Below are 48,706 nucleotides of genomic sequence, written 5' to 3'. Positions count from 1 at the left end.
CTGTGCCATTCGCGCGTCGTGCAAAAAGCAAGAGTAAACGGCAAGTCGCGAAAGTTTACAAGCCGCTCACGCCGACTTGTGTGTAATGGAATGGGGTAAACGGGTATAATCGCGGGCTCCCTAAATCGAAACCTTCGATGGTTGGGTTGTTCACTGCTTTCACGTCTTCACGGGAGTGGGAATGTCCAATCTGAGCAATGCATTGCAGTTGCGGTCTGTACACAGCCAGCTGCCAGTCACGGCTTACTTTGACGAAGCGCTTCTAACGCGCGAAATCGAAACCCTTTTCAAGAAAGGTCCTCGCTACATCGGGCACGAACTCATGGTGCCGGATGCGGGGGATTATTTTGCCTTGCCCAGCGAGAGCGAGGGGCGTGTGCTCGTCCGTAACAAGCAGTCACAGGTTGAACTGCTGTCGAACGTGTGCCGCCACCGGCAAGCCATCATGCTCAACGGCCGCGGCCAGGCGGAGAACATCGTCTGCCCCCTGCACCGCTGGACCTACGATCTGAACGGCCAGTTGCTCGGTGCGCCGCATTTCGCTGACAACCCCTGCCTGAATCTCGGCGCCACGCCGCTGCAGAACTGGCAAGGGCTGCTGTTCGAAGCCCAGGGGCGCGACGTCGCGAAGGATCTGGCGCGCCTCGGCACCAAGCAGCATTTCGACTTCTCGAACTTCATGTTCGACCACGTCGAAGTCCATGAATGCAACTACAACTGGAAGTCCTTCATCGAGGTCTACCTCGAGGACTACCACGTCGCGCCGTTCCATCCCGGCCTCGGCAGCTTCGTCAATTGCGACGACCTGACGTGGGAATTCGGCGACTGGTACAGCGTGCAGACAGTGGGTGTCCACAAGGATCTGGAACAGCCGGGCAGCCCGACGTATCGCAAGTGGCACGACGAAGTGCTGCGCTTCCGCGACGGCAAGGCGCCCGAGTTCGGCGCCATCTGGATGGTGTACTACCCAGGCATCATGATCGAGTGGTATCCGCATGTGCTGGTTGTGTCATGGCTGATTCCGCGCGGGACGCAGAAAACCACCAATGTCGTGGAGTTCTATTACCCTGAGGAAATTGCGCTGTTCGAGCGTGAGTTCATCGAAGCCGAACGTGCCGCGTATATGGAAACGGCGCGCGAAGACGACGAGATCGCCGAGCGCATGGACGCCGGCCGCCGCGCGCTGATGGAGCGCGGCGAGTCGCAGGTCGGACCGTATCAAAGCCCGATGGAAGACGGCATGCAGCACTTCCACGAGTTCCTGCGGCGCGAGCTCGGCACGATCTGAACGGCGCAAGCGCCATACAGCCCGCGGGCTGACAGCAATCACGGAAAGACGGGCTTCGGCCCGTCTTTTTTTGTTTAGACTAACAACATCATTCGGTCGAACTGCTTGAGTGCGCCTCGTCGCTGGCTCGGGCCGTGCCGAAATCTCCCGTTTCGCAACCATCTTGCATGGGACCGTCATGCCACACACTCACTACACCACACTGATCTCCGCGGCGAATCTCGCCGAACGGCTCGCCGCGGCCCCTGGCAGCGTATTCGTGATCGACTGCCGTTTCGATCTGGCCGATACCGAAGCCGGCACGAAAGCCTACGCGGCCGGTCACTTGCCGGGTGCGCAGTATCTGCATCTGGATCACGATCTGTCGAGCCCGAAGACCGGCACCAACGGCCGCCATCCGCTGCCGGACCGGACGAAGCTCGCCGCCCTGTTCGCCGCACGCGGCCTCAAGCAAGGTCAGCAGGTCGTTGCCTATGATGCGCAAGGCGGCATGTACGCCGCGCGCGCCTGGTGGCTGCTGCGCTGGCTGGGTCACGACGCGGTGGCCTTGCTCGACGGTGGGCTGCAAGCCTGGCAAGCAGCCGGCCAACCGTTGACGCAGGAAGTGGCCCCGCACAGCACCGGCGACTTCAAGGCGGGCGCGCCGCTCGCAGTCACGTTCGACGTGCAGGCCGTGGAGCGCAATCTGAGTACGCATGAGCGGGTCGTGATCGACGCGCGCGCCGCGGACCGGTATCGCGGTGAGAACGAGACCCTCGACCCGGTGGGCGGGCACATTCCGGGCGCGCTGAACCGCTTCTTCAAGGACAATTACACGGCCGACGGGCGGTTCAAGCCGGCCCATTCGTTACGGGAAGAATTCCAGGCATTGTTGCCGGGCATTGCACCGGATCACGTCGTGCTGCAATGCGGCTCCGGCGTAACGGCCTGTGTCAACGCGCTGGCGATGGAAGTCGCCGGCCTGCATGGCGCGGCGCTTTACGCGGGATCGTGGAGCGAGTGGACGTCCAATCCGGCACGGCCGGTTGCGACCGGGCCGAATCCGTAACGGCAGCGGCAGCAGCAGCAGCAGCAGAGGCAAGGCGGCGGTGGCCGTAATCAAAACCACGCGCCGCCGCAGCCCCTACGCCACGCCGTGCTGCTTGAACCAGACCTGCACGCGGCGCCAGCCGTCTTCCGCATCGGCCTTCTTGTAGCTGGGCCGATAGTCCGCAAAGAACGCGTGACCGGCATCGTCATAGACGACGAACTGCGAGCCGCGTCCCGCCTCCGGTCCCTGCGCGATCGCCTGCTTCATCTGCGCGAGGGTGTCCTGCGGGATGCTCGGATCCTGCAGGCCGTAGAGTCCGAGAACCGGCGCATGCAGGTCGGCCACCCGGTCGATCGGATTAGCGGGGTTGTTCGCCGTGTGACCGCCGGCTACCCGGCCGTACCAGGCCACCGCCGCCTTCACGCGCGGATTGTGCTCCGCGTACAGCCACGTAATACGCCCACCCCAGCAGAAGCCATTGACGCCCAAACGGTTCAGATCGCCACCGTTCGCGCCCGCCCAGGCGACGGTGGCGTCGAGATCGGCCAGCACCTGGTCGTCGGGCACCTTGCTCACCAGTTGGTCGTTCAACTGCTGGATCGTCGGATACACCGACGCATCCCCTTCCCGCACATAGAGGTCCGGTGCGATCGCGAGATAACCGAGCTTGGCGAAGCGCCGGCACACATCGGCGATATGCTCGTGCACACCGAAAACCTCGTGCACGACGATGATCACCGGCAAGTGCGTCTTGCCCAAAGGCTGCGCGCGGTAGGCCGGCACCAGCGTGTCGCCCGAATGCACGGCGACTTCACCGGCCTCGAGCCCTTCGCTATCGGTATGGATGGTTTGCGCGGACACCGGCATCACGGCAGCGGCAAAGCCTGTACCGAGCGCGGCCTTGATGAAGGTGCGCCGACTGAACGGAACGTGCGGGACCAGGCTGTCGACTTCAGGTTTCAGCATGCGGCACTCCTTGAATGAAGGGCGATGAAAAGCAGCAAACGACAGGGCGAAAGGCAACAGGATACGCCTCGTGCGTGTCCTGTTGCAGAAGCCTGACGAACCGCATTTTCACACCTCGCGACGGCACGCGCAGGGACCGCTCAAACCGCCGCCGTGCCGTGTCTTGCCAATGCAAATGGCAAAGGCAAAGAGCAAAGACGCCCCTCAGTGCAGCTTGACCCGCGGCAACGTCGTACGACGCAGCCAATGCGCGAAGGTATCGAGCACCATCCGCGCGTAGCCATGCAGCGCGGCAATGTGCAGCCGGTACAGCGACATGTACATGAAGCGCGCAAACAGGCCCTCGATCAGCATGTTGCCGCCGATCACCCCGCCCATCAGATTGCCCACCGCGCTGAAATGCCCAAGCGACACCAGCGAGCCGAAGTCCCGATAGGTGAATTCCGGCAGCGGCTGATTTTCGAGCCTTGCGGCGAGTGCCTTCAGCAGGAAGCTCGCCTGCTGGTGAGCGGCTTGCGCGCGCGGCGGCACGTTGCGTTCGTTGCCCGGCCACGGACACGCCGCACAATCGCCAAGCGCGAAAACATTGTCGTCGACCTCGGTCTGCAGCGTACGGCGGACGATCAGTTGACCCAGCCGGTTGACCGGCAGGCCGTCGAGCTGACTCAGGATCGCTGGCGCCTTGATGCCCGCGGCCCATACCGTCAGGTCGGCGCGAATCGCCTTGCCGCTCGCGGTCCGCACGACGCCCGGCGCGACTTCCGCCACCGTCTCGCCGGTCATCAGCTTCACGCCGAGCTTCGTCAGCAGCTCCGCCGTGGCGGTGGACACCCGCTCCTGCAAGGCCGGCAAAATACGCGGCCCCGCCTCGATCAGCACAATACCCACGTCATGGCGCGGATCGAGCTTATGCAGCCCATACGCGGACAACACCTGCGCCGTATTGCGCAATTCCGCAGACAATTCGACCCCGGTCGCGCCGGCGCCGACAATCGCCACCTGAACACGCGGCTCCGTAGACGGCACGGACGCGTCAGGCGTCGACTCCACCGGTTCGTGTGCCTGATGCTCCGCGCGCATGCAGGCCGCGATCAGGCGTTTGCGAAAGCGCTCGGCCTGACTGACCGTGTCGAGCGCGAGGGAATACTCCGGTGCCCCTTTGACGCCGAAGAAATGCGTCGTACTGCCGATGGCTACCACCAGCGTGTCGTAGTCGAGCACACGCTGCGGCAGCAACTCTGCGCCGTCGTCGTCGATGACCGGTGCGAGCGTGATGCGTTTCGCCGCGCGATCGAGCCCGGTCAGCTCGCCCTGCTGAAACTCGAAGCCATGCCAGCGCGCCTGCGCGGCATATTCGAGCTCCTGCGTGAACGGGTCCATGCTGCCGGCGGCCACCTCATGCAGCAGCGGCTTCCAGATATGGGTGGGATTGCGATCGACGAGCGTAACTTGTGCGCGCACCTCGCCCTTGTTCTTACGTGGGGCATAGCGATCGCCAAGACGCGTCGCCAGTTCCAGCCCACCCGCACCTCCACCAACGACGATAAAACGATGCATCGTAGTTCTCCGTGTTTGCCGATCGGTTATGCGTCGAGACGGTCCAGGTCATCCCTGTAGGGGCCGTCTGTCAGAGATTGTCCGCGAGCGGCACGGTTTGCCACAAGCCATCCGTGCGCATGTGTGACATGCGCACGACGATATCGCCAGAACTCAGGGCTGCGTCAATGTGCCTCTTCCCAATTGGCGCCGGCCCCCACTTCTGCGACCAGCGGGACTTTCAGCGCGGCAACGCCGCACATCAGTTCAGGCAAACGCTTGCGCACCTCGGACAGTTCGCTGTCCGGCACTTCGAGGATCAGTTCGTCGTGCACCTGCATGATCATGCGCGTGCCGGTGTTCGACGCCTCGAGCCAGTTCTGCACGGCGATCATCGACATCTTGATCAGATCGGCGGCGGTACCCTGCATCGGCGCGTTGATTGCGGCGCGCTCCGCGGCCTGGCGGCGCGGCCCATTGCCGCCGTTGATCTCCGGCAGCCACAGGCGGCGGCCGAACACGGTCTCGACGTAGCCCTTGGACTTCGCGCTCAGGCGGGTTTCGTCCATGTAGTTTGCGACGCCGGGATAGCGCGCAAAGTAGCGGTCGATATAAAGCTTCGCCGCATCACGCGTGATACCCAGGTTTGCGGCAAGACCGAAAGCGCTCATGCCGTAGATCAAACCGAAGTTGATCACCTTCGCCACGCGCCGCTGGTCGCTCGAGACTTCAAGCGGCGTCACGCTAAAGATTTCCGCAGCGGTGGCGCGGTGGATGTCCTCGCCCTGCGCGAACGCGCGCAACAGCGATGCGTCGCCGGAGATGTGCGCCATGATGCGCAGTTCGATCTGCGAATAATCCGCAGAGACGAGCTTATGACCCGGCGGCGCAATGAACGCCTCGCGAATGCGGCGGCCTTCCGCGGTGCGCACGGGAATGTTCTGCAGGTTCGGATCGTTCGAGGCAAGCCGCCCGGTAACCGCCACGGCCTGCGCATAGTTGGTATGCACGCGGCCCGTCTGCGCGTTGACCATGCGCGGCAGCTTGTCGGTATAGGTGGACTTCAACTTCGACAAGCCGCGATGCTCGAGCAGCAGCTTCGGCAGCGGATAGTCTTCGGCCAGCTTCTGCAGGACTTCTTCATCGGTGGACGGCGCGCCGCTCGGCGTCTTCTTGACCACCGGCAACTGCAGCTTCTCGAAGAAGATCTGCCCGATCTGCTTCGGCGAGCCGAGATTGAATTCTCCGCCGGCCAGCGTATAGGCATCCGTTTCCAGCTCGATCAGACGCGTGGCGATTTCATTGCTTTGCAGACGCAACTTCTCCGCGTCGATCAGCACGCCGGTGCGCTCCATCTTGCGAAGGACGCGCGAAGTGGGCACCTCAATGTCGCGGTAGACGCGCTGCAAGCCCTCGTCCGCCGCCACTTGCGGATACAAGGCCTGATGCAGACGCAGCGTGATATCGGCGTCTTCCGCGGCATATTCGGCGGCCTGAGCGAGCGCGACCTCATCGAAGCCGATCTGCCCCGCGCCCTTGCCCGCCACCTCTTCGTACTTGATCGTCTTGATGCCGAGATGGCGCAGCGCGAGGCTGTCCATGTCATGCGTGCGATGCGACTCCAGCACATACGATTGCAGCAGCGTATCGTGCTCGATGCCGTTCATGGCGATGCCGTAGTTCGCCAGCACCTGCTCGTCGTACTTCATGTGCTGGCCGACCTTCTTGTGGTCGGCGCTTTCGAGCCAGGGCTTGAGCTTCGCGAGCACTTCGTCGCGCGGCAGTTGCTCCGGATGATCCGGCCCACGGTGTCCCACCGGAATATAAGCGGCGGAGTTGGCTTCGACGGACAGCGAAATGCCGACCAGTTGCGCCAGCATCGGATCGAGCGCGGTGGTTTCCGTGTCGAAGGCGGTCAGCTCGGCGGCGTTGATCTTCGCAAGCCAGGCGTCGAACTGCTCCCACGTCTGCACGGTGTCGTAATGACGCTCGCCGTCGATCACAGGGGCGACGTCCTCGCCCGCACCCGGGCCTTCCACCACCTCGGCCGCTTCGACTTCACGCAGCCAGGTCTTGAAGCCATGCCGCGCGAAAACATCGCGCAGTTCGTCACGCGCCTCAGGACGCGTGGACAGGCTTTCCTCAATCGACACCAGATGCTGCGTCAGATCGCATGCCGTATCGACCGTCACGAGCTTGCGCGCCAAGGGCAGAAAATCGAGCGCCTTGCGCAGGTTGTCGCCCACCGCGCCCTTGATTTCCGCCGCGTGTTCGACGATCCCGTCGAGCGTTTCGTATTGGCTCAACCACTTGACCGCGGTCTTGGGACCGCACTTCTCGACGCCGGGCACGTTGTCGACGGTATCGCCGATCAGGGACAGGTAATCGACGATGCGCTCCGGCGGCACGCCGAATTTAGCCAGCACGCCGGCACGGTCGAGCGTCTCGTTGGTCATCGTGTTGATGAGCGTGACGCGATCCGTGACGAGTTGCGCCAGATCCTTGTCACCCGTCGAGACGATCACATTCATGCAGAGCTTTTCGGCAGCGACGCTCAACGTACCGATCACGTCGTCGGCTTCGACGCCTTCGATCATCAACAGCGGCCAGCCCAGCGCACGCACCGCGACATGGATCGGCTCGATCTGCTGCGCGAGGTCTTCGGGCATCGACGGACGGTTGGCCTTATAGTCGGCGTACCAGTCGTCGCGAAACGTTTTGCCCTTGGCGTCGAACACGCACGCGCTATACTCTGCTGTGACTTCCTTGCGCATGCGCCGCAGCATATTGATGATCCCGTAGAGCGCACCCGTAGGTCCGCCGTCGGGGCCGCGTAGATCAGGCATCGCATGGTAGGCCCGGTACAGATAACTCGAACCGTCGACCAATAGCAGGGTCTTCCCTTCCAGCTCGGTGCCCAGCTTAGTTTCCAGGACTCGTTCTTCAGGCATTATGACAAAGAGAAAAGTGATTCCGAGTCTGCGATCACTCGCAGATCAAGAGCGCGCGACAGCCAAAAAGGCCCGCGCATCGTGGCAGATGTTCACGATTATGGCAGAGTTTATTGAGGCGACCGAGTACCTCTCGGAGATTCGCCCGGCTGTCAGCATCTATGGTTCAGCGCGCCTGAAATCGAACTCGCCGTACTACAAACTGGCCACGCAGATCGCGCGCAAGCTGTCGGACGCGGGCTTTGCGGTGATCTCCGGCGGCGGCCCCGGCATCATGGAAGCGGCCAACAAGGGCGCGCATGCGGGCAAGGCGCCGTCGGTGGGCCTGAACATCGAACTGCCGCACGAGCAATCGGGCAACCAGTGGCAAGACATCTCGCTGCGCTTCCGTCACTTCTTCACGCGCAAGGTCACGTTCGTGAAGAACTCGGATGCGGTGATCGTGATGCCGGGCGGCTTCGGCACGCTGGATGAGCTTGCGGAAGTGCTCACGCTCATTCAAACCAAGAAGTCGCGCCACGTGCCGATCATCCTGGTGGGCGGCGAGTTCTGGAAAGGCCTGCTCGGCTGGTTCAAGGAATCGCTGGTGCCGATGGGCCTCATCAATCCGGACGACTTGAACCTGATGCAGGTGATCGACGACCCGGACCAGGTGCTCGAAGCGGTGCTGAAGTTCTACGAAGACCGTGACGAGGTAGAACCGCATCCCGCGAAGTCCGATGAAGACCGGATGTTCTATCTGTAAGGCGTGAGGCGGTGTGATTCTGATTCGAAGAAGCCGGGCGGCGTGCCGCCACCCGGCTTTGTTCGTTTGAGCGATGCCTCTCAGGCGCGCGCCACTGCTTCATCACCCTGATCGCCCTGCTCCTGCAGCCAGCGGCAAAACTGCTCGACGAGCGGCGCTTGTGCGACTTCGCGCCGCGCGACCCACCAGTAGCCGCGCGCGTCGACACGTGGACCTTCGAGCGGCATCACGAGCCTCCCCGAAGCCAGTTCGTCCGCAAGCATCGGTAGCGGCCCCAGCGCAACGCCGAGTCCATCCACGGCCGCTTGCAACGCCAGATAGAAGTGATCGAACGACTGCTTCTTGCGACACTTCGCCTTCACGCCCGCCGCGCTGAGCCAGTTGCGCCAGGCGTCCGGTCGCGTATCCGAATGCAGCAGGACGTGGCGCGCGAGATCGTCGGCCACCTTGATCGGCGAGCGCTGCAATAACGCAGGACTGCACACCGGCAACTCGCTTTCGCCAAGGAAATGCCCGCTCACGCAGTTCGGCCAATGCGCCGGACCGCGCCTGATCGCCACGTCGTAGCCTTCCACCAACTCGGCCGGCAAGTCCGAGGTCGAGGTCGACAGTCGCAGTTCCACGTTGGGCATCTTGCGCTGAAACTGGTTGAGCCGCGGCAGCAGCCACTTCATGGCGAACGTGGGCAGCGCGTTGACGCGCAGCACATGCACCACGCCGGTGTCGCGTAGCTGGCTGGTTGCGACGGAAATACTTTCGAAGGCAGCCTGGACGGTCGCCAGATAGCGGCGCCCGTCGTCGGTGAGGCGCACGCGCTTGCCGATGCGGTGAAAGACCTGCACGCCGACCCACGCCTCGAAGGCCGCGACCTGGCGGCTAATTGCACCGTGCGTCACATGCAATTCGTTCGCCGCCGCGGTGAAACTATTGTGCCGCGCCGCCGCTTCGAAGGCGCGTAGCGCTGGAAAGGGAGGAAGATTTCGAGCCATGCTTGTGATTCTAGATCACAAGGAAGCGCCCGAGAAATCGTTTTGCCCGAAGCCAAAACGGCGTTAACCTCCCGAGCATGAACAAGACGGCTCACGATATGAACTCAAACCTCACCGCCGCGCAAACCGCGGCCGACACCGGCCTCGCGCCGCCGCCCACTGTCAGCGAGATCTTCAGCGGCTTTCTCGGGCTCGGGCTGATCTCGTTCGGCGGTGCGCTGCCGCTCGCGCGGCGCGCGATCGTCGAGCGGCGCCGCTGGCTCTCCGCCTCCGACTTCACCGATCTGCTGGGTCTGTGCCAGTTCCTGCCGGGCGGCAATGTGATCAACCTGTCCGTGGCGATTGGCATGCGCTTTCGCGGGCTGCCCGGGGCGCTCGCGGGACTGCTCGGGCTGATTGCAGGTCCGTCGCTGGTGGTGATCGGGCTAGGCGTGCTGTATGAACACACGCAGAACGATCCGCACATCCGTCATCTGTTTGCCGGCCTCGCTGCAGCCGCGGCCGGATTGCTGATCTCGATGGCGGTGAAGATCGTGTTGCCGCTGTGGCGCAAACCTGCTGGGGCGATTATCGCCGTGCTGGGTTTTCTGGCCATCGCGCTGCTGCGTTTTCCGCTGCTGCCTACGATGCTCGTCCTGACTCCGCTGAGCATTTACCTCGCCTCGAGGACCGTACGATGAACGATACCCTGATCTCACTCGCCATCATCTTCAGTCAGTTGTCGTTGCTGGCTTTCGGCGGCGGCAATACGATCCTGCCGGAGATGCAACGCCAGGTGGTCGACGTGCATCACTGGATGCCGGCCAGCGAGTTCAGCGCGCTCTTCGCGCTGGCGCAGGCGGCGCCTGGGCCGAACCTGATGGTTGTCACCCTGGTGGGTTGGCATGTGGCTGGCTGGGCGGGGATGCTGGTGACGTCGGTGGCGAAATTCGGGCCTTCGTCGATTGTGACGATCCTCGCGCTTAAGGCATGGGAGCGCTTTAAGGATCGGCCGTGGCGGCGCTATGCACAAGCTGGACTGGTGCCGGTGACTGCGGGGTTGGTGGCTGCGAGCGCGGCGCTGATTGCGCATGCGTCGGATACGACGCTGATCGCATGGGCGATTACTGCGGTTTGCGCGGTGCTGGCGATTAAGACCCGCATTCATCCGTTGTGGTTGCTGGCGGCGGGGAGTTTGATTGGGTTGACGGGGTTTGGGCAGTTTTAGGGCGGAGGTCGGATCGAGCGGGCGCAAGGCACCCGCTTCGGCCCGTGCCGGCGTACCGCACTACAGTATTCTATTGACGCAAGTTAGCAGCGTTGCTCACCTCCTTGACGTTGCTTGAGCGCTGCCTTCGGAGCTTTACGGCACGCCGCGATCCCTTATAAATCAATGATTTGCAAAACCCTTAAGGACCAGATGGCGTCTGCTTGACATTATGGGGTGCCAGCAAATCCACGGAGACACAAAAGAGTTGAAGATCGGATTTTCTAGCCGGCTGCCCGTCGCAGGATTGAAATGATCCAATATCCCTTTCCCCACGGTCAGACCCAGAAGATCAACCGCTGCAAGGACATCTGCGCAGCTGGATTCGGGCGCGGGCAACTCCAGCAAAAACCACTCGCCTGAAGCCGTTCAGATGACTCGCCCAACCTATGTCTGCCTAAAACGGGATGCGGGTCCAAATTGCCCCAAGCTTTTCATTCGAACATGCTTGTACTCGACCGGGGCAAAGGGGATGGCTGTCGAAAACCTCTTTTTGCGCGTCCACAAGGACGGACGAAGCTATCTGTTCGATTTCTGGGGACATACGGATAGCGGACACCTGACCCTCGGCAGTGGGTTATTCGTCGGGCCGACTGGGGTCGCCAACGATCATCACTTTAATCTTCGGGGAGCGCCTGATGCGCTCCTGTACGAAAGCGGCACATACAGGGTTGAGATCTTCGCAACCGTAGCTGGCAGGGGAAACCGCAAGCTTACGGAAATCGAATTCGATATTGGCGGCGAGCAAGCAGCGGAATTGATACAAATACCGACGCGTCAACTCGATCTCTACTGGAACGCCGACCGAAGACAGTACATCGGCGAAGTCAGATTGCGTGAATCGGCATTGCCCCGTCTTTCTTGATAGCTCCGGCGAGACAGTGTCGCCAACTCGATCAACCGCATCGCATCCAGCGCACCGAGATATCCGGCCAAACCATACACCTCTGGTTAATGTCCGACTCCACCAATTGATGCACCGACACGGTCGTGATCTCGCGCGAAACCAGCCTCCCGTTGATTCGTCACTCACAAGCCCACCTCACCCTATCCCATAAACAAGGACTCCAAAATATTTGGTAAGTTTACAGCCGCGTTGATATTACCCGCGACGAAAACGAAACCAACCAAAACAAATCAGTTCCATGCCGAAATGCGATAACCCAAGGTGTCCAACTTGTTACCCGAATTGGAAAGAGGAGGAGGCAGCCGCAAAGAAGCGGGCGGAAGACGACAAACAGGATTGCATCAACTGCTGGCGTTCCCTTCAAAAGAAGGCCGAGGCGATCGCGTCCGCTGACAATCCGATTTCCCGTAACCGGCGCATCAATGCGGCTTACGCGCAATTGTGGCTAAGCGACCGGCGCTTTCAGTGGGCAGGATTGGCCGCATTCGCATCCAAACAGGTCGGTTGCGGGTTACTTAACGCAGCGGAACTCGTCAACAAGTCAAACCGGGAACGTGACGCCTACCAACAATGGGAAAGACAAAGCTCCCCGCTCGAACGGATGGCACCCTACGGGTCGCCAAGGATGCCCATACCGGATCAGGCGAACGGCGCCGGAGCGGAGCAGGTGTATCAAATGCTCGCTAAGGGCAACACATCATTGTTTCTGGATATCTGGCCGCTGCACATGTTCTACAAGGAATTCGGGTTACAGCGGTTCAAGCGATGTCTGCCGGAGCGTCAACTGTTAGAGGGATCGGTTCTATGGCCGATTGCCAGGAGCGTTCCGTTTGGCCTTACCAGACCGCAAGTTGTACAGGGATTTGAAGCGATCGATGCGGGCAATATCAGTAAAAGCGTCGAATTGCTGGCGTGGCATGAACAGATGAGCATCCTGCAACCAGCCATGTACGACGATCCGACCTTCGCACTTTTGATGCGAGCCAATCAGTTCGCGTGGGCATTGAATATTCCAACCGGATCGGCTCGGGAGATCCAGTTGACTCTTGCCAATCAGTGCACAGTCACCGGCGCCAATGCGATATACGAGAGATTCAGCAAGCAACCCTTGGCGAATCTTGCGGATGGCAGCCAAAGGATGGCGTTCGTTCTACGCGCTGCACAGCGGTTCGATGATCTGCTGCATGATCCAATCCAGCGGCATTTCGTGGAGAATTCCCTGTACCTCATTGCGCACGGAGGCGGCTAATGACAATCAGGAGATTTAGCTGGCGCTTTGCTTGCCTCGGGCTTGCAATTACCGTCCTATGGGGCATCTACGCCATGGCGCGGCCAGTCGATGAAGTCGTGCTTTCCATAGGTGAATCGTACGAACAGGTACGACGGCAGTCTCACTCAACCTTGCCTGCTATCGAGTTCAACGCAAACTGGGGCGGCTCCGTGAGCCGCCTCACTCGATTGCACTTCGTCGACCCCCAGTTTGGCTTTGTCACGCCTGCGGCGAAATTCCTGGCGGTACATTACGACAGCGCGGGCAATGTCGATTCCGTTTCGCTATCCCCCCAAGCGGCGACATTACCCCTCGACGATGCGATGGCCATTCTCGTGGACTTACAGGCTCAGCTTCGACGAGGAGGATGGAAACCATTCAGAGGAGAGCGAAGCCAGCCTATCGAAGACACGCCGGCGAGGCGCGCCGAGATTCGAAAGTGCTCCGCTCCGACGAGTTACTGGCAGGCCGACACCAAGTATCAAGTCTCGCTCAACATCCGCTGCTTTCGGTCCGAAGACCGCCCAACCGACGAGCGCTACCTGATAACACTGGATCTCGGCCCGCCTGTCTTCGACGATGATAGACCTGGCGACTAAAGCGCAGTCCGGCGGAACCCGTAAAGGCCCACCGGACAATCTGTTGTTACTGAAACGCCACTTCCGCAAAGCTACGCAGCTTCCGGCTATGCAACCGATGCAAACCGTTCATCCGCAGCAACTCCATCGCCTTCACGCCGATCTGCAAATGCTGATCGACCTGCGCCCGATAAAACTGGTCCGCCATACCCGGCAGCTTCAGTTCGCCATGCAAGGGCTTATCCGAGACGCAAAGTAAGGTGCCGTAAGGCACCCGGAATCGAAAACCATTCGCGGCAATCGTCGCGCTCTCCATATCCAGCGCAATCGCGCGGCTTTGCGACAAACGCTGCACCGGCTCGCGATGATCGCGCAGCTCCCAGTTGCGATTGTCGACGCTCGCCACCGTGCCGGTACGCATCACGCGCTTGAGTTCGACGCCATCCAGCTGCGTCACCTGCGCGACCGCGCGCTCCAGCGCCACCTGCACTTCCGCGAGCGCCGGAATCGGCACCCACAAAGGCAGGTCGTCGTCGAGCACGTGATCTTCGCGCACATAGCCGTGCGCCAGCACATAGTCGCCCAGGCGCTGCGTATTACGCAGACCGGCGCAGTGACCGAGCATGATCCACGCATGCGGACGCAGCACGGCAATGTGATCGGTGATCGTCTTCGCATTCGACGGCCCCACGCCGATGTTGATCATCGTGATGCCACTGCCGTCGGCGCGCTTCAGGTGATACGCGGGCATCTGCGGCAGACGCGGCGGCGGCGTGCCTTCGTCGGCCTGCTCGCCGAGATTCGCGTTGTACGTGATCACATCGCCCGGTTCGACAAACGATGTGTACTCGCTACGATAAGTGCGCAGCTCTTCGTCGTCCGTGTGCGCCATCATCGTGCGGCCCAGCTTGACGAACTCGTCGATGTAGAACTGGTAGTTCGTGTACAGCACGTAGTTCTGGCAGTGTGTGGGCGAAGTCGCCGTGTAATGCTTGAGACGGTGCAGCGAAAAATCGACCCGCGCCGCCGTGAACAGCGCGAGCGGATGCGGCTCGCCGGGTCCCGGCTCGTACGTGCCGTTGACGATACGGTCGTCGAGAAAGCGCAGGTCCGGCGTATCGAACACATCGCGGATACCGAGCAGCCGCTCGCGATCCAGGTCACCTTCCAGATGGATGCCTTCCGCGAACGCAAAATGAACCGGAATGGGCTGGTCCGACACACCCACTTCGATCTGCACATGATGGTTCTTCGCCAGCAGCCGGAGCTGCTCGCGATAATAGTTGCCGAACAGATCCGGTCGCGTCACAGTGGTTTCGAACACGCCGGGACCGGCCACGAAGCCGTATGAGCGGCGCGAGTCGATATGCGTATTGACCTCGGTGCACACCCTGACGAACGGATAACAGGCGCGCACCCGGTGATCGAAGGGCTCATTACGCCTGTAACGCGCAAAGGCGTCGCGTAAGAAAGAGGTGTTCGCTTCGTAGATGGCGGACAGGTGCGTGACGGCGTCTGTCGCGTCGTCGAAGGCCTCGGTCGGGAAGTCATTGGCGGGCGTCTGCACCGCACGCTGATTGGTGTTGTTGTTCATCTTCATTCGCCTCGATTGATGAAACCACATTACCACGGAACCTTGAAAGATTGATCATCGGGGCCCGACCAGCCGGCGTCTGTCAGATTGCGCGCATGCCGCGCGCACACGCCGTACGAAAGCGGCGCAAAATAAGGCTATCGCGCCCGTGGGCAAGGCTGGATTTGCTAGAATCGGGGCACCCTATTGGAGAATCACCATGAAGCCGCTCCTTCCCGTCGCCGTTGCGCTGGCGCTTGCCGTCGCCAACACTGCGATGGCTGCCCAGCCCGTTGACGCACCGCCGCCAGCCGACCACCCCATGTCCGCCAACGAACAGGCCGGTCTGCCGGACCTGGCCGCGATCAACCGTCCGGCCGCTGAGGTCAGCTCGAAGGTCGAAATCAACCAGCCGCGCCTGCCGAGCTTCTACGAAAAGAGCCCGAACGGCACGGAAATCACCGAGTACCGCGACAAGGGCAAGCCGGTCGAAATCAACGTGCACTCGAATCTCGGCACGAGCTATCACATGGGCGCGCCGCTCGACACGTCGCCGAGCGCCAACAACAGCGGCCATCCCAGCACGCGTCTGCCGTCCGTGAGCCTGACCTACTGATCTGATTGATCCTTTGCCCTGCGGCGGGGCGCCGGCTCGCCCCGCTCGCGCCCTGCATGGCCCGCTGGCCGGGCCTTCAGTCTGTTGATCCCGCTTGCCCTGATTACCCATACCTTGCAGCACTGGCCGCACCGCGCCAGCCCGACCACCTGATCCGACGTCTCCCGCATGGCTGTCTTCACTGCTGTCACCGAACCCCAACTCGCACAATGGATGCGGCATTACGATCTCGGCGAAGTCGTCGAGTTTCGCGGCATCTCGTCCGGGATTGAAAACAGCAACTTCTTTCTGACGACGACGCGCGGCGAATACGTCCTCACGATTTTCGAAAAGCTGACGGCGCAGCAACTGCCGTTCTATCTCGATCTGATGCAGCATCTGGCGGCTCACCGAGTGCCGGTACCCGATCCGATGCCGCGCGAAGACGGCGCGCTATTCGGCATGCTGCAAGGCAAGCCCGCCGCCATCGTGACGAAACTCGAAGGCGGTCCGGAACTGGCGCCGGGCGTCGAGCACTGCATCGAAGTAGGCCAGATGCTGGCGCGCATGCACCTCGCCGGGCGCGACTACGCGCGCCATCAGCCGAATCTGCGCAGCCTGCCGTGGTGGCAGGAGACGGTGCCCAGCGTGCTGCCGTTTCTCAGCGGCGCGCAGCGCGACCTGCTGACGTCGGAGCTCGCGCACCAGGAGGCGTTTTTCGCCTCGGCCGATTACGCGGCGCTGCCCGAGGGGCCGTGCCATTGCGACCTGTTCCGCGACAACGTGCTGTTCGCCCACGCGGCGCCGGGCAGCGGTCATCAGGTGCGCCTCGGCGGCTTCTTCGACTTTTATTTCGCTGGCTGCGACAAATGGCTCTTCGACGTGGCGGTGACAGTCAACGACTGGTGCGCCGATCTGGCCACCGGCAAGCTCGACGAGACCCGCGTCGAGGCCATGCTGCGCGCGTATCAGACCGTGCGCCCGTTCACGCCGGAAGAGAACCGGCACTGGGGTGACATGCTGCGCGCAGGCGCCTACCGCTTCTGGGTGTCACGCCTGTATGATTTTCATATGCCGCGTGCGGCCGAACTGCTCAAGCCGCACGACCCGGGCCATTTCGAGCGCATTCTGCGCGAACGCCTTTCGGGCGTTGCACTTCCAGGCATCCATACCTCATGCAACTAATTGAAGTTCCCGCGAAGACCGGCTATGTATGGTTCCGGCAAGGCATCTGGCTGTTCCGCAAGAACCCGCTCGCCTTCCTGACGCTGTTCTTCGCCTATCTGCTGGTGATGACGCTGGTCGCGCAGATCCCCTACGTAGGCGGCGTACTGCCGCTCGCCTTCGTTCCGGGTGTCGCGGTGGGCTTCATGGCGGCGTGCCGCGACACCATCGCGGGCAAGCCGGTGTTTCCCACCATTCTCGTGGACGGCTTTCGCTCGTACGGCTCGGTCGTCGCCAGGCGGCTGCTGGCGCTAGGCGGTTTTTACCTCGTCGCCATGGGGCTGGTGCTGGCCGGCTCGGCGCTCGCCGACGACGGCATGCTGCTGAAAGTCATGCTGGGCACCACCGCCATGGATCCCGAGACGGTTCTCAACAGCAACATCATGATGGGCGTCCTCGCGGCCATGGCGTTCTATATTCCGGTCGCTATGCTGTTCTGGTTCTCGCCTGTCCTCACGGCATGGCATGACGTGCCGCCCGTCAAGGCGATGTTCTTCAGCATCGTCAGTTGCTGGCGCAACCGCGGCGCGTTCGTCGTCTTCGGCGCCTTGTGGTTCGTGGTGGAAACCATCGTCATGTTTGGACTGACCACGCTGATGCAGGCGCTCGGCGCCGGCGACTTCGCGGTTGCCGTGCTGATGCCCGCCACCATCATCGTCACGACGATGCTCTATTGCTCGTTCTACGCGACCTATCGCGGCTGCTTCGGCGTGCCGACGCCCGACACGCCCGATCTGCCCACCACGCCAGTTAATTGATCGGCGCGTATGCCGAAGGCGGGTTTCGTCAGCGCCCCGGCGTTTGCAGCACGCGACGCGCCCCATCACCAACCGATCATCATGACGCGCGTCCGACGCCTGAACACCCACTTCGACACCGGCCTCGTCTGGTTTCGCCGCGACTTGCGCAGCACCGATCAGGCCGCGCTTTACTATGCGTTGAAGCATTGCGAGCGAGTCTGGTGCGTCTTCGTCCTCGACACGACCATCCTGCAGCCAATCCTCGATACGTGGCGCATTCGCCGGCCGGATCGCACGCCTGAAGACCGGCGCATCGAATTCATCCTCGCCGCGCTGGAGGAACTGGATCAGGCGTTGCGGCAACATGGCGGCGGCCTCATCGTGCTACACGACGACGCGCGCGCCGCGATCCCCGCGTTGGCGGAGCAACTCGGCGTTGAAGCCGTCTTTACGAATCACGACTACGAGCCTGCCGCGATCGAGCGCGACGAAGCCGTGCGCGAGCAACTCGCCGAAAAGGGCCGCGAGCTGCTCACATTCAAGGATCAGGTGATCTTCGAGCGCGACGAAATTCTCACGGGGCAAGGCAAGTCGTTCACGGTGTTCACGCCGTACAAGAACGCCTGGCTGAAGCAACTCAACGCCTTCGATCTACAACCGTATCCGGTCGAAACGTACCTCGCGAATCTGGCGCCACCGCCTGCCGCCCTGGATCGTGGCCGGCCCACGCTCGCGCAACTCGGCTTCGCACCCAGCAATCTGGCCGATTTGCGGCTGCCCACCGGGATGAACGGCGCCCAGCAGTTGCTCGACGACTTCCTCACCCGCATCGATAGCTACGGCGCCCGGCGCGACTTTCCTGCCGCGAAAGGACCCAGCTATCTGTCGATGCATCTGCGGTTCGGCACGGTGTCGATCCGTACATTGGCCCGGCTCGCACACGAACTCTCCTTGCAACCGGGCGGCCAAGGGGCGGCGACCTGGCTATCGGAGTTAATCTGGCGGGATTTTTACTTCATGATCCTGTCGCACCATCCCAGGCTGGCGAGCGGCGCGGCGTTCAAGGCCGAGTACGACGCACTGCGCTGGGAAACCGGCCCACACGCTGACGCCGCGTTTGCAGCATGGTGCGAAGGACGCACCGGCTACCCACTGGTCGACGCGGCCATGCTGCAGCTCAATCGGACGGGCTACATGCACAACCGTCTGCGCATGGTGACGGCGAGTTTTCTGGTGAAGGATCTGGGAATCGACTGGCGGCTCGGCGAACGTTATTTTGCCGAGCAATTGAACGACTTCGATTTCTCGGCGAATAACGGCGGCTGGCAATGGGCAGCATCAACGGGCTGCGACGCCCAGCCGTATTTCCGGATTTTTAATCCGGTGACGCAATCGGAGAAATTCGATCCGGAGGGACGCTTTATCAAGCGCTACCTCCCGCAACTGGCGAACGTGCCACCGAAGTGGATTCACGCGCCATGGCTGGCAGGCGTTGAGCGGCTAACGGACTTCGGCGTGACGCTCGAAAGAGACTACGCAGCGCCGATTGTCGACCATGCGGAAGCAAGGCAACGCACTCTGGCGCGCTTCGGCAAGTGACGATAGTGGGCACTTACATGCCAGAACCCCGGCAAAGCCGGCGGTTCGTTGAGCTCCAGCTTAGTGCTGGGTCATCCATGCCGGATGACGAACCGCTGCTTCGCGGTCGATCTTGCGCATGCGGAACTCGAGATCGTACAGATCCGTAGCTTCAGCCAGGTAAGCGTCGCTACGCTCTTTGGCCATCTGGTCAGCGGATTTCGTCAGGAACAGGAACAAGCTGCTCAGAAGATACATGATCAACCTCGAAAAGAATCTAGGGTTACTGCCTAGTGGATAACCCTGATTATAGGGAAAACCCTAGGGCATGCCAAGTGATCTTTTCTGAAGTGTTGCTCTACCGCCGCCTATCCCTCCATCCGAACCCGTCCAACGCCCGCTAAGCCGCGCCCGACGCGGCTCCCGCGGCGATGCTCTCGGTATCACGAGACTTGACGGCGCGGCGCTGATACCTGAAAAACTCCCAGATCAGCGCGCTCGCATCCGGCCCTTTAGACGAATGAAACGGCACGGCGTCGTCGCCACCGCTCCACGCATGGCCCAAGGCCTGGACCCGGCACAAGCGCACCACGCGCCGGCCGCCACGGACATAGTCGCGCATCACCACGCCCGCTTTGCGCTCCTCGCGCTCCTCGCCGGCTATTCGTTCGCCCGCGGCGTCCACCAGTCCGTTCAGGCGCAAGAACTGGGTTGTCAGTTGCTCCGCGTTGGCGGGCGCGACCACATGATCCGCATCCCCGTGAATAACGATGGCCGGCATGCCAGGATAAGCCGCGACGTCGACCGCTTCGTCGATCAGCACAACCGGATCGTGCCGCATGCCCCGCCGCATCACGTCCATCGCCGCGATTCCCGAACGAGCTTCGCCGAACGCCGGCCCGGAATGGAACGCGACGGCCGCAAACCGCTCCGGATAACGCGTGGCGAGCAAGGTTGCCAACCCGGCACCCGCCGACAACCCGGCGAGATAGATTCGCTCGCCGTCGAAGCCATGTTCGGCGACCAGCTCATCGACCAGCGACACCACCGCGCGCGCCTCGGCCCCGCCAGCGGCGTCGCTACTGTCGTACCAATGCCAGCACCGGTGTGCGTGGACATGCTTGGACTGCTCGGGGTAGACCACCGCAAAGCCGTAGCGGTCCGCAAGCAGGTTCATGCGCGTGCCTTCGGCGAATTCGTCGATGGATTGCTTGCAACCGTGCAGCATCACGACGAGCGGCATCGGCGCGGACGCCGCCCCGGCGGGCACGTACAAACCGTATTGCAGATGATTGACGAGACGCCCCGGCGCCACGGGCGCCGAATGAAACGAGCGCGTCCACGACCCGCTCGCCCAGGCGGCCGCCCGTGGACGGACCCGGGATTCGCGGGCACCTGGTCGCGGCGCTTCACGTTTGGTGGGTGAGCGGAGGGTGGTCGCCGGCTTGACCGGCTTGAGCTTGGCGGACAGTTTGCCCGCCGGCCGCACGGGTCGTGCAGCGTTGCGCTTGACGTCGCGCGCGTGTTTAGCCTGGATCGAGATCAGGCGTTTCAGACCGCCCAGCCAGATTTTTGTCAGACTTTTTGCCATTGGATGATGACCTCGCAAAAAGGGACCGCTACTGTTCTGTAGAACTAGAACGGCAAGTCGTTGTGCATTGCACAATAACACCAATCCTGACCCGATGCTGAGCGCATAGTGCAGCCAAAATCGTTAGTAGGCGCCACGCCGGCACATGCCGGTCAGTCGCCGCCCGCCGTATTGCCAGATCATTTTGCGAGGTGTTTCATACGCAGTCGGGCGCCGCCACGGCATCGGCGCGAAACGCCATAGGCGGTGCCATAGCGTCGCGCCACAAGCTCCGACGGGCACTCCCGTCTATACTGACAGTCATACCCATGAAACACGTACAGCGTGTCTCAATCTTCTGTCGGCCAGATGGATGGCTGGCGCGTTAAACAATCACGGTCCTGATTCTACGCGGCGCCTGTCGCGCTTCTTTCCATGCCTGACTTGCCCTATCACCTTTGGTATTCGATCACCAGCCTCGGCGGCGCCGGTCTGACGCTGCCGCTCGCGATTGCGATCGCGCTTTGGCTGGCGCTCGGCTACTCCTGGCGCATGGCAGCGGGTTGGCTACTGCTGCTGGGAGCGGCGATCGTGGTCGTCACGATCACCAAGCTGGCCTTTCTCGGCTGGGGCGTCGGCGTGAAAGAACTGGATTTCACCGGGCTGAGCGGTCACGCGGTCCTCTCCACGGCGGTCTACCCGGTCGCCCTGTTTCTGATGCTGCTGCCCGCACGGCCCGCGTTTCGCCTCGTGGGCGTGGTGATCGGGCTGGCCGCCGGCATTGCGGTTGGCCTGTCGCGGGTGGTGCTGGATGCGCACTCGCCGTCCGAGGCGATTACCGGCTGCATCGTCGGCGCCGTGACCGCGCTGATGTTCGTGCGCTGGTCGTGGGATGCGGAACCCGGCCGGCTGTCCGCCGTGCCCGTCGCCGTCAGTCTCATGATGCTGACCGTCGGGCTGCACGGCGTCCATCTGCCCACGCAACGCTGGGTCACCCATATCGCCCTTAAGGTCTCCGGCCACGAACGGCCATTCATTCGCGCGCGCTGGAAGGCGGGACACTACAATTCGCCGAACGCCGCGCCGCTGTCGCAGACACAAAATACGCTGGTAGCGCCCACTCTGCCGGACGACCGCGACGCGTAACGCGTAACGCGGCACGACCGCCGGTTGCCCGCACAACCTGACCGGTGATTCACGGATAGGTGCTGAGGCCGCGAGATCGGCCGCCTCCGCTATCCACCACCCGCCCCGCCCGTGATTTTCGGCTTGCGCAATCTGCGCAGCAAACGCTCGCCTTCCTGCGCCGTGTAGCGTTTCGACGCCTCACACCAACCGTGTGCAAAACCCGCCTGGTAAGGCGGCGCATCGACCTGCTCGAGGTAGCGCAAAGCAACGGCTGCATCGTTGCCGTCGCCGAGCACGCTCTGCATGCGCGCGACCGTCTTCGCGCTCTCCTTGCGCGTTTTCTGCGAGGCGATCGACTCGAAGAATTCCAGCGTATAGCGCAGGTACTTCGCCTGGATGCGTTCCTTGTGACGCGCTTGCTCGTCGAGTGTCGTCAGTTTCGGTGCCCTAATCAACCGCTTGTAGTACCTCTGCACGCGCTTTTGCGCATAGGCGCGCAGCGAAGTATCCGCGGCCTTTGCGGGCGGCTCGCGTGAGGGCAATCCGCTCAGCCATTCGAGCCACGCCAGGGCAAGCTGCGCGTAGCGCGCCGAGCCCATGGCGGTCTTTAAGGCCCTGCGGGCTTCAAGACGCCGCGCGTCGGCGCGCTCGCAGATCGCGATCCAGCGCGTGCTGTCAGCGTCTGCAGCAGCCAGCGCGGGCAAGGTCGAATCGACGAACACGTCCCAGTCACGCGCCTCGCCGAGCACGCTGCCCAACCATTTGAGATCCGGTGCGATGCGCGCCGTCCACACTTCGTCCTGCCAGTGCGGGAAGATTCGCAGCGCCGTCCTGAGACGCCGCTGCGCGATACGCATCTGATGGACGAACTCGGTGCTGACGGCGTCGCGCACGCCGGCGTCATTGCCGAACCACTGATCCGCGACGTTACAGCCGATCGTCGTCAATGCGGCCTGGGGCGTCGAAACACCGGCCAGATCAATGGGCGCGGCACGTATGGGCGTCGTGGCTTCGTGTGCGTCGGCGACGGTCGCCTCGACGGGGGAAGCGTCGGCGGCACAACAAGCGCGATCGAGCGCCGTGCGCAAAACCGGGAAGGCAGGCAACGCGGCAACCAACGCATACGCAGCAGCGAACAACGCGGCCAGCGACGCGCCAGGTGCGTCGTCGACGAATGGCGTAGTCAGATGAAGTTCGCGCGACGGTGGTGCATCGCCTTCCGTCGAAGCATGAAAGCGATTGAAGACGATATCGACGACGATCCCATCCGCCACCGGCCAGCGCCAGCTATCGCGCTCACAGACAAACGTCGTGAGCGGCGCGAGATCGCCGGCCTCGGTTAGCACGTGCCGGTGTTTCTCGGGTGCGGCTGCAAATGCCGAGCTGACCGGCGCTTCCGCATCCAGCGGTACTTCGTAGAGGATCTCGCGCACCGTGACACCCGGGGCGTAGTCCATTTGCTGGCACGCCACAACGCGTCGCACACGCAGCGATGTTTCGAGCGTGACCTGCAAGCCGGCCGCGGCCATCTTCGCAGTCTGTTCGAAGCGGGTGCTCGTTACCTTCGCAGGGGAGCGCTGGAGGACGGCGCCACGCGAACCCTTGCGCGCCACGCGCTCGGCTTGCGGCAAATCGCCAAGCGCCTTGACCAGAGCGGCATCGAGCCGGTTCGCCACGCGGGAGCGATGGCTCCGTTCACGCTGCACGGACCACGCATGCAATGCCGACTGCGGAACATCAAGCACGATTACGAGGACGCGGCCCATGGACTCCCCATCGTCTGAGCAAAGGAGGCCGCGCGCAGAAGGAAAAGGCGATGCCTCCTGTTCATGTTACATGGACCGCAAGCCAAGCGGCTGTACCCACGTCAAATCCCCTATGAAGAAGAACCCATCCCGCGCAGCCGCTCAGGCAAATGCGATGTACGCGGCCACCAGCAGCATGCACACGCCAAAAACACGACCCTGGATGCGCACCGCGCGCTCCGAAGAGAAGCGGCCCAGGATCACCTTGCCGCCGTAAATCCACGGGAAGTGGCAACCCACGCACACCAGCAGAAAAGCGACCGTAAATTGAACCACCTGCACGGAAGGCGATTTCGACGGATCGAGAAACTGCGAAAACATCACCAGAATCATCGAATGGATCTTCGGGTTGAGTGCCACCGAAACCAGGCCATCGGTAAACGTCAAGCGCGTCATCGTCCTGTCGCTCGCGGCCGTGGCCGTGGTGGACGAACGGAAGAAGCCCCATGCGAGGTAAAGCAGATAAGCCGTGCCGGTCCACTTGAGCGCCTCGTGCACCTCCGGGTAACGATGCAAGGCGCGGCCGAGGCCCAACCCATAAAGCAGGCAAAGCGCGAGATTCGAGACTTCAAACCCAGCCCAGAACCGCAACGAACCGCGAATGCCGAAGCGGCCGCCGGAAGCGGCCAGAATCGTATTGCCCGGTCCCGGGCTAATCACCATCGGAATGGCATAGCCAAAAAACAGAATCCACATATCCCATCCAATCAGGCCCATCATCGGCTCCCTCGCATTGAAACGGAGCGGGGCGATCGCCCCACGCCTCTGGTTTCGGATGCCTGATTAGAAGTGACTTTCACGCGGCGGCCAAACGAGTTATCGTCAGGGTCTCGATAAAGCCAGCTAATCGATCTCATGCGCCGCCTCCCCCCGCTCGGCGCGCTCCGCGCCTTCGAGGCCGCTGCGCGCAATCTGAGTTTTACCGTCGCCGCCAACGAGCTATGCGTGACGCAGGCCGCCATCAGCCATCAGATTCGCCAGTTGGAAAGCTGGCTCGGATTCAGCCTGTTCGAGCGTCGCGGCCATGTCCTGACGCTGACCACCAAGGGCCGCAGTTATCTTCCGGAGCTAAGCGAGGCCTTCGATCGCATGTCGGCGGCGACGTTGCGCCTGCGCGAACGCAGCGACGGCCCGCTGCGCATTACCGCGTTGCCGTCGTTTGCATCGCGCTGGCTGGTGCCGCGCCTCGGCAGATTCCGCGCGCTGCACCCGCAGGTGGATGTCAAGCTCGCCAGCTCCGCCGATCTGTGGGATTTTTCAACGGACCGTTTCGATCTCGCCATTCGCTCAGGCCTCGGCCGCTGGCCCGGCCTGAAGGCAGATCTGATCGCCCAGGAAAGCCTGAGCCCGGTCTGCAGTCCCGCCGTCGCAGCAGGACCACCACCGCTTCACACGCCGTCCGATCTGCGTCGTGTCGAGTTGCTGCACGACAAACCTGGGAGTGCCTGGCGTCACTGGTGCGAGCACGCCGGCGTCGCGGGGATCGATCTGCAAGCGGGCCGCGCGTCGTTCGACGACGCCAGTCTCGCACTGCAGGCCGCGGTGGACGGTCAGGGCGTGGTGCTCGGCAGACTCATGCTGGCGGCCGACGATCTCGCCGCGGGCCGCCTCGTCCAGCCATTCGACATCACGCTGCCCAACGACTACAGCTACTGGCTCGTCTATCCGCGCGCCGCCGCCGAACGGCCGGATGTGGCGGCGTTCCGGGGCTGGTTGCTGTCGGAAGCAAGATCGGCCCGGTCAGCGTAGCGCCGCGCAGCGCGCGGGTCGAAAGACGCGTCAGGCGGGAGGCGCGTATTGCGCGATGCCATTCCCAAACGACCAGTTCTCCTTCGGCACATCCACGAGGTTGACGAACACGTCTTCCGGCCGCACGCCTGGGCTTTCCGCCAGATGCTCCGCGATCCGCTTGTACAGCGCCTTCTTGAGCTCGACGGTGCGCGTATTGTTCGCGGTGATCTGGATCAGCACGAGATCGTCGCTGCGATCAATGTCCAGGTAGTGCTTGCCATAAAAGAAGTTGTCCTGATCGTGTTCGGTGACGACCATGAAGATATCGTCCTCCGGCACGTTGAAAATCTCCACCAGCGAACGCTGGATGCCCTGCGTGAGCGCTTTCCGGTAAGCCGCCGGCTTGCCGGCGCGGACTGCAATTCGGGTGAACGGCATGATGAACACTCCTTTCGAAGAAGATTGAGTACCCAGCTTAGGCCACCTCGTCCATAATGGACAGACATCAATGGCTATTTCATTTATTTTCAATTGAAATGAAAGTACTCGATCTCGATGCGGTGCGCGCCTTCGTTCTGGTCGCCGATCTGCACAGTTTTACGCGTGCGGCCGACGCGCTCGACACCACGCAATCCGCCGTCTCCCTGAAGCTCAAACGGCTGGAGGCGCATCTTGGCAAGCAACTGGTGGAACGGACACCGCGGGTGGTGCGGCTCTCCGCAGACGGCACCGCGTTTCTCGGCGCCGCGCGCGACCTGCTGAACGCGCATGAGCGGGCGCTCGGCGCGCTGTCGGTGGAGCGGCGCAGGCTCGCGCTGGGTCTGAGCGAGCACGTCGCAAGCACCGACCTGACGGATCTGCTGGCGAAGCTGAACGCTTACGATCCGGGGTTGGTGATCGAATTGCATCTCGGCACCTCGACAGCGCTGCTCGCGCAGTTCGACGAACGACGGCTCGACGCGGTGATCGTCCGCTCCACACCGGACGAGGCGCCGCGTGACGATGCGAGCGTGCTTTTCAGCGAACCGCTCGTCTGGCTGGCCGCGCCGGCATGGCTACCGCGCGTCGGCGAACCGCTGCCGCTCGCGCTGCTGACGGCGCCGTGCAATGTGCGGGCGGTTGCGATCCATGCGTTGGATGAGGCGGGTGTGGCATGGCGCGAGGCGTTTATCGGCGGCGGGGTGGCGACTGTCGGCGCAGCGGCTGCGGCTGGGCTCGCCGTGGCGCCGTTGGCGCGACGGGTAGCGCCGCGCGGGTTGATCGACGTCGGCGCGCGGCTCGGCTTGCCGACATTGCCTGAATCGCGCGTGGCACTGCATTCGCGGTTGCGCGATCCGCGCTCTTTGGAGACGTTGCGGTTGTTGACGGAGGGGTTGGGGAGCGGGGGCTGAGCCCGGACTCAGTGCAGGATCGGCGGTAGATTGCGGGCCCCGGCGGCGGAGTTCGTCGCGGTGTTCGCGCTCGCCATCTTGACCGCCTTACTCGGCACGCCCTTGCTCCGCACAGTCTTGACCGGCTTACCCGCAGCACTCTTCGCCACAAGCTTGCCATGAGGTTTAACCTGATGCGCGGCGTGCAGCGACGCCTTCGTCTTCGGCTCAACCTTCAGCCGCTTGCTCTTGCTGGTCACCACCGCCTTGGCCGCCACCTTCGTGCTCGCCGGCGCATGCCCCTTGACCCGCTTCGGCGCGTGTCTGGCCTCAGGCGGATTCCACACCTCGGCGTACTGCGCTGCCTGCGCCGTTACTGCACAACACGCTACTGCCACCACCGCTACCGCCACTGCTCGCACCCACATCACCTGCCGCTCCTGATCGTCGATTACCTGTCTCGCATCTATCCTGCCGGGACGCGATTATACCCAATTTGTCCTTGCAATAATCCACATCTGGACTAATATTGATACAAAGTACAGATAAGGACCAACCTCCATGCCACACGCCGCCCGTGTCTCCCATGACGACCCGCCGCTACGCCGGCCCGTCACGGAACCCTCGCTGACCGAAATGTCGGCGGCGGGCCTGCGTGCGTTCTTCAAGATCGCCGGCGACTGGGATTTGAACACGGAGGAACAGATCGTCCTGCTCGGCTCGCCGGGCCGCTCGACCTTCTTCAAGTGGAAGGCGGAACCGCAAACCGCCCGCCTGGGGCGCGACACGCTCGAGCGGCTTTCGCTGCTGCTCGGCATTTACAAAGCACTGCAGATCTTGTTGCCACAACCGGCCGCCGCCGACGGCTGGGTCAAACGTCCCAATAGCGCGCCGCCGTTCGGCGGGCGCCGCGCGCTCGACCGGATGCTCGCCGGCAATATCAGCGACCTCGTCGCCGTACGCCAGTATCTCGACGCAATGCGAGGCGGCTGGGCGTGACTGAACTGCATTGGCAGGACCGCTGGCGCGTCGCGCCGCTCGACTGGTCGCCCGCGTATCGCGTGATTCCCACGCGTTTTCCGGCGGTGAATCTGTTCGACCGCGTCGCCACCCCCGAAGACTTCGATGCGCTTTACGCGCTCGAAGCGATGACCAACGACCGTCTGCGCACCGAAGTGGGTGAGCTCGAACTGGTGCCACGCGAAGAGCGGCGATTCGGTCCGGGCTACGGACCGATCATGGCCGCGTTGACTCATCTGAATCCGCTCGGCAGCCGCTTCTCGGATGGCAGCTACGGTGTGTTCTACTGCGCCCGTTCGCGCGCCACCGCGATTGCGGAAACGCGCTATCACACGGGTCAATTCCTCGCGGCCACCGCCGAAGCGCCAACGCGTCAACAGATGCGGCTGTACACGGTGATCGCGAGTGGCGAGGTGGTGGATTTGCGCGACGACGCGTCGCTCGATCCCGCGGTCCTCTCGCCGCACGATTATCTTCCGGGGCAAGCGATTGGGCGCGCGGTGCGCGCAGCGGGAGCGCCGGGGATCGCGTATCCGTCCGTGCGAGATCCCGGCGGCGAATGCCTTGCGGCGTTCAGAACCGCGCTGCTGAGGGACTGCCATCACGCGGCGTATCTGGAATACAACTGGAACGGCAGCGCCGTCGATATGGTGTTCGAGCTGAATCAGGTGGGGTAGGTCAAGACAACCCGGTCAAGCCAACGCGCTCAAGGCAACGCCAGCGCCGCGGCGCCTTCCGCGCGCGCCATGTCCACCGTCACGGACCAGCGCTGCGGCTTGCGGGCCTCGACCATGGTCAGCTTGCCGCCCGGCCCGAACGCGCCCGTATCGATGAACACCTGCGCGCCGATCTGCTGGATGCTGCGCATCGGCGTATGCCCGCAGTAAGTCAGCGACAGACTGAGCTGCCGCGTGGGATCGCCGTTGCCCATGGCGAGCTGACGTCCCCATAGCAGTTGCTGCCGCTCGTCGGCGGAAAACTCGCCGGTATCGAGATCGGCATCGGTTCCGAAGAATTCGGCATGCAGCACATTGAAGCGCTCATTGCCGCTGCCGATCACCCGCGCAAGCGGCAAGCCGCTCAGCCGCTGCGCATAATGGCGCAGCTTCTCATCGGACAATTGGGCCGCCCACGTGCCGCCAATGCCGTACCACCACTGCCGGCGCAAGCGCCCTTCCGCCACGGCGCATAGCGTGTCTTCGTGATTGCCGAGGACCGCATAGAACCAGGGCTTGTCGAGCAGGGCCAGCGCCTCTTCGGACTGCGTGCCGCGATCGATCAGATCGCCGACCGAAAACAGCCGGTCGCGCGACGGATCGAAGGCCGCATCGCGCAGCAAATAGCGCAACGCATCCACGCAACCATGCAGATCGCCCACGACAAAGTCGCGGCCGGTGCGGTTGACGGGATGATGTTCGACAGCGGTGACGAGTGTGGATGCCATGCGACCATGATAGAACGCGAACGCAAAGCGCGTATGCGAGGTTTCTATCTTTTCTCCGACGCTTGACGGGCACCCCGCCCCGCGTTTTCCGACTCGACGGCGCAATCCGGAAAACCCTGCCGGATTGCGCCGTTCTGGTGCGGCGTCAAGCGGTCATTGTTGCTGGGCCCGCAGCTTGGCCACGGTATCGACGGTCACAATGGCTTGCGGGTTGCCGAACTGTTTGGTCACGTAGTTGGTGATCGCGGCCACCTGATCGTCGGTCAGTTCTGCGCCAAATGCGGGCATCAGCACGTCGGCCTGTTTCGTGGTGCGGCTGACGCCGTGCAGAATCACCATCGCCAGGTTGTTCGGATCGCTCGCGCCGGCCGTCGTGTTGTGGATCAACGACGGATACGCGCCGGCCGCGCTCGCGCCCACCCCTTGCCCGGTCCAGTTGTGGCACGACGCGCAATTGGCGACGAACAGTTGCGCACCGTTCACGGTCGTAATCTCGGTGCCGCGCAGCGCGGTCACGTCGTGAGCGGGCGTGCCCCACTGGTCGCGCGGATGCGTCTCGCCGCCAATCACAGGCGCAACCGAACGCAAGTACGTGATGATCGAGGTCACATCCTCAGAGGTCAGATACTGCGTGCTGTCCTCCACGACCTGAGCCATCGGCCCCGCTGCATTTGCACGGCCCGGCACCGCGCCGGTCGAGAGATAGCCGGCCAGTTCCGCATCGCTCCAGTTGCCCACGCCGCTGTTCTTGTCGGGCGTGATATTGAAGGCGTGCCAGCCGGCCTGGGTGGCGCCGGAGAAGCGGTCGCTGGTTTTCAATCCTTGCAGGATGTTGCGCGGCGTGTGGCATTCCTCGCAGTGCGCCAACCCTTCCACCAGATACGCGCCGCGATTCCATTCCGCGCTCTGCTTGGGATCGGGTACGAAGCGGCCCTCGGTGAAATTGAACATGTTCCAGAACACCATCAGCCAGCGCTGGTTGAACGGGAAGCTCATCTGGTTGCGCGGCGGCGCGTAATGGATCGGCGCGAGCGTGTTCAGATACGCGCGGATCGCCAGCACATCCTGGCCGGTGACCTTGGTGTACTCGACATACGGGAACGCCGGATAGAGCCGCTCGCCGCCCTTGCCGATGCCTTGCTGCATCGCCCGCATGAAATCGCTGTCGGTCCACTGGCCGATGCCGGTATCCGGATCCGGCGTGATGTTCGGTGTGTAGATCGTGCCGAACGGCGTGTTGATCGGCAGGCCGCCCGCGAACGGGCGGCTCTTGTCGGCCGTGTGACAGGCCACGCAATCACCGGCGCGTGCGAGGTATTCGCCACGCTTCACCAGACCCGGATCGGCCGCGGCCGTCGCCGCCGGCTGTGTGGATTGCGCCGGGTCGTCGGCCAGCGCCTGCGTGATCGGCGATTCGTCGTCATGGCGCGTAGGCGGATCGTAGGCCTCATGCCAGGCGAGGTACAACGCAAACAGCGAGAACGCAGCCGCGAGCGTCGCCATCCGGATGCGGCGGCGGCGCGCGACCTGTGCAAGCGATCCGGCCGGCTGCACGCGAGACGTCTTGTTCGTCATGGTGGCTCTCCGTGGGCTCGGGTCAGATTTCATGCTTCAGCTTGTCGGCCAGCTTCAGCGACAAGGCGGCAATCGTCAGCGTGCAGTTCACCGACGCGGCGGTGGGCATCACGGCGCTGCTCGCGATGAACAGATTCGAATGATCGTGCGTACGGCAATCGGCATCGACGACTGAATCCGCCGGATCGCTGCCCATGATCGTCGTGCCCATGATGTGATTGTTGGGCGCGAAGGTATCGTCGAACGACACTTCGGCGCCGCCGAACAGGCTCGCAATCTGCGCATACAGTTCGTGCGTGTTCGCCGCGCTCTTCTTCACGTAGTCGTTGATCGAGTAGTAAATCTCCGGCTGCGGAATGCCGATCGAATCCTTGTGATCCGCCGACGGCACGATGCGATTCTGCGGTTCGGCCAGATGTTCGTGGAAGCTGTTGATGTTCAGCGTGCGCGCGGCACGGTCGCGAATCTGACGGTCGAGTTCGGCGCCCGTGACACCCTGTTTGATCAGATCGGCAGTGACGGACATTGTCGGCACGCCGTTGGAGAGATGCAGCTTCTTCGCCGCGTAGTCGGAGCGGAACGCGCCGTCGCGGAAGTTCACCACCGAGGTCATTTCCATCGGCCCACGCCCTGGCCACAACGGCTCGTTGGCGAGGAAGGTCACCCCTGTGCCCGGATGGTCCATCAGATTGCGGCCCACCTGGTCCGAACTGTTGCCGATACCATGCGGGAATTTGTCGGAGGTCGACATCAGCATCAGCTTGGGCGTTTCGATGCCGTTCGCCGCGAGCACGAACAGCTTGCCGGTCACGCGTGTGCTGTTGCCGTTCGGATCCTTGTAGTGAACCGCGGTGATGAGCCCTTTGTTGTCGGCTTCGACGCGGTACACCACCGCTTCGGGAATCAGCCTCGCGCCCGCCTGTTCCGCTTTCTCCGCGTGGACCACGCCGTTATACATGGCGGCGATCGGACAGATCGGCATGCAATTGTTGTTGCCGCAACAGGTTGGGCGGGCATCGTAAGGCCGGCTGTTGCGCGCCACCGGCTCGGGCACCACCTTGAAGCCTTGCGCGTTGAGCACGTCGCTAAAGCGCTGGTCCATGTACGACAACGGCAACTGGCTCATCGGATAAGGCTTCGAACGCGGCGAGCCGAGATCGATCGTGCTGTCGGGACCGGACACGCCAAGCTGCACTTCAGCCGCGAAGTACCACGGCTCGAGTGTTTCATACGGATAGGGCCAGTCGCGGCCCACGCCGTAGAGTTTCTTCAACTGGAAATCGGACGGCAAGAGCCGCCATGCAGCCGCAGCCCAGTGCCAGGTGGTGCCGCCCACCAGTCGCACGTACTGCGAATTGTAGGGATAGTCGCCTTTCTGGATCAGGTAGTTGTTGGCGGGCGCATATTCTGGATGAGGCGCGTAGGGCGTCGAAGGATAAGGCGTCGCAAAATCGGACTTGGCCGGTGAATTGCGAAAGTTCTCGACGATCTGCCAGCGCGGAATACGCGGCCCGGCTTCGAGCAGGATCACCGATGCGCCGGCCAGCGCCATCTGATGCGCGACCAGACCGCCCGCCACGCCCGAGCCGACTACGACGATATCGGCGGAATTGGAATTTGCCATTGTTGCCCTCTGCTGGCTTATCGTTGCTTGCTGATTGACGCATGCTGTCGTCGCGGATGACACATGACACGACGCAGGGCACGCTCGAGAGGCATGCCGTGCTTCAAGCGCCGGCGGGCTTTTGCGTCCAGTAGAACGGCACGTCGCGGCAATACGACGGAATCGTCAGCACGTCCTTGACGGGATCGAACATCAGCGCGCTTTCGTAGGCCACCACCTGGACATGCGGCATCTCGCCGACGAGGCCGAGATACCAGCCGCGCATGACGGCGCTAACCGTCTTTGCAAGCGCCGGCTGATCGGCCTGCAAGGCTTGCGTCACCGTATCCGAGGGCACACCGCCGTGGCTTTGCAGCCAGGTGTTGAGAGCGGCGACGTTCTGCGTGAACTGGCTGTCGGAACGGGCCAAAGCATCGTAGACGCGCTTGCTGAGCACCGGGTCGAAGCCGGTGCGAGCGGTGAGATGCTGCGAAAGGGCGAGGAAAGCGTCGAGGCCGCCGCCTGCGGGCGCGTCGGCAAAAGCTGGGGTGAGTCCGAACGGCGTCGCGAAACGCCCGGCGCTGGTGAACGCCAGCGCGGCAGCGGCCGCGCATGCGCCGAGCAGCCAGGTGCGGCGGCCGGCGGAATGGGCATGCGTCACCTCACGGTGCGCAGCGTTCTCATCTTTCTCTTGAACATCTGTCATGGGCGCTCCACAGATGATGAGTCAATGTTCAACCAGCCCACTCGCAAGACAACGGCATGCTGCCGCTGCGGGTTTCCGGTTGTCCGCCCCAAACCTGGTCTGTGCCGCTCAAGCGGTCTCATTCGTCATTGAAAGCCCAACGCAAGGCCGTTGCGAAAGACTATAGCCGTCTCGCGACCATTCGACAATTGGTGCCCGAGGCGCAGGGTAGAATCAACGACGCTCAATTCTGCTTAACAGTGCTGCGCCGGTACAGCGCAGCCTCACCTTGATAGCCCATGCCAACGAATATTTATCCGCAGGTTCTACGCAACCGACCGCGCATGGTCGCCGCGCTTGTCATCGGCATCGTCGTCGCCCTGGCGGTGCCCTCGCACATGCGGCCAATGGTGCGAGTGCTCGCCGCGTGGGACCTCGCGATATGGACGTACCTCGTGCTCATCTGGATTCACATGGCCACCGCCCATGAGGACCAGGTCCTCGAGTTCGCGCAACGCGACGACGAAAACGCCGGCGTCGTGCTGTTCGTGATCTGCCTCGCCACTCTGGCGAGCATTGCGGCCATCGTCCTCGAACTGGCGTCGGCGAAAAACCTTGGCGCCGCGTCGACGCTCGCGCACTATCTGCTCACCGGCCTGACAATGTTCGGTGCCTGGTTCCTGATTCCGACCATCTTCACGCTGCATTACGCACGCCTCTACTACGCCAACCCGGACGAGACCGCGCTGCTGTTCCCCGATAGCAAGCTGAAGCCGAACTATTGGGACTTCCTGTACTTCTCGTTCACGATTGCGGTGGCCTCGCAGACGTCGGACGTCGTGCTCCGCTCGCGCTCGATCCGCCGTGCCGCGCTGGCGCAATCCATCCTCTCGTTCTACTTCAACGTGGCCGTGCTGGGCCTGTGTGTCAATATCGCAGCCGGCCTGCTCGGTTCGTAATGCAAGCAGCGTCCTGCAGCGGCCCGCTGTCAGGACGCTACCGGCAATCCTCGCCCTTCTGTGTAAAACCGCCCTACCGCGCCACGCCTTACACGCCGGCTGAAAGCGAGACGCCCCGGCGGCGTCCCCCGCCCACGCGCCCCTCCCTTCCTTTTTCGCCGCAACCTGTCTCGCTGGCACAACGCTTGCTGAAAGCCTTGTATTTACCTGGTCCAGAACCGCGTGACTGGCGCATGCGCGTGCGTAGTGTTCGTTACTGCCCTGCGGGCAATCGATCTTTGCACTACATTGACCAGTACGCGCGCTGATTTTTCACAGCGCGCGGCCTCCGGCTCTGGAAGCCCCAATGAGCGGTGTGATCGCATTTCGATGCATCCACATCGCGGCAGGACGAATCTGGAAACGACCGATGGAACCTTCACAAAGGTATGCGCCGCGGATCTATTTTCTCCACTCTCTCCTGGTCGGGTCGCTTGATGCATGGCCGGCGCAGTTCGCGCACGCGGCCGCGCTGGGCTTCGATCACGTCCTGATCGGCGCGCTGTTCCAGCCCGGACGGGCTGGGCATGCGCAGATCGTCAGCGATCACCGTCATCTGCATCCCGTGTTCGAGGCGCAGCAAGGCGGGCCCGAAGCGCTGCGTAGCCTCGCCGGCGCCGCGCGTCAACGCGGCCTGAGCCTGCTCGCCGACCTCGTAATCGATCGGGTCGCCGCGGATGGCGTGCTGTTCGCCGAACATCCGGACTGGTTCCACCCGTTCGAATCGGAGGAGGCGCGGCTCGATCCGCGCCATGCGCATCGTGAAGACAATGTTGCCTATGTGAACTTCGGCAACGAAGGCAACACGGCTGCGCTGCTCGACTGGTGGACCCGCGAACTGCTCACGCTGGCGGAAGCCGGCGTCAGCGGCTTTCGTTTCGACTCGCCGCACCGCGTGCCGGCCGCCTTCTGGCGCCAGCTTGGTGCAGCCGTACGGGCGCAGTACCCCGAGGTGCGCTTTCTCGCGGCGACGCCCGGTCTGGCGCGCGGCGATCTGCTGCCTCTGGAGGAAGCGGGTTTCGACAGCGTGTTTTCTTCCGTGCGCTGGTGGGACTTCCGCGCCAGTTGGCTCACGGACGAGCATGCCGCGCTGAGTCGCATCGGCGCGCCGATCGCCTTCCCGGAAGCGCCCTACGGCAGCCGCCTCGCCGCCGACCTCGACGACGTGCACGACGCCTCGATGCTCGAACGCGCCTACCGCCGCGCGCTCTTCACTGCCGCGGCGACCGGCACCGGCTGGCTGATCCCGATGGGCTTCGAATACGGTATCGCGCAATCGATGTCCTACACCCGTGGGCACGCCGCGCAGTTCGCCGAGCTGTGCAAAGCGCCGCGTTTCGACCTCTCCGAGCCGATCAGGCATGCCAACGCCGTCTTACGCGATTCCCCAGCGCTGCAAAGCGTCGGCGAACTGCGCGCGCTCAGCGGGCCGAGTACCCCTGCCGCCGTACTGTTGCGCGGCGATAACCTCGATCTGCGCGACAGCCAGCAAGCGACGCTGATCGTCATCAACCCGGACCTCGGCATGCCGGTGCGGGTCGATCCCGCGCGCTTTCTCGCCGGCGTGCCGGGCAATTTCACCCGCTTTGTGTCGCTCGACGCCGCGGGGCATGCCACCCCTGCCGCCCTACCGCCCTTCACGCTGGCGCCGGGTGCCTGCCGCCTGTTCGCCGCGCAGGCCGACAAGCCGGTGCGGCTCGCGCCGCCCATCGACAAGGCGGGCAGCAAACGCAGCGGCCGTAAATCCGTGCTGGAGGCGATTGCCGCGCCGCGCGTGGCGATCGAAAGCGTGACGCCGTCGGTCGACTATGGACGCTTCGTCGTCAAGCGCACGGTCGGCGAGCGGGCCGAGGTGATGGCCGCGATCTTCGCGGAAGGGCACGACAAGATCGCGGCCGCCGTGGTATGGCGCGCCGCCGATGAAACCGCCTGGCACGAAGTCCCGATGCTCCCCGCGCCGCCCGCCGGCCTCGACCTCTGGCACACGCGCATCCCGCTCGAACGGGTGGGCCGGCACGAATTCACCGTGATCGCGTGGCGCGACGACTTCGCCTCGCTGGTCGAGCACGTGCAGAAGAAACTGAAGGCCGGGCAAACCGTCGAGCTCGAAGTGGATGAAGCCAGCCACCTGTTTGCGCTGGTGCTGGCCGAGGTGGAAACGGTGGAAGGCGCGGTGACCGAGCCGCTTGAGCATATCGTCAAGGTCTTCGCCAAAGCGGACCTGGACACACGCATCGCGCTGCTGCTCGCACCCACCACCGCCAAGGCGATGGCGGCGGCGCGCCACCGGCCGTTCCTGACGCGCGACCCGGTCATCTACCGGATCGACGCCGAGCGGACCGCCGCGCGCTTCGCGAGCTGGTACGAGATCTTCCCGCGTTCGATGAGCGACGACGAAGCGCGCCACGGCACCTTCGCGGATGTCACGAAGAAACTGCCGCGCATCCGCGACATGGGTTTCGACGTGCTGTACTTCCCGCCGATCCACCCCATCGGCGTCGCCAACCGCAAGGGCCGCAACAACACCTTGAATGCACAGCCGGGCGACGTGGGCAGCCCGTATGCGATCGGCGGCGAGGAAGGCGGCCACACGGCCGTTCATCCGCAACTCGGCACACTCGACGACTTCAAGCAGATGCTCGCCGCCGCGCACGAGCATGGCCTTGAGATCGCGCTCGACTTCGCGATCCAGTGCTCGCCGGATCACCCCTGGCTGAAAGAGCATCCCACCTGGTTCGCCTGGCGTCCGGACGGCACGCTGCGCTATGCGGAAAATCCGCCGAAGAAGTACCAGGACATCGTCAACCCGGATTTCTATGCGCACGACGCCAAGCCCGATCTGTGGCTCGCGTTGCGCGACGTGATCCTGTTCTGGATCGAAGCGGGCGTGCATATTTTCCGCGTCGACAATCCGCATACGAAACCGCTGCCGTTCTGGGAATGGATGATCGGCGACGTGCGCGCCCGCCATCCCGACACGATCTTCTTCGCGGAGGCCTTCACGCGGCCACGCATGATGTACCGGCTCGGCAAGATCGGTTTTTCGCAGTCATACACGTATTTCACGTGGCGCGAGTCGAAGCGCGATTTCACCGAGTATCTGACCGAGCTCACGCAGACCGATGTCCGCGAGTACTACCGGCCGAATTTCTTCGTCAACACGCCGGATATCAACCCGCGGCATCTGCAGTCCCAGGGACGCTCCGGCTTCCTGATTCGCGCCGCCCTTGCAGCGACGCTCTCGGGACTCTGGGGCGTGTATAGCGGTTTCGAACTATGCGAGGCCGCCGCGCTGCCGAACAGCGAGGAATATCTCGACTCCGAAAAGTATCAACTGCGTGCGTGGGACTGGAACCGGCCCGGCAATATCGTCGGCGAGATCAGCGCCTTGAACCGGATCCGGCGTGCGAACCCCGCACTGCAATCGCATCTGGGCGTCACGTTTCTGACGGCGCACAATGACCACATCCTGTTCTTCGAGAAAGCCACCGAAGCGCGCGACAACGTGGTCGTCGTCGCCATCAATCTCGATCCGTTCAACGAACAGGGCGCCGACGTGGAGCTTTCCTGGGCCACCTTTGCCCACTGGCATCTGCACGATCAGGCAGCGCTCGAAGTGGTCGACCAGATGACCGGCGCGCGCTTCGAATGGTATGGCCGCTGGCAGCACGTGCGGCTCAATCCCGGTGCGATGCCGTTCGCCATCTGGCGCATCGCGCCCGTTGGCGGACTGCCGGCCGAGCCCCCCAGCGCAGACGACGACAGCGGCAGCCATGCAGACGCTGGCTACCAACCCCCGACCGAAGGTGCGTAATGAAACGTGACGATCCGACCGAGAGCACGTCGCAAGCCCACGCCGCAGTGGCCGCCAGCAGCCGCATCGCGAAAGCAAAGCCGGCCCGGCGCGGCAAGGTATCGGCCCTGAGCGACGACCCGCTCTGGTACAAAGACGCGATCATCTATCAGGTGCATATCAAGTCGTTCTTCGATGCGAACAACGATGGCGTCGGCGACTTTCCTGGGCTGATTGCCAAGCTCGACTACATCGCCGAACTCGGCGTGAACGCGATCTGGCTGCTGCCGTTCTATCCGTCGCCGCGTCGCGACGACGGCTACGATATCGCCGACTATCGCAACGTCCATCCGGACTACGGACAATTGTCCGACGTGAAGCACTTCATTCAGGAAGCGCACGCACGCGGTATTCGTGTGATTACCGAACTGGTCATCAACCATACGTCAGACCAGCATCCGTGGTTTCAGCGTGCACGGCGCGCGAAGCCCGGCTCGAATCATCGCAACTTTTATGTCTGGTCCGACACGGACGAGAAATACACCGGCACGCGGATCATCTTTATCGACAGCGAGCCTTCGAACTGGACGCACGATCCGGTGGCGGGTGCGTACTACTGGCACCGCTTCTATTCGCACCAGCCCGATCTGAACTTCGACAATCCCGCTGTGCTGAAGGAAGTGCTGCAGGTGATGCGCTTCTGGCTCGACATGGGCATCGACGGTCTGCGGCTGGATGCGGTGCCGTATCTCGTGGAACGCGAGGGCACCAACAACGAGAACCTGCCGGAAACGCATGCGATCCTGAAGAAGATTCGCGCCACCATCGACGCCGAATATCCGAACCGGATGCTGCTCGCCGAAGCGAACCAGTGGCCGGAAGACGTGAAGGAATATTTCGGCGACGAAGACGAATGCCATATGGCGTTCCACTTCCCGCTGATGCCGCGCATCTACATGTCGATCGCGAGCGAAGACCGCTTCCCGATCACCGACATCATGCGGCAGACGCCGGATCTCGCGGAAACGAATCAGTGGGCGATTTTCCTGCGCAATCACGACGAACTGACGCTCGAGATGGTCACGGATTCGGAGCGCGACTATCTGTGGAACACCTACGCGAGCGATCGCCGCGCGCGGTTGAACCTCGGCATCCGGCGCCGCCTTGCGCCGTTAATGGAGCGCGACCGCCGGCGCATCGAGCTGATCAACTCGCTGCTGCTGTCGATGCCCGGCACGCCCGTGATCTATTACGGCGACGAACTGGGTATGGGCGACAACATCCACCTCGGCGACCGCGACGGCGTGCGCACGCCGATGCAATGGTCCTCGGACCGTAACGGCGGCTTCTCGCGCGCCGATCCGGAGCAACTGGTCTTGCCGCCGGTGATGGGCTCGCTCTACGGTTTCGATGCGGTCAACGTCGAAGCGCAGAGCCGCGATCCGCACTCGCTGCTGAACTGGACGCGCCGCATGCTCGCCACGCGCCGCGCCAAGCAGACCTTTGGGCGCGGCACGATCCGCTTCCTGAAGCCGGCCAACCGCAAGATTCTGGCGTATCTGCGCGAGTTGCCGGGCGAGCCGACTATTCTGTGCGTCGCGAATCTCTCGCGCGCCCCGCAGGCGGTAGAACTCGATCTGTCCGAATTCGCAGGCTCGGTGCCGATCGAAATGACCGCGGACTCTGTGTTCCCCGCAATCGGTCAGCTCACCTATCTGCTGACGTTTCCGCCCTACGGCTTTCTGTGGTTCCTCATCTGCCCGGGCAATCAGCGTCCCACCTGGGCGCAGGCCCACTCGGAGCCGCTGCCCGAGTTCGTGACGATTGTGATCCGCGAAGGTCAGGCTGGCCCGACGCCGGAAAACGTCCGCCTGCTCGAATCCGAAGTGTTGCCTTCGTGGTTGAGCCGGCGCCGCTGGTTTGCGTCCAAAGACCAGCCCTTGCACGCGGTGCGCCTGGCGGCCCTCACGACGATCCCGAACGGCGGCTTCGCCTTCACCGAGATCGAAGCGGACGTCGGCGACCACACCGAGCGCTATGTGCTGCCCATCGCCATCACGTGGGGCGGCGAGACCACCACGCCGTTGTTCATGCAACTGGCGCTGGCGCGCGTGCGCCGTGGCCGCAACGTCGGGCATCTGACCGACGCCTTCGCCCTGCCTATCTTCGCGCATAACGTCCTGCGCAAGCTGCGCGAACGTGCGGTCGTGCCAACGGTGCAAAAGAGCGAGATCTGCTTCATTCCCACCGACCGGCTTGCCGAGATCGACCTCGGCGACCGCCCCGAAATTCGCTGGCTCGCCGCTGAGCAGAGCAACAGTTCGCTGATCATCGCGGATGCGATCGTGCTCAAGCTGGTGCGGCGGCTCGTGAGCGGCGTCCATCCCGAAGCCGAAATCAGCCGCTATCTGACGAAGATCGGTTACGCCAACACGGCGCCGCTCTATGGCGAAGTGGTGCGTATCGATCCGGCCGGCGTGCCGCACACGCTGTGCATCCTGCAAGGCTTCATCGACAACCAGGGCGACGCGTGGAACTGGGCGCTCGATTACCTGCGCCGCACGATCGACGACCTCGCGCTCGCGGTCGATGCCGACGACGCCGCGCCCGATCGCGAGAAGGAAGCGCAGGCCATCGAAGGCTATCAGAGCATGGCGGCCACGATCGGCAAGCGCCTCGGCGAGCTGCATGTCGCGCTCGCCTCGCCTTCCGACGATCCGGCCTTCGCGCCCGAAACCGCCACGCCCGAGCAGGTGCAGGCATGGATCGACGGCACGCTGGCCTTGCTCACGTCCGCGCTCGATCTGCTCGCGCAACGTGTCGATCAATTGACCGACGACACGCACGACCTGGCCCGCAGTCTGCTCGAGCGGCGCGCCGCATTGACCGAAGCCGTTGCGAAGCTGGTGACCGCCGACGCGGGCGCACTGCGCACGCGCATTCACGGCGACTTCCATCTGGGACAAGTGCTGGTCGCACAAGGTGACGCGTATCTGATCGATTTCGAGGGCGAACCGGCGCGCTCGCTCGAAGAACGTCGCCAGAAGTCGAGCCCGATGCGCGACGTCGCCGGTTTGCTGCGCTCGTACTCGTATGCCAGCGCCGCGGCGCAATCCACCACGGAAAGCGCGCCGCAGCAGACCGCCGATCGCAAGCGCGCGCTGTTCGACCGCTTCCGCGGCTATGCGGCCGAGAGCTTCCTCGAGGCCTACCGCGCAGCCATCGTCGAGGTGGATCAACCGCTCGTCGCGCCGGCTTCGGAGCAGGCGCTGCTCGATCTGTTCCTGATCGAAAAGGCCGCCTACGAGATCCGCTACGAAGCGGCCAATCGTCCGACGTGGCTCGGCTTGCCGGTGCGCGGTCTCGCCGCGCTCGCGAGCCGGCTGCTCGGCGACACAGGCACTCCCCACGATCCATCGGCGTCCGGCTCGACCGGCGCCACACCGCCTAACCCGGCTGAGGGCGATTATGAGTGAGTACGATCCGACCGCCGGCCTGCAACCGCTCGATCTCGATGCGCTGGTCGAGGCACGCCACCCCGATCCGTTTTCGCAACTGGGCATGCATGAGACCGACGCGGGACCGGTGGTGCGCGCACTGCTGCCGAATGCCGCGCACGTCACGGTGATTGCGCGCGCCGATGGCAAGACGCTCGGCGAATTGCAACAGGTCCATCCCAACGGACTGTTCATCGGCCGTGTCAGCGCTGCCGTGCCGTACCGGCTGCGCATCGACTGGCATGGCCCTCTTCAGGAAATCGAGGACACCTATTCGTTCGGTCCCGTGCTGGGCGATGAACCACTGCATCGGCTCGCGCACGGCGACCCGTACGCGGTACTCGAATGCCTCGGCTCGCGTCCTATGGAAATCGACGGCGTGCCCGGCGTGCGCTTCGCCGTATGGGCGCCGAATGCACGGCGCGTCTCGGTGGTCGGCGACTTCAATTCGTGGGACGGCCGCCGCCATCCGATGCGGCTACGTCATCAGGCTGGCGTGTGGGAACTGTTCGTGCCGCGCGTCGGCCCAGGCACACGCTACAAATACGAACTGCTGGCTCGCGACGGTCATCCGTTGCCGCTGAAGGCCGATCCCTGCGCCATGCAAACCGAACGGCCGCCGGCGACGGCGTCGGTCGTCGCGCATGTCGACGAGATCGAACAGTTTCCGTGGACCGACGATGCCTGGATCCACTCGCGCGGCGCCAACCAAACGCCGCGCTCGCCCATCTCCATCTACGAAGTGCACGCCGAATCCTGGCTGCGCATCGCGGAAGAAGGTCAGCGCAGTCTCGACTGGTCCGAACTGGCCGACCGTTTGATCCCCTACGTGCAGGGCATGGGCTTTACACACGTCGAATTCATGCCGATCGCCGAGCATCCGTTCGGCGGCTCGTGGGGTTATCAGCCGCTGGGGCAATTCGCGCCGTCGGCGCGCTTCGGCAAACCCGAGCAGTTCGCGCAGTTCGTCAATCGGGCCCACGAAGCCGGGCTCGGCGTGATTCTCGACTGGGTGCCGGCGCACTTCCCGAACGACGCACACGGTCTGATCGACTTCGACGGCACGCCGCTCTATGAGCATGCCGATCCGCGCGAAGGCTATCACCAGGATTGGAACACGATGATCTACAACCTCGGCCGCAACGAGGTGAGCGCGTTCCTGGTCGCCTCGGGGCTGGCCTGGCTCAAGCGCTATCACGTGGATGGCCTGCGGGTGGATGCAGTGGCTTCGATGCTGTATCGCGACTATTCGCGCGCGGCGGGCGAATGGGTGCCGAACATCTACGGCGGGCGCGAGAATCTCGAATCGATTGCGTTTCTCAAGCGGCTCAATCACGAAGTCGGCTACGTGCCCGGCGTGCCAGGCGCAATCACGATTGCGGAAGAATCGACGGCGTGGCCCGGCGTCACGGCGCGCGTCGAAGACGGCGGGCTCGGCTTCGAGTTCAAGTGGAACATGGGCTGGATGCACGACACGCTGCACTACCTGCAAGAAGATCCGGTGTACCGGCGCTACCATCACCACAACATGACGTTCGGCATGGTGTACGCCTATTCGGAGTGCTTCGTGTTGCCGCTCTCGCACGACGAGGTGGTGCACGGCAAAGGCTCGCTGCTCGGCAAGATGCCGGGCGACCGCTGGCAACGTTTCGCGAACCTGCGCGCGTATTTCGGTTTCATGTGGACGCATCCCGGCAAGAAGCTGCTCTTCATGGGCGGCGAGTTCGGGCAGATGGCCGAATTCGATCACGACGGCTCGCCGCACTGGCATCTGCTCGACGATCCACTCCACCACGGCGCGCAAAAACTGGTGCGCGACCTCAACCTGCTCTATTGCGACGAACCGGCGCTGTACACGCTCGACTGCGAACCCGGCGGCTTCGAATGGCTGATCGGCGACGATAGCGAGAACAGCGTGTTCGCTTTCCGGCGCGTCGACGGCGCGGGCCGCGAACTGGTGATCGTCTGCAACTTCACACCGGTGCCGCGCCTCGGCTATCGCCTCGGCATGCCGCTCGCCGGACGCTGGAGCGAGATTCTCAACACCGACGCCAGCGTGTACGGCGGCTCGAACGTCGGCAACGCTGGCCTGATCTACACCGAGGACATCGCGAGTCACGGCAAGCCGCAATCGGCCTCGCTGATCCTGCCGCCGCTCGCGACGATCGTGCTGCGCGCCGACACGTGAGACGCCGCCGACGAATCGCTTAAAGGAATGCCCCGCGAAGAAGCGAACCATCAGAACAAGGACGGGAACCATGTCGCATGTATTGCCCGACCGGCTGTCGCCGGGCTCGCCCTATCCACTCGGGGCGAGCTGGGACGGACTCGGCGTCAACTTTGCGGTTTTCTCGGCCAATGCCCAGCGGATCGAGTTGTGCCTGTTCGATCCCACCGGTCGCAAGGAGATGAAGCGCTTCACGCTGCCCGAATGCACCGACGAGATCTGGCACGGCTACCTGCCTAACGCGCATCCCGGTACGGCCTATGGGTTTCGCGCGCATGGCCCTTACCAGCCGCAGAACGGGCATCGCTTCAACCCGCACAAGCTGTTGCTCGACCCGTACGCGCGCAAGCTCGTCGGACAGTTTCGCTGGTCGGATGCGCTCTTCAGTTACCGTGTGCATTCGAACCGGCTCGACCTGTCCATCGACCGGCGCGATTCGGCGCCGGCCATGCCGAAGTGCGTCGTGATCGACGAGGCCTTCGACTGGTCGCACGACACGCGGCCTAACGTGCCCTGGGGCGAAACGGTTCTCTACGAAGCCCACGTCCGCGGCGCGTCGATGCTGCGCCCCAATCTGCGCGCGCACGAACGTGGCACGTTTGCCGCGCTATCGTCGCCGGAGTTTATCGAGCATCTGCAGAAGCTCGGCGTCACCGCGGTCGAACTGTTACCGGTGCATGCGTTTCTGAACGACCGCTTCCTCGTGGAGCGCGGTCTGCGCAACTACTGGGGCTACAACACCGCGGCTTTCTTTGCGCCGGAGCCGTCGTATCTGAGCACGCATCGGCTCGACGAAATGCGCATCGCGGTTCGGCAACTGCATGCGGCAGGGATCGAAGTGATTCTCGACGTGGTCTACAACCACACATGCGAAGGCGGCGAAATGGGTCCGACCGTATCGTGGCGCGGCCTCGACAACGCCAGCTACTATCGTCTCGTGCCCGGCGACGAACGTCATCATATCAACGACACCGGCTGCGGCAACACGCTGAACCTGCCGCATCCACGCGTGCTGCAGATGGTGATGGATTCGCTGCGCTACTGGTCGACGGCGTTCAACATCGACGGCTTCCGTTTCGATCTCGGCGTGACGCTCGGCCGTGAACATAACGGCTTCGATCCCGGCTCCGGCTTTTTCGACGCCTTGCGCCAGGACCCGATCCTGTCGCAACGCAAGCTGATTTCCGAGCCTTGGGACATCGGCCCGGGTGGCTATCAGCTCGGCAATCATCCGCCCGGCTTCGCGGAGTGGAACGACCGCTTTCGCGATACCGTACGGCGCTTCTGGCGTGGCGACGCTGGCCTGCGGCCCGATCTTGCGGCGCGCCTCACCGGCTCCGCGGATCTGTTTAACCGCCGCTTCAGGAAACCGTGGGCCTCGGTGAATTTCGTCGCGTCGCACGACGGCTTCACGCTTGCCGACATCGTCGCGTACGAGCAAAAGCATAACGAAGCCAACGGCGAAAATAACAACGACGGCCACAACGAGAACTGCAGTTCGAACTGGGGTGTCGAAGGATCAAGCGACGATCCCGCGATTCTCGAAACCCGTGCACGGGTGGCCCGCTCGCTGATGGCGACGCTGTTCATGGCGCTCGGCACGCCAATGATGCTGGCCGGCGACGAATCCTGCCGCACCCAGCACGGCAATAACAATGCGTACTGCCAGGACAACGAACTATCATGGATCGATTGGGAACGCGCCGGGTCTGAAGAAGGTCGCAGAATGACCGAGTTCGTCTCGCGCGTAATTGCCTTGCGCAAGCAGCATCCGCTGCTGCGCGAGACGCGCTTCCTGTTCGGCGACCGTGAGGTGTTGCCCGGCCTGTACGACATCGGCTGGTTCGACGAACGCGGCTTTCCCTTGACCATCGAGGCCTGGCAGGACCCGGAAGGACGCGCGCTGACGCTGCGCCGCGCAGGTCCAGGACTCGACGGTGAAACGGAAGTATTGTTGATGATGCTGAACGCGTCCGGCGGCATGTTGCGTTTCGCGCCGCCCGCGCCGCATCTGGAATGGCACGTGCTGCTGGATACCGCAGACCCCGACGCGCCGCCTCGTCCGTTGGCGGCATCGGAAGTGGAAGTGGCCGGTCACGGTCTCGTCATGCTGGCCGCGCGGCCGGTGGGCGACGCAGACTGGCAGGCCGGCTGGCAAGCCGGGCCGCAGCACGGCCCGCGGCTCCTGACCGCGTTGCCGCCGGACCCGGGCACAGTCCTGCCCACCGACGGCGAATCGCACACGTAGGCTTGCCGGAACACAAGGCGGCGGAGCAAAACCGAATGGTGATGAATCATGTCCGAAAGTCCGATTGATCCTCATGCGCGTCATCATGCGCATTGCCTGCCGTTCGGCGCGCAGTTGCTAGGTGCGGCGAGCGCGAGACCACGCACGCGCTTTCGTTTTTGGGCGCCGTCGTGCCAGTCGGTGCAGGTGGAGATCGAAGGGCCGGCTGCGCCCGTCAAGCTCGAGATGACGCCGACCGGCAACGGCTGGTTCGAAGCCGAAGCCGATTGCGGCGCAGGCACGCTGTATCGCTACCGGCTCGACGGCGAACTGGCGGTGCCCGATCCCGCTTCGCGGTTTCAGCCGCAGGATGTACACGGCCCGAGCGAAGTGATCGATCCACGCGCCTATACGTGGCAACACGCGCACTGGCATGGCCGGCCCTGGGAAGAAACTGTGTTGTACGAATTGCATGTGGGCACGCTGGGCGGCTATGCGGGTGTCATGCAGCGTCTGCCCGCGCTCGCCGAACTGGGGGTGACCGCCATCGAACTGATGCCGTTGAACGATTTTCCCGGCCAGCGCAATTGGGGCTACGACGGCGTACTGCCGTATGCACCCGACTCATCCTATGGCCGCCCGGACGAACTGAAAGCACTGATCGATGCGGCCCACGGTCTCGGTCTGAACGTGTTCCTCGACGTGGTCTATAACCACTTCGGCCCGGACGGCAATTATCTGCATCAGTATGCGAAGCCGTTCTTTCGCGAAGGCACGCATACGCCTTGGGGTCCGGCCATCGACTTCGAGCGCACCGAGGTCCGCGATTTCTTCTGCGACAACGCGCTCTACTGGATCAACGAATATCGCTTCGACGGCCTGCGCTTCGATGCCGTGCATGCCATCGACAATCACGAATGGTTGCGCGAACTCTCGGACCATATTCGCGCCAAGGTGCGGCACGGGCGTCATGTGCATCTGGTCCTCGAAAACGAGCACAACACCGCCAACCTGCTCGAAACGCATTTCGACGCGCAGTGGAACGACGACGCGCACAACACCCTGCACGTGCTGCTGACCGGCGAGACGGAAGGCTACTATCACGCGTTCGCGGATGAGCCGATCCGCAAGCTGGTGCGGGTGCTCAGCGAAGGCTTTGTGTATCAGGGCGAGCCTTCGCCGATCCACGACGGTAAGCCGCGCGGCGAACCGAGCGGGCATGTGCCGCCCACCTCGTTCGTGATGTTTCTGCAGAACCACGATCAGATCGGCAATCGCGCATTCGGCGAGCGGCTGCGCAAGCTGTGCTCGCCGGATGCGCTGCGAGCTGCCACGGGTCTGTTGCTGCTCTCGCCGCAGATTCCGCTGCTGTTCATGGATGAAGAGTTCGGTTCCGATCAGCCGTTCCTGTTTTTCACCGACTACACCGGCGATCTCGCGGATGCGGTCCGCGAAGGACGCCGCCGCGAATTCGCGCGCTTCGCGTCCTTCAGCGACGAAAAGCGCCGCGCGCAGATTCCGGATCCGAATCATCCGCAGACCTTCGCCGCGTCGTCGCCGCCAACGGATACCGCCGCGCAACCCGACGCACAAGAACGGCTCGACTGGATGCACTTCTACAAATCCGCGCTGACGGTGCGGGCAAAGCTGATTACGCCGCGCCTCGCGCATGCGAAGGCATTGGGGGCAAGCGTGCTAGCCGCGCAGAACGGAAGTGACGCCAACGCGCTCATCGCGCGCTGGCAGCTCGACGATGGGGAAACGCTTGCCATCGCGCTGAACCTCGGCGACGCTGCCGTGCCGTTTGCGCAAACGGAGACGTTGATGCCCAAAGGCAAGATCGTCTTCGAAACCCCGCCACGCGTGCGGGACCATCTCGCCGGGCAGCAATTGCCGCCCTACGCCTTCATCGCGTGGTTGACCGGCGACGTCAGCGAGTATGCAAACACGCACGACGCGCGCAAGGTCATCGAACGGGAGTGGCACGCATGAACGCCACCCGACGCTCCGAGTCCATCAATAGCCTGGCCGCTCGCGCCGGTTTCGAAGTCGAATGGCAAGACGCGCATCACCTCATCCAGCAGGTTCCCGAAAGCACGCTCAGCGTGCTGCTCGAACGCATGGGACTGCCGTGCGGCAGCGCGGCCCAGATCCGCCAGAGCGCCGCCGCGCTCGAAGCGGAACTGTCCGGCCGCAAGCTGCCGCCGCTGATGACCGCCGAATGCGAGCGCGGCATCGCGCTGCCGGCGGCGGCGATCAGATCGGGCAGCCACTATAGGATCGAACTGGAAAGCGGTTCGCAGATCGACGGTCGCTTCACTGCGCCGAAAGGTGAAGCAGCGTTGCTGTCGCCTATCGACGAACCCGGTTATCACACGCTCTTTATCAATGACCACCGCATCACGCTCGCGGTGGCGCCCTCGCGCTGCTATACCGCCGCCGATGCGTGGCGGGCCATGCAGAACACGCCCGTGCCGCCGTTGTGGGGCATCGCCGCGCAACTCTATGGCTTGCGCCGCACGGGCGACGGCGGCATTGGCGACTACTCGGCGCTCGCGCAACTCGCTGTGGAAAGCGCGAAGCGCGGCGCGCATGCGCTCGCCGTCAGCCCGACCCATGCGATGTTCAGCGCCGAGCCGGAACGCTTTAGTCCGTATTCGCCGTCGTCGCGCTTGTGGCTCAATGTCACGCATATCGATCCGGCCGCCGTGTTCGGTGCGGAGGCGGCACGCGCCGCCATCGACGCTCATCAGGGCGCCGAAACATGGTCGCAGCTTGAACGTCTGACGCTGATCGACTGGCCGCAGGCCGTGCGGC

Annotated in this window: 39 protein-coding genes (1 of these 39 running past the window's edge); 24 read left to right on the top strand and 15 right to left on the bottom strand. The window is 63.3% G+C overall.

What is annotated here, in order from left to right:
* Positions 1 to 181: 181 nt before the first annotated feature.
* Positions 182 to 1,288, top strand: coding sequence for an aromatic ring-hydroxylating oxygenase subunit alpha (locus P3T42_RS36030; protein ID WP_074294136.1), 1,107 nt, complete (start codon positions 182 to 184; stop codon positions 1,286 to 1,288).
* 178 nt (positions 1,289 to 1,466) lie between these two features.
* Positions 1,467 to 2,336 carry a sulfurtransferase gene (locus P3T42_RS36025; RefSeq protein ID WP_074294135.1) on the top strand — a complete coding sequence of 290 codons (870 nt, stop codon included), beginning with the start codon at positions 1,467 to 1,469 and terminating at the stop codon, positions 2,334 to 2,336.
* Between the two features lie 75 nt (positions 2,337 to 2,411).
* Here the strand turns inward: P3T42_RS36025 and P3T42_RS36020 are convergent, their stop codons facing one another.
* From P3T42_RS36020 to polA, 3 genes are all read right to left on the bottom strand, one after another.
* Complete coding sequence (locus P3T42_RS36020; protein ID WP_429308706.1) at positions 2,412 to 3,284, bottom strand: dienelactone hydrolase family protein; 873 nt, start codon at positions 3,282 to 3,284, stop codon at positions 2,412 to 2,414.
* Positions 3,285 to 3,488: 204 nt separating this feature from the next.
* The gene (locus tag P3T42_RS36015) at positions 3,489 to 4,841 is read right to left on the bottom strand and encodes an NAD(P)/FAD-dependent oxidoreductase (RefSeq protein WP_074294133.1); all 1,353 of its coding nucleotides are present in this window, start codon (positions 4,839 to 4,841) and stop codon (positions 3,489 to 3,491) included.
* A 164-nt stretch (positions 4,842 to 5,005) separates the two neighbouring features.
* Positions 5,006 to 7,771: a DNA polymerase I gene (polA, locus tag P3T42_RS36010; protein ID WP_429308705.1), complete on the bottom strand. Its 2,766-nt coding sequence runs from the start codon at positions 7,769 to 7,771 to the stop codon at positions 5,006 to 5,008.
* A 1-nt stretch (position 7,772) separates the two neighbouring features.
* On the opposite strand from polA, the gene P3T42_RS36005 reads away from it, so the two are divergent.
* The gene (locus P3T42_RS36005) at positions 7,773 to 8,516 is read left to right on the top strand and encodes a TIGR00730 family Rossman fold protein (protein WP_074294131.1); all 744 of its coding nucleotides are present in this window, start codon (positions 7,773 to 7,775) and stop codon (positions 8,514 to 8,516) included.
* Between the two features lie 80 nt (positions 8,517 to 8,596).
* Here the strand turns inward: P3T42_RS36005 and P3T42_RS36000 are convergent, their stop codons facing one another.
* Complete coding sequence (locus tag P3T42_RS36000) at positions 8,597 to 9,505, bottom strand: transcriptional regulator GcvA (RefSeq protein WP_429308704.1); 909 nt, start codon at positions 9,503 to 9,505, stop codon at positions 8,597 to 8,599.
* 98 nt (positions 9,506 to 9,603) lie between these two features.
* Between P3T42_RS36000 and P3T42_RS35995 the strand changes: the two genes are divergently transcribed.
* The 5 genes from P3T42_RS35995 to P3T42_RS35975 all read left to right on the top strand — a co-directional run bounded on the left by P3T42_RS35995 (position 9,604) and on the right by P3T42_RS35975 (position 13,527).
* Positions 9,604 to 10,185: a chromate transporter gene (locus P3T42_RS35995; RefSeq protein WP_429308703.1), complete on the top strand. Its 582-nt coding sequence runs from the start codon at positions 9,604 to 9,606 to the stop codon at positions 10,183 to 10,185.
* Positions 10,182 to 10,712 carry a chromate transporter gene (locus P3T42_RS35990; RefSeq protein WP_074294129.1) on the top strand — a complete coding sequence of 177 codons (531 nt, stop codon included), beginning with the start codon at positions 10,182 to 10,184 and terminating at the stop codon, positions 10,710 to 10,712. Before P3T42_RS35995 ends, P3T42_RS35990 begins: the two co-directional genes overlap by 4 nt.
* A gap of 511 nt (positions 10,713 to 11,223) precedes the next feature.
* On the top strand, positions 11,224 to 11,616 hold the full coding sequence (locus P3T42_RS35985; protein WP_074294128.1) for a hypothetical protein: 393 nt from the start codon (positions 11,224 to 11,226) through the stop codon (positions 11,614 to 11,616).
* A gap of 280 nt (positions 11,617 to 11,896) precedes the next feature.
* Entirely contained in the window at positions 11,897 to 12,907 is a 1,011-nt protein-coding gene (locus tag P3T42_RS35980) for a DUF2515 family protein (RefSeq protein ID WP_429308702.1), read from the top strand.
* A complete protein-coding gene (locus tag P3T42_RS35975) occupies positions 12,907 to 13,527 on the top strand; it encodes a flagellar biosynthesis sigma factor (RefSeq protein ID WP_429308701.1) in 621 nt (206 codons plus the stop codon). The genes P3T42_RS35980 and P3T42_RS35975 overlap by 1 nt, the downstream gene beginning before the upstream one ends.
* 46 nt (positions 13,528 to 13,573) lie before the next feature.
* Here the strand turns inward: P3T42_RS35975 and P3T42_RS35970 are convergent, their stop codons facing one another.
* Complete coding sequence (locus tag P3T42_RS35970) at positions 13,574 to 15,100, bottom strand: AMP nucleosidase (protein ID WP_074297008.1); 1,527 nt, start codon at positions 15,098 to 15,100, stop codon at positions 13,574 to 13,576.
* A gap of 199 nt (positions 15,101 to 15,299) precedes the next feature.
* Here P3T42_RS35970 and P3T42_RS35965 point away from each other — a divergent pair, with 199 nt between their 5' ends.
* From P3T42_RS35965 to P3T42_RS35950, 4 genes are all read left to right on the top strand, one after another.
* Entirely contained in the window at positions 15,300 to 15,695 is a 396-nt protein-coding gene (locus P3T42_RS35965) for a hypothetical protein (protein WP_074294125.1), read from the top strand.
* Between the two features lie 168 nt (positions 15,696 to 15,863).
* Positions 15,864 to 16,859 carry a homoserine kinase gene (locus tag P3T42_RS35960; RefSeq protein WP_429308700.1) on the top strand — a complete coding sequence of 332 codons (996 nt, stop codon included), beginning with the start codon at positions 15,864 to 15,866 and terminating at the stop codon, positions 16,857 to 16,859.
* Positions 16,850 to 17,656, top strand: coding sequence for a BPSS1780 family membrane protein (locus tag P3T42_RS35955; protein WP_074294123.1), 807 nt, complete (start codon positions 16,850 to 16,852; stop codon positions 17,654 to 17,656). The genes P3T42_RS35960 and P3T42_RS35955 overlap by 10 nt, the downstream gene beginning before the upstream one ends.
* An 81-nt stretch (positions 17,657 to 17,737) precedes the next feature.
* Positions 17,738 to 19,237 carry a cryptochrome/photolyase family protein gene (locus tag P3T42_RS35950; protein ID WP_429308699.1) on the top strand — a complete coding sequence of 500 codons (1,500 nt, stop codon included), beginning with the start codon at positions 17,738 to 17,740 and terminating at the stop codon, positions 19,235 to 19,237.
* 60 nt (positions 19,238 to 19,297) lie between these two features.
* Here the strand turns inward: P3T42_RS35950 and P3T42_RS35945 are convergent, their stop codons facing one another.
* Positions 19,298 to 19,474, bottom strand: a complete 177-nt coding sequence (locus P3T42_RS35945) for a DUF3563 family protein (RefSeq protein ID WP_429308698.1) — start codon at positions 19,472 to 19,474, stop codon at positions 19,298 to 19,300.
* Between the two features lie 142 nt (positions 19,475 to 19,616).
* Complete coding sequence (locus P3T42_RS35940; protein WP_429308697.1) at positions 19,617 to 20,807, bottom strand: extracellular catalytic domain type 1 short-chain-length polyhydroxyalkanoate depolymerase; 1,191 nt, start codon at positions 20,805 to 20,807, stop codon at positions 19,617 to 19,619.
* A gap of 414 nt (positions 20,808 to 21,221) precedes the next feature.
* Between P3T42_RS35940 and P3T42_RS35935 the strand changes: the two genes are divergently transcribed.
* The gene (locus tag P3T42_RS35935; RefSeq protein WP_074294120.1) at positions 21,222 to 21,932 is read left to right on the top strand and encodes a phosphatase PAP2 family protein; all 711 of its coding nucleotides are present in this window, start codon (positions 21,222 to 21,224) and stop codon (positions 21,930 to 21,932) included.
* Positions 21,933 to 22,021: 89 nt separating this feature from the next.
* Here P3T42_RS35935 and P3T42_RS35930 read toward each other — a convergent pair whose 3' ends face one another.
* Both P3T42_RS35930 and P3T42_RS35925 read right to left on the bottom strand, forming a co-directional pair.
* A complete protein-coding gene (locus P3T42_RS35930; protein ID WP_429308696.1) occupies positions 22,022 to 23,680 on the bottom strand; it encodes a CHAD domain-containing protein in 1,659 nt (552 codons plus the stop codon).
* 141 nt (positions 23,681 to 23,821) lie between these two features.
* Positions 23,822 to 24,415, bottom strand: a complete 594-nt coding sequence (locus tag P3T42_RS35925; protein ID WP_253189986.1) for a LysE family translocator — start codon at positions 24,413 to 24,415, stop codon at positions 23,822 to 23,824.
* A gap of 159 nt (positions 24,416 to 24,574) precedes the next feature.
* Here P3T42_RS35925 and P3T42_RS35920 point away from each other — a divergent pair, with 159 nt between their 5' ends.
* Positions 24,575 to 25,468 (top strand): transcriptional regulator GcvA, encoded by an 894-nt coding sequence (locus P3T42_RS35920; protein ID WP_429308695.1) that lies wholly within the window; start codon positions 24,575 to 24,577, stop codon positions 25,466 to 25,468.
* A gap of 30 nt (positions 25,469 to 25,498) precedes the next feature.
* On the opposite strand, the gene P3T42_RS35915 is transcribed toward P3T42_RS35920, so the two are convergent.
* Positions 25,499 to 25,888 carry a tautomerase family protein gene (locus P3T42_RS35915; RefSeq protein WP_074294117.1) on the bottom strand — a complete coding sequence of 130 codons (390 nt, stop codon included), beginning with the start codon at positions 25,886 to 25,888 and terminating at the stop codon, positions 25,499 to 25,501.
* A gap of 98 nt (positions 25,889 to 25,986) precedes the next feature.
* Between P3T42_RS35915 and P3T42_RS35910 the strand changes: the two genes are divergently transcribed.
* A complete protein-coding gene (locus P3T42_RS35910; RefSeq protein ID WP_074294116.1) occupies positions 25,987 to 26,841 on the top strand; it encodes a LysR substrate-binding domain-containing protein in 855 nt (284 codons plus the stop codon).
* An 8-nt stretch (positions 26,842 to 26,849) separates the two neighbouring features.
* Here P3T42_RS35910 and P3T42_RS35905 read toward each other — a convergent pair whose 3' ends face one another.
* Positions 26,850 to 27,248, bottom strand: a complete 399-nt coding sequence (locus P3T42_RS35905) for a hypothetical protein (RefSeq protein WP_429308694.1) — start codon at positions 27,246 to 27,248, stop codon at positions 26,850 to 26,852.
* A gap of 133 nt (positions 27,249 to 27,381) precedes the next feature.
* Between P3T42_RS35905 and P3T42_RS35900 the strand changes: the two genes are divergently transcribed.
* On the top strand, positions 27,382 to 27,819 hold the full coding sequence (locus P3T42_RS35900) for an MbcA/ParS/Xre antitoxin family protein (RefSeq protein ID WP_074294114.1): 438 nt from the start codon (positions 27,382 to 27,384) through the stop codon (positions 27,817 to 27,819).
* Positions 27,816 to 28,517 carry an RES family NAD+ phosphorylase gene (locus tag P3T42_RS35895; RefSeq protein WP_074294113.1) on the top strand — a complete coding sequence of 234 codons (702 nt, stop codon included), beginning with the start codon at positions 27,816 to 27,818 and terminating at the stop codon, positions 28,515 to 28,517. The genes P3T42_RS35900 and P3T42_RS35895 overlap by 4 nt, the downstream gene beginning before the upstream one ends.
* Positions 28,518 to 28,546: 29 nt before the next feature.
* Here P3T42_RS35895 and P3T42_RS35890 read toward each other — a convergent pair whose 3' ends face one another.
* From P3T42_RS35890 to P3T42_RS35875, 4 genes are all read right to left on the bottom strand, one after another.
* The gene (locus tag P3T42_RS35890) at positions 28,547 to 29,284 is read right to left on the bottom strand and encodes a metallophosphoesterase (protein WP_429308693.1); all 738 of its coding nucleotides are present in this window, start codon (positions 29,282 to 29,284) and stop codon (positions 28,547 to 28,549) included.
* Positions 29,285 to 29,437: 153 nt separating this feature from the next.
* Positions 29,438 to 30,859 carry a c-type cytochrome gene (locus tag P3T42_RS35885; RefSeq protein WP_429308692.1) on the bottom strand — a complete coding sequence of 474 codons (1,422 nt, stop codon included), beginning with the start codon at positions 30,857 to 30,859 and terminating at the stop codon, positions 29,438 to 29,440.
* Between the two features lie 22 nt (positions 30,860 to 30,881).
* A complete protein-coding gene (locus tag P3T42_RS35880; protein ID WP_429308691.1) occupies positions 30,882 to 32,483 on the bottom strand; it encodes a GMC family oxidoreductase in 1,602 nt (533 codons plus the stop codon).
* Between the two features lie 103 nt (positions 32,484 to 32,586).
* Entirely contained in the window at positions 32,587 to 33,168 is a 582-nt protein-coding gene (locus P3T42_RS35875) for a sugar dehydrogenase complex small subunit (protein WP_074294109.1), read from the bottom strand.
* A 278-nt stretch (positions 33,169 to 33,446) separates the two neighbouring features.
* Here P3T42_RS35875 and P3T42_RS35870 point away from each other — a divergent pair, with 278 nt between their 5' ends.
* The 7 genes from P3T42_RS35870 to malQ form a co-directional block, all read left to right on the top strand.
* Entirely contained in the window at positions 33,447 to 34,106 is a 660-nt protein-coding gene (locus P3T42_RS35870; RefSeq protein ID WP_074294108.1) for a DUF1345 domain-containing protein, read from the top strand.
* A 409-nt stretch (positions 34,107 to 34,515) separates the two neighbouring features.
* The gene (locus P3T42_RS35865) at positions 34,516 to 37,959 is read left to right on the top strand and encodes a maltotransferase domain-containing protein (RefSeq protein ID WP_429308690.1); all 3,444 of its coding nucleotides are present in this window, start codon (positions 34,516 to 34,518) and stop codon (positions 37,957 to 37,959) included.
* The gene (treS, locus tag P3T42_RS35860) at positions 37,959 to 41,414 is read left to right on the top strand and encodes a maltose alpha-D-glucosyltransferase (RefSeq protein ID WP_429308689.1); all 3,456 of its coding nucleotides are present in this window, start codon (positions 37,959 to 37,961) and stop codon (positions 41,412 to 41,414) included. Before P3T42_RS35865 ends, treS begins: the two co-directional genes overlap by 1 nt.
* The gene (glgB, locus tag P3T42_RS35855; RefSeq protein WP_074294105.1) at positions 41,407 to 43,623 is read left to right on the top strand and encodes a 1,4-alpha-glucan branching protein GlgB; all 2,217 of its coding nucleotides are present in this window, start codon (positions 41,407 to 41,409) and stop codon (positions 43,621 to 43,623) included. The genes treS and glgB overlap by 8 nt, the downstream gene beginning before the upstream one ends.
* Before the next feature lie 70 nt (positions 43,624 to 43,693).
* Positions 43,694 to 45,910, top strand: coding sequence for a glycogen debranching protein GlgX (gene glgX, locus P3T42_RS35850; RefSeq protein ID WP_429308688.1), 2,217 nt, complete (start codon positions 43,694 to 43,696; stop codon positions 45,908 to 45,910).
* 48 nt (positions 45,911 to 45,958) lie between these two features.
* On the top strand, positions 45,959 to 47,881 hold the full coding sequence (gene treZ, locus P3T42_RS35845; RefSeq protein WP_429308687.1) for a malto-oligosyltrehalose trehalohydrolase: 1,923 nt from the start codon (positions 45,959 to 45,961) through the stop codon (positions 47,879 to 47,881).
* On the top strand, positions 47,878 to 48,706 hold the start of the coding sequence (gene malQ, locus P3T42_RS35840) for a 4-alpha-glucanotransferase (protein WP_429308686.1). Its footprint extends 1,367 nt past the window's final position; only the first 829 of its 2,196 coding nucleotides appear in the window; the start codon lies at positions 47,878 to 47,880; its stop codon lies off the right edge, out of view. The genes treZ and malQ overlap by 4 nt, the downstream gene beginning before the upstream one ends.

Source organism: Paraburkholderia sp. GAS38 (assembly GCF_050434965.1).
Taxonomy (GTDB): Bacteria; Pseudomonadota; Gammaproteobacteria; order Burkholderiales; family Burkholderiaceae; genus Paraburkholderia; species Paraburkholderia phenazinium_A.
The sequence above is the reverse complement of the archived record's forward strand: the minus strand, read 5'-3'. Positions and strand labels throughout refer to the sequence as shown.

What these genes read in the sequence shown, in the direction of transcription:
- P3T42_RS35975 (WP_429308701.1), top strand. Translation starts at nt 12,907, where the DNA reads ATGACAATCAGGAGATTTAGCTGGCGCTTTGCTTGCCTCGGGCTTGCA.
- P3T42_RS35995 (WP_429308703.1), top strand. Translation starts at nt 9,604, where the DNA reads ATGAACTCAAACCTCACCGCCGCGCAAACCGCGGCCGACACCGGCCTC.
- P3T42_RS35870 (WP_074294108.1), top strand. Translation starts at nt 33,447, where the DNA reads ATGCCAACGAATATTTATCCGCAGGTTCTACGCAACCGACCGCGCATG.
- P3T42_RS35970 (WP_074297008.1), bottom strand. Translation starts at nt 15,100, where the DNA reads ATGAACAACAACACCAATCAGCGTGCGGTGCAGACGCCCGCCAATGAC.
- P3T42_RS36030 (WP_074294136.1), top strand. Translation starts at nt 182, where the DNA reads ATGTCCAATCTGAGCAATGCATTGCAGTTGCGGTCTGTACACAGCCAG.
- P3T42_RS35925 (WP_253189986.1), bottom strand. Translation starts at nt 24,415, where the DNA reads ATGTGGATTCTGTTTTTTGGCTATGCCATTCCGATGGTGATTAGCCCG.
- P3T42_RS35915 (WP_074294117.1), bottom strand. Translation starts at nt 25,888, where the DNA reads ATGCCGTTCACCCGAATTGCAGTCCGCGCCGGCAAGCCGGCGGCTTAC.
- P3T42_RS35950 (WP_429308699.1), top strand. Translation starts at nt 17,738, where the DNA reads ATGACGCGCGTCCGACGCCTGAACACCCACTTCGACACCGGCCTCGTC.
- P3T42_RS35910 (WP_074294116.1), top strand. Translation starts at nt 25,987, where the DNA reads ATGAAAGTACTCGATCTCGATGCGGTGCGCGCCTTCGTTCTGGTCGCC.
- P3T42_RS36000 (WP_429308704.1), bottom strand. Translation starts at nt 9,505, where the DNA reads ATGGCTCGAAATCTTCCTCCCTTTCCAGCGCTACGCGCCTTCGAAGCG.
- glgB (WP_074294105.1), top strand. Translation starts at nt 41,407, where the DNA reads ATGAGTGAGTACGATCCGACCGCCGGCCTGCAACCGCTCGATCTCGAT.
- P3T42_RS35905 (WP_429308694.1), bottom strand. Translation starts at nt 27,248, where the DNA reads ATGTGGGTGCGAGCAGTGGCGGTAGCGGTGGTGGCAGTAGCGTGTTGT.
- P3T42_RS35920 (WP_429308695.1), top strand. Translation starts at nt 24,575, where the DNA reads ATGCGCCGCCTCCCCCCGCTCGGCGCGCTCCGCGCCTTCGAGGCCGCT.
- P3T42_RS35955 (WP_074294123.1), top strand. Translation starts at nt 16,850, where the DNA reads ATGCAACTAATTGAAGTTCCCGCGAAGACCGGCTATGTATGGTTCCGG.
- P3T42_RS35900 (WP_074294114.1), top strand. Translation starts at nt 27,382, where the DNA reads ATGCCACACGCCGCCCGTGTCTCCCATGACGACCCGCCGCTACGCCGG.
- P3T42_RS36015 (WP_074294133.1), bottom strand. Translation starts at nt 4,841, where the DNA reads ATGCATCGTTTTATCGTCGTTGGTGGAGGTGCGGGTGGGCTGGAACTG.
- P3T42_RS35865 (WP_429308690.1), top strand. Translation starts at nt 34,516, where the DNA reads ATGGAACCTTCACAAAGGTATGCGCCGCGGATCTATTTTCTCCACTCT.
- P3T42_RS36005 (WP_074294131.1), top strand. Translation starts at nt 7,773, where the DNA reads ATGACAAAGAGAAAAGTGATTCCGAGTCTGCGATCACTCGCAGATCAA.
- P3T42_RS35985 (WP_074294128.1), top strand. Translation starts at nt 11,224, where the DNA reads ATGGCTGTCGAAAACCTCTTTTTGCGCGTCCACAAGGACGGACGAAGC.
- P3T42_RS35875 (WP_074294109.1), bottom strand. Translation starts at nt 33,168, where the DNA reads ATGACAGATGTTCAAGAGAAAGATGAGAACGCTGCGCACCGTGAGGTG.
- P3T42_RS35990 (WP_074294129.1), top strand. Translation starts at nt 10,182, where the DNA reads ATGAACGATACCCTGATCTCACTCGCCATCATCTTCAGTCAGTTGTCG.
- P3T42_RS35960 (WP_429308700.1), top strand. Translation starts at nt 15,864, where the DNA reads ATGGCTGTCTTCACTGCTGTCACCGAACCCCAACTCGCACAATGGATG.
- P3T42_RS35930 (WP_429308696.1), bottom strand. Translation starts at nt 23,680, where the DNA reads ATGGGCCGCGTCCTCGTAATCGTGCTTGATGTTCCGCAGTCGGCATTG.
- treS (WP_429308689.1), top strand. Translation starts at nt 37,959, where the DNA reads ATGAAACGTGACGATCCGACCGAGAGCACGTCGCAAGCCCACGCCGCA.
- P3T42_RS35980 (WP_429308702.1), top strand. Translation starts at nt 11,897, where the DNA reads ATGCCGAAATGCGATAACCCAAGGTGTCCAACTTGTTACCCGAATTGG.
- polA (WP_429308705.1), bottom strand. Translation starts at nt 7,771, where the DNA reads ATGCCTGAAGAACGAGTCCTGGAAACTAAGCTGGGCACCGAGCTGGAA.
- P3T42_RS35890 (WP_429308693.1), bottom strand. Translation starts at nt 29,284, where the DNA reads ATGGCATCCACACTCGTCACCGCTGTCGAACATCATCCCGTCAACCGC.
- P3T42_RS35880 (WP_429308691.1), bottom strand. Translation starts at nt 32,483, where the DNA reads ATGGCAAATTCCAATTCCGCCGATATCGTCGTAGTCGGCTCGGGCGTG.
- treZ (WP_429308687.1), top strand. Translation starts at nt 45,959, where the DNA reads ATGTCCGAAAGTCCGATTGATCCTCATGCGCGTCATCATGCGCATTGC.
- glgX (WP_429308688.1), top strand. Translation starts at nt 43,694, where the DNA reads ATGTCGCATGTATTGCCCGACCGGCTGTCGCCGGGCTCGCCCTATCCA.
- P3T42_RS36025 (WP_074294135.1), top strand. Translation starts at nt 1,467, where the DNA reads ATGCCACACACTCACTACACCACACTGATCTCCGCGGCGAATCTCGCC.
- P3T42_RS35940 (WP_429308697.1), bottom strand. Translation starts at nt 20,807, where the DNA reads ATGGCAAAAAGTCTGACAAAAATCTGGCTGGGCGGTCTGAAACGCCTG.
- P3T42_RS35885 (WP_429308692.1), bottom strand. Translation starts at nt 30,859, where the DNA reads ATGACGAACAAGACGTCTCGCGTGCAGCCGGCCGGATCGCTTGCACAG.
- P3T42_RS35935 (WP_074294120.1), top strand. Translation starts at nt 21,222, where the DNA reads ATGCCTGACTTGCCCTATCACCTTTGGTATTCGATCACCAGCCTCGGC.
- P3T42_RS35965 (WP_074294125.1), top strand. Translation starts at nt 15,300, where the DNA reads ATGAAGCCGCTCCTTCCCGTCGCCGTTGCGCTGGCGCTTGCCGTCGCC.
- P3T42_RS36020 (WP_429308706.1), bottom strand. Translation starts at nt 3,284, where the DNA reads ATGCTGAAACCTGAAGTCGACAGCCTGGTCCCGCACGTTCCGTTCAGT.
- P3T42_RS35945 (WP_429308698.1), bottom strand. Translation starts at nt 19,474, where the DNA reads ATGTATCTTCTGAGCAGCTTGTTCCTGTTCCTGACGAAATCCGCTGAC.